Source organism: Gemmatimonadota bacterium, from assembly GCA_016720805.1.
Classification (GTDB): Bacteria; Gemmatimonadota; Gemmatimonadetes; order Gemmatimonadales; family GWC2-71-9; genus Palsa-1233.
Genome location: JADKJZ010000008.1, coordinates 1 through 56,456 on the forward strand (window position 1 = coordinate 1; position 56,456 = coordinate 56,456).

The 56,456-nt window shown below is 69.2% G+C and carries 52 protein-coding genes, 1 pseudogene and 1 riboswitch (1 of these 54 running past the window's edge); of the genes and pseudogenes, 31 read left to right on the plus strand and 22 right to left on the minus strand.

The window, feature by feature from the left end:
- The 6 genes from IPP98_08085 to IPP98_08110 form a co-directional block, all read right to left on the minus strand.
- Positions 1–337: mandelate racemase (locus IPP98_08085; GenBank protein MBL0179066.1), on the minus strand; the 337-nt coding region annotated here is incomplete at its 3' end.
- Positions 334–1,140, minus strand: a complete 807-nt coding sequence (locus IPP98_08090) for a sulfite exporter TauE/SafE family protein (protein ID MBL0179067.1) — start codon at positions 1,138–1,140, stop codon at positions 334–336. The genes IPP98_08090 and IPP98_08085, both read right to left, overlap by 4 nt.
- 115 nt (positions 1,141–1,255) lie before the next feature.
- On the minus strand, positions 1,256–2,923 hold the full coding sequence (locus IPP98_08095) for an NAD-dependent malic enzyme (protein MBL0179068.1): 1,668 nt from the start codon (positions 2,921–2,923) through the stop codon (positions 1,256–1,258).
- Between the two features lie 19 nt (positions 2,924–2,942).
- Positions 2,943–4,382, minus strand: a complete 1,440-nt coding sequence (locus IPP98_08100; GenBank protein MBL0179069.1) for an MFS transporter — start codon at positions 4,380–4,382, stop codon at positions 2,943–2,945.
- A gap of 65 nt (positions 4,383–4,447) precedes the next feature.
- Positions 4,448–5,215 (minus strand): TIGR00730 family Rossman fold protein, encoded by a 768-nt coding sequence (locus IPP98_08105; protein MBL0179070.1) that lies wholly within the window; start codon positions 5,213–5,215, stop codon positions 4,448–4,450.
- Positions 5,208–6,344, minus strand: coding sequence for an aminotransferase class V-fold PLP-dependent enzyme (locus tag IPP98_08110; GenBank protein ID MBL0179071.1), 1,137 nt, complete (start codon positions 6,342–6,344; stop codon positions 5,208–5,210). The genes IPP98_08105 and IPP98_08110 overlap by 8 nt, the downstream gene beginning before the upstream one ends.
- Positions 6,345–6,411: 67 nt before the next feature.
- Between IPP98_08110 and IPP98_08115 the strand changes: the two genes are divergently transcribed.
- The 9 genes from IPP98_08115 to IPP98_08155 are packed head-to-tail and all read left to right on the plus strand — an operon-like array spanning position 6,412 to position 13,757.
- The gene (locus tag IPP98_08115) at positions 6,412–6,702 is read left to right on the plus strand and encodes a hypothetical protein (GenBank protein ID MBL0179072.1); all 291 of its coding nucleotides are present in this window, start codon (positions 6,412–6,414) and stop codon (positions 6,700–6,702) included.
- Complete coding sequence (locus IPP98_08120) at positions 6,702–7,997, plus strand: NAD(P)/FAD-dependent oxidoreductase (protein ID MBL0179073.1); 1,296 nt, start codon at positions 6,702–6,704, stop codon at positions 7,995–7,997. Before IPP98_08115 ends, IPP98_08120 begins: the two co-directional genes overlap by 1 nt.
- Positions 7,994–8,941, plus strand: a complete 948-nt coding sequence (gene queG, locus IPP98_08125; protein ID MBL0179074.1) for a tRNA epoxyqueuosine(34) reductase QueG — start codon at positions 7,994–7,996, stop codon at positions 8,939–8,941. Before IPP98_08120 ends, queG begins: the two co-directional genes overlap by 4 nt.
- On the plus strand, positions 8,938–9,324 hold the full coding sequence (locus IPP98_08130; GenBank protein ID MBL0179075.1) for a VOC family protein: 387 nt from the start codon (positions 8,938–8,940) through the stop codon (positions 9,322–9,324). Before queG ends, IPP98_08130 begins: the two co-directional genes overlap by 4 nt.
- Positions 9,321–10,382, plus strand: coding sequence for a low specificity L-threonine aldolase (locus tag IPP98_08135; GenBank protein MBL0179076.1), 1,062 nt, complete (start codon positions 9,321–9,323; stop codon positions 10,380–10,382). Before IPP98_08130 ends, IPP98_08135 begins: the two co-directional genes overlap by 4 nt.
- A 52-nt stretch (positions 10,383–10,434) precedes the next feature.
- Entirely contained in the window at positions 10,435–10,899 is a 465-nt protein-coding gene (locus IPP98_08140) for a MarR family transcriptional regulator (protein ID MBL0179077.1), read from the plus strand.
- Positions 10,900–11,292, plus strand: a complete 393-nt coding sequence (locus IPP98_08145; GenBank protein MBL0179078.1) for a hypothetical protein — start codon at positions 10,900–10,902, stop codon at positions 11,290–11,292.
- A 3-nt stretch (positions 11,293–11,295) separates the two neighbouring features.
- Positions 11,296–13,080 (plus strand): chloride channel protein, encoded by a 1,785-nt coding sequence (locus tag IPP98_08150; protein MBL0179079.1) that lies wholly within the window; start codon positions 11,296–11,298, stop codon positions 13,078–13,080.
- Between the two features lie 26 nt (positions 13,081–13,106).
- Positions 13,107–13,757, plus strand: coding sequence for a phosphatase PAP2 family protein (locus tag IPP98_08155; GenBank protein MBL0179080.1), 651 nt, complete (start codon positions 13,107–13,109; stop codon positions 13,755–13,757).
- On the opposite strand, the gene IPP98_08160 is transcribed toward IPP98_08155, so the two are convergent.
- The 3 genes from IPP98_08160 to IPP98_08170 are packed head-to-tail and all read right to left on the minus strand — an operon-like array spanning position 13,640 to position 17,651.
- On the minus strand, positions 13,640–15,547 hold the full coding sequence (locus IPP98_08160) for a serine/threonine protein kinase (GenBank protein ID MBL0179081.1): 1,908 nt from the start codon (positions 15,545–15,547) through the stop codon (positions 13,640–13,642). The two genes, IPP98_08155 and IPP98_08160, sit on opposite strands and share 118 nt — an antisense overlap.
- An 8-nt stretch (positions 15,548–15,555) precedes the next feature.
- On the minus strand, positions 15,556–16,974 hold the full coding sequence (locus IPP98_08165) for a HAMP domain-containing histidine kinase (GenBank protein MBL0179082.1): 1,419 nt from the start codon (positions 16,972–16,974) through the stop codon (positions 15,556–15,558).
- A complete protein-coding gene (locus tag IPP98_08170; protein MBL0179083.1) occupies positions 16,971–17,651 on the minus strand; it encodes a response regulator transcription factor in 681 nt (226 codons plus the stop codon). Before IPP98_08170 ends, IPP98_08165 begins: the two co-directional genes overlap by 4 nt.
- An 86-nt stretch (positions 17,652–17,737) precedes the next feature.
- On the opposite strand from IPP98_08170, the gene IPP98_08175 reads away from it, so the two are divergent.
- The 3 genes from IPP98_08175 to IPP98_08185 are packed head-to-tail and all read left to right on the plus strand — an operon-like array spanning position 17,738 to position 23,147.
- Complete coding sequence (locus tag IPP98_08175; protein ID MBL0179084.1) at positions 17,738–18,964, plus strand: TolC family protein; 1,227 nt, start codon at positions 17,738–17,740, stop codon at positions 18,962–18,964.
- Complete coding sequence (locus IPP98_08180) at positions 18,961–20,061, plus strand: efflux RND transporter periplasmic adaptor subunit (GenBank protein ID MBL0179085.1); 1,101 nt, start codon at positions 18,961–18,963, stop codon at positions 20,059–20,061. The genes IPP98_08175 and IPP98_08180 overlap by 4 nt, the downstream gene beginning before the upstream one ends.
- Entirely contained in the window at positions 20,058–23,147 is a 3,090-nt protein-coding gene (locus IPP98_08185; protein MBL0179086.1) for an efflux RND transporter permease subunit, read from the plus strand. The genes IPP98_08180 and IPP98_08185 overlap by 4 nt, the downstream gene beginning before the upstream one ends.
- Before the next feature lie 132 nt (positions 23,148–23,279).
- On the opposite strand, the gene dacB is transcribed toward IPP98_08185, so the two are convergent.
- Entirely contained in the window at positions 23,280–24,728 is a 1,449-nt protein-coding gene (gene dacB / locus IPP98_08190) for a D-alanyl-D-alanine carboxypeptidase/D-alanyl-D-alanine-endopeptidase (GenBank protein MBL0179087.1), read from the minus strand.
- Positions 24,729–24,910: 182 nt separating this feature from the next.
- On the opposite strand from dacB, the gene IPP98_08195 reads away from it, so the two are divergent.
- Positions 24,911–25,450 (plus strand): fasciclin domain-containing protein, encoded by a 540-nt coding sequence (locus IPP98_08195; GenBank protein ID MBL0179088.1) that lies wholly within the window; start codon positions 24,911–24,913, stop codon positions 25,448–25,450.
- Positions 25,451–25,582: 132 nt separating this feature from the next.
- Here the strand turns inward: IPP98_08195 and IPP98_08200 are convergent, their stop codons facing one another.
- The 6 genes from IPP98_08200 to IPP98_08225 all read right to left on the minus strand — a co-directional run bounded on the left by IPP98_08200 (position 25,583) and on the right by IPP98_08225 (position 34,397).
- Complete coding sequence (locus tag IPP98_08200) at positions 25,583–26,743, minus strand: acyl-CoA dehydrogenase (protein ID MBL0179089.1); 1,161 nt, start codon at positions 26,741–26,743, stop codon at positions 25,583–25,585.
- Positions 26,744–26,815: 72 nt separating this feature from the next.
- Entirely contained in the window at positions 26,816–28,660 is a 1,845-nt protein-coding gene (locus IPP98_08205; GenBank protein MBL0179090.1) for a bifunctional homocysteine S-methyltransferase/methylenetetrahydrofolate reductase, read from the minus strand.
- Between the two features lies 1 nt (position 28,661).
- Complete coding sequence (gene metH, locus IPP98_08210; protein MBL0179091.1) at positions 28,662–32,342, minus strand: methionine synthase; 3,681 nt, start codon at positions 32,340–32,342, stop codon at positions 28,662–28,664.
- A 32-nt stretch (positions 32,343–32,374) separates the two neighbouring features.
- A riboswitch (SAM riboswitch) is annotated at positions 32,375–32,450 on the minus strand.
- A 97-nt stretch (positions 32,451–32,547) separates the two neighbouring features.
- The gene (locus tag IPP98_08215) at positions 32,548–33,135 is read right to left on the minus strand and encodes a YggT family protein (GenBank protein MBL0179092.1); all 588 of its coding nucleotides are present in this window, start codon (positions 33,133–33,135) and stop codon (positions 32,548–32,550) included.
- 4 nt (positions 33,136–33,139) lie between these two features.
- On the minus strand, positions 33,140–34,114 hold the full coding sequence (locus tag IPP98_08220; protein MBL0179093.1) for an acyl-ACP desaturase: 975 nt from the start codon (positions 34,112–34,114) through the stop codon (positions 33,140–33,142).
- Positions 34,115–34,127: 13 nt separating this feature from the next.
- On the minus strand, positions 34,128–34,397 hold the full coding sequence (locus IPP98_08225) for a hypothetical protein (protein ID MBL0179094.1): 270 nt from the start codon (positions 34,395–34,397) through the stop codon (positions 34,128–34,130).
- 59 nt (positions 34,398–34,456) lie between these two features.
- Here IPP98_08225 and IPP98_08230 point away from each other — a divergent pair, with 59 nt between their 5' ends.
- From IPP98_08230 to IPP98_08240, 3 genes are read left to right on the plus strand one after another with little or no spacing between them, the layout of a single operon-like run.
- The gene (locus tag IPP98_08230) at positions 34,457–34,852 is read left to right on the plus strand and encodes a hypothetical protein (GenBank protein ID MBL0179095.1); all 396 of its coding nucleotides are present in this window, start codon (positions 34,457–34,459) and stop codon (positions 34,850–34,852) included.
- A 45-nt stretch (positions 34,853–34,897) separates the two neighbouring features.
- Positions 34,898–35,689 (plus strand): hypothetical protein, encoded by a 792-nt coding sequence (locus IPP98_08235; protein MBL0179096.1) that lies wholly within the window; start codon positions 34,898–34,900, stop codon positions 35,687–35,689.
- On the plus strand, positions 35,686–36,660 hold the full coding sequence (locus IPP98_08240) for a hypothetical protein (protein MBL0179097.1): 975 nt from the start codon (positions 35,686–35,688) through the stop codon (positions 36,658–36,660). The genes IPP98_08235 and IPP98_08240 overlap by 4 nt, the downstream gene beginning before the upstream one ends.
- Positions 36,661–36,839: 179 nt before the next feature.
- Here the strand turns inward: IPP98_08240 and IPP98_08245 are convergent, their stop codons facing one another.
- Positions 36,840–37,214 carry a hypothetical protein gene (locus IPP98_08245; GenBank protein MBL0179098.1) on the minus strand — a complete coding sequence of 125 codons (375 nt, stop codon included), beginning with the start codon at positions 37,212–37,214 and terminating at the stop codon, positions 36,840–36,842.
- Positions 37,215–37,388: 174 nt separating this feature from the next.
- Between IPP98_08245 and pruA the strand changes: the two are divergent.
- The 9 genes and pseudogenes from pruA to IPP98_08290 all read left to right on the plus strand — a co-directional run bounded on the left by pruA (position 37,389) and on the right by IPP98_08290 (position 46,206).
- A pseudogene (gene pruA, locus IPP98_08250) lies at positions 37,389–39,012 on the plus strand (L-glutamate gamma-semialdehyde dehydrogenase).
- A gap of 31 nt (positions 39,013–39,043) precedes the next feature.
- Entirely contained in the window at positions 39,044–39,562 is a 519-nt protein-coding gene (locus tag IPP98_08255; protein ID MBL0179099.1) for a hypothetical protein, read from the plus strand.
- Positions 39,559–39,774, plus strand: coding sequence for a hypothetical protein (locus IPP98_08260; GenBank protein MBL0179100.1), 216 nt, complete (start codon positions 39,559–39,561; stop codon positions 39,772–39,774). The genes IPP98_08255 and IPP98_08260 overlap by 4 nt, the downstream gene beginning before the upstream one ends.
- Positions 39,775–39,857: 83 nt before the next feature.
- The gene (locus tag IPP98_08265; protein ID MBL0179101.1) at positions 39,858–40,982 is read left to right on the plus strand and encodes a tetratricopeptide repeat protein; all 1,125 of its coding nucleotides are present in this window, start codon (positions 39,858–39,860) and stop codon (positions 40,980–40,982) included.
- Positions 40,979–41,884 (plus strand): ABC transporter ATP-binding protein, encoded by a 906-nt coding sequence (locus IPP98_08270; protein MBL0179102.1) that lies wholly within the window; start codon positions 40,979–40,981, stop codon positions 41,882–41,884. Before IPP98_08265 ends, IPP98_08270 begins: the two co-directional genes overlap by 4 nt.
- Positions 41,881–42,618, plus strand: coding sequence for a hypothetical protein (locus IPP98_08275; protein ID MBL0179103.1), 738 nt, complete (start codon positions 41,881–41,883; stop codon positions 42,616–42,618). Before IPP98_08270 ends, IPP98_08275 begins: the two co-directional genes overlap by 4 nt.
- Entirely contained in the window at positions 42,615–45,245 is a 2,631-nt protein-coding gene (locus tag IPP98_08280) for an insulinase family protein (GenBank protein ID MBL0179104.1), read from the plus strand. Before IPP98_08275 ends, IPP98_08280 begins: the two co-directional genes overlap by 4 nt.
- Positions 45,246–45,254: 9 nt before the next feature.
- Complete coding sequence (locus tag IPP98_08285; protein MBL0179105.1) at positions 45,255–45,800, plus strand: CDP-alcohol phosphatidyltransferase family protein; 546 nt, start codon at positions 45,255–45,257, stop codon at positions 45,798–45,800.
- Positions 45,793–46,206 (plus strand): OsmC family protein, encoded by a 414-nt coding sequence (locus IPP98_08290; GenBank protein MBL0179106.1) that lies wholly within the window; start codon positions 45,793–45,795, stop codon positions 46,204–46,206. The genes IPP98_08285 and IPP98_08290 overlap by 8 nt, the downstream gene beginning before the upstream one ends.
- A gap of 84 nt (positions 46,207–46,290) precedes the next feature.
- Here IPP98_08290 and IPP98_08295 read toward each other — a convergent pair whose 3' ends face one another.
- On the minus strand, positions 46,291–46,620 hold the full coding sequence (locus IPP98_08295; protein MBL0179107.1) for a hypothetical protein: 330 nt from the start codon (positions 46,618–46,620) through the stop codon (positions 46,291–46,293).
- A gap of 249 nt (positions 46,621–46,869) precedes the next feature.
- Between IPP98_08295 and IPP98_08300 the strand changes: the two genes are divergently transcribed.
- Entirely contained in the window at positions 46,870–47,559 is a 690-nt protein-coding gene (locus tag IPP98_08300; GenBank protein MBL0179108.1) for a DsbA family protein, read from the plus strand.
- Entirely contained in the window at positions 47,556–49,484 is a 1,929-nt protein-coding gene (locus tag IPP98_08305; protein MBL0179109.1) for a potassium transporter Kup, read from the plus strand. Before IPP98_08300 ends, IPP98_08305 begins: the two co-directional genes overlap by 4 nt.
- A 125-nt stretch (positions 49,485–49,609) precedes the next feature.
- Here the strand turns inward: IPP98_08305 and acs are convergent, their stop codons facing one another.
- A complete protein-coding gene (acs, locus tag IPP98_08310; GenBank protein MBL0179110.1) occupies positions 49,610–51,559 on the minus strand; it encodes an acetate--CoA ligase in 1,950 nt (649 codons plus the stop codon).
- A 246-nt stretch (positions 51,560–51,805) separates the two neighbouring features.
- Here acs and IPP98_08315 point away from each other — a divergent pair, with 246 nt between their 5' ends.
- The 4 genes from IPP98_08315 to ccsA are packed head-to-tail and all read left to right on the plus strand — an operon-like array spanning position 51,806 to position 54,266.
- On the plus strand, positions 51,806–52,132 hold the full coding sequence (locus IPP98_08315) for an STAS domain-containing protein (GenBank protein ID MBL0179111.1): 327 nt from the start codon (positions 51,806–51,808) through the stop codon (positions 52,130–52,132).
- A gap of 12 nt (positions 52,133–52,144) precedes the next feature.
- Positions 52,145–52,900, plus strand: coding sequence for a heme ABC exporter ATP-binding protein CcmA (ccmA, locus tag IPP98_08320; protein MBL0179112.1), 756 nt, complete (start codon positions 52,145–52,147; stop codon positions 52,898–52,900).
- A complete protein-coding gene (locus tag IPP98_08325) occupies positions 52,897–53,574 on the plus strand; it encodes a heme exporter protein CcmB (GenBank protein MBL0179113.1) in 678 nt (225 codons plus the stop codon). The genes ccmA and IPP98_08325 overlap by 4 nt, the downstream gene beginning before the upstream one ends.
- A complete protein-coding gene (ccsA, locus tag IPP98_08330) occupies positions 53,571–54,266 on the plus strand; it encodes a cytochrome c biogenesis protein CcsA (GenBank protein MBL0179114.1) in 696 nt (231 codons plus the stop codon). Before IPP98_08325 ends, ccsA begins: the two co-directional genes overlap by 4 nt.
- A 231-nt stretch (positions 54,267–54,497) precedes the next feature.
- Here ccsA and IPP98_08335 read toward each other — a convergent pair whose 3' ends face one another.
- The 3 genes in view from IPP98_08335 to IPP98_08345 are tightly spaced (at most 52 nt apart) and all read right to left on the minus strand, a layout consistent with a single transcriptional unit that may run on beyond the window.
- A complete protein-coding gene (locus tag IPP98_08335; GenBank protein ID MBL0179115.1) occupies positions 54,498–54,764 on the minus strand; it encodes an aquaporin in 267 nt (88 codons plus the stop codon).
- Positions 54,765–54,775: 11 nt separating this feature from the next.
- Positions 54,776–55,183: an aquaporin gene (locus tag IPP98_08340; protein ID MBL0179116.1), complete on the minus strand. Its 408-nt coding sequence runs from the start codon at positions 55,181–55,183 to the stop codon at positions 54,776–54,778.
- Between the two features lie 52 nt (positions 55,184–55,235).
- On the minus strand, positions 55,236–56,456 hold the 3' portion of the coding sequence (locus IPP98_08345; GenBank protein ID MBL0179117.1) for a beta-ketoacyl-[acyl-carrier-protein] synthase family protein. The gene runs 21 nt beyond the window's last position; 1,221 of the gene's 1,242 nt are visible here — the last part of the coding sequence; the start codon falls outside the window, past its right edge; its stop codon occupies positions 55,236–55,238.

The following is a 56,456-nucleotide window of genomic DNA, read 5'->3' on the forward strand; positions in this document are numbered from 1 at the left end:
GCAGGTCCCAGCACGCCATGTCGATCGCCGACTTGACGTAGGGATGGCCGCGCATCGCCGAATCCATCCGTTCGTTCAGCTCACCCAACGCCAGCGGATCGGCCCCGAGCAGCTGCGGCGCCAGTTCGGCGATGCCGGCCCGCGCGCCGCGCGCATACGCCGGCAGGTAGGCCGGCCCGAGCGGACAGATCTCGCCCCAGCCCGTCAGCCCCGCGTCGGTCTCGACCGCGACCACGGTCGAATCGAACACCGAGACGGCGTTGCCACCCGACCACTTGTAGCTCCCCTCATGCAGCGGGAGATCGATCTGGTACGCACGAATCGCGGTGATCTTCACGCGGTCTTCTCCACTGGCGCCTGCGAGGAACGGAAGAGCGTGGCGGCCGTGTAGAGCAGCACCACCACCACGACCCACTTCACCATCGTGAGCGGCAACTCCTTCACCACGTACGCCGCCACCAGGACCCCGGGAATGCCGCCCACCGCCAACCCCGTGACGACGCGCTTGTCGTACCGACCCGACCTGTAGAAGCGGATCGCCGCCGCCGGCAGGATCAGCGAGGCCGATGCCGCCATGATCGGGAAGACCGCCTTCGAGTTCATCCCGAGCATGTAGGTCATCGCCATCGTCGGTGCGTAGTTGCCGATGCCGAGCGAGGTCAGCGAGCCGATGATCAGCGAGCCGAGGACGGCGATCGCCAGCGCCCCGCCGGTCAGGCCGATGGTCCCCTCGCTGAGCGAGAGGCTCATCGTGAGGCGGATCGCCATGAAGCCCGCGGTGACGAGCAGCGCAATCGCCATCGCCCGCTGGATGGTGCGACGCGGCCAGTGGACCACGATCCCCGTGCCGAACCACGCCCCGACGCCGCCGGCCAGCACCATGCTGATGATGGTCGGCTTGTCGATCAGGCCGCCGAGCAGGATGATGAAGATCACGCACTCGAGGAGCGTCGGAATGGCATGCCCGACGTTCATCGTGCCCGGGATGTTCTCGTCATCGACGATCCGGAAGAGGCGGAGCACGGCGGTCGTGGTCGCAAACGACCCGATGCCGAGCGTGTCCAGGAAGTCGGTGGCGAAGCCAAGGCCGAGGAGAGCGGGCCACGAGCGTGCGCCGGTGGTGGGGGCTGGTGCGGTCATCACGACTCCGGAGGGGGATTGGCTGGAACGATCGGCCGGCGAGGAGTATGTCGCCGGGGTGGGGCGAAGTCCAGCGACCGCGCCGGGAGACGCGGTCGGTCAGGCGAGGACGGCGTCAGCTGCCGACGAGCGCGGGCTTCCGCCGGTCCGACGGAATGGCCGGGTAGATCGGTTGGTACATCCGGTCGGCCACCCACGACTCGATGTCGTCGGGGACTTCGACCGTCGCCAACCCTTCCTCGAGGGCCACGCGCACGACAGCCGACGCGATGGCGACGGAGGTGGTGCGAATCGTCTCGAGCGCAGGAAAGAGCGCGCCCTGCGAGAGGTCGTGCGGACTGACCGTGGCCGCGAGTGCCCGGGCGGCCGCGAGGAACATCCCGTCGCTCACCGCGGTGGCCTGCGTGGCCACGACACCCAACCCCAGACCCGGGAAGATGTAGACATTGTTGGCCTGTCGTGGGACAAAGTCCTGCCCGTCAAGCGAAACCGGCGCCGCCGGGGAGCCGCTCGCAAAGAGCGCACGCCCCCCGGTCCACCGATACGCCTCTTCCGAGGTGCACTCCGCCTTCGACGTCGGATTCGACAGCGCAAAGATGATCGGCCGCGCCGTCACCTCGGCCATCGCCGTGATCACCGGCTCCGAGAACGCGCGTGACTGCGCCGCCACGCCGATCAGTGCCGTCGGCCTGAGGGTGCGGACCGCCGCCTCGAGTGTGGCAATCGTGGGGTGGTCGTGCGCGAACGGCAGCTTGTGCGGCTGGAGGTCGCTGCGGGACGACTCCACCAGCCCCTTCGAGTCGAGGAACCAGCAGCGCCGCCTCGCCTCGGCCTCGGGCAGCCCGTCCTCCATCATCGCCTTCACGATCAATTCACCGATCCCGGTGGCGGCCGCGCCGGCGCCGTAGAAGAGCACCTGCTGGTCGCGAAGCGCCCCGCCGAGCGCACGACACGCCGAGTAGAGGCCCGCGAGCGTGACGGCCGCCGTCCCCTGGATGTCGTCATTGAAGGAACGGATGCGATTGCGGTGGGCCGCAAGCAGGCGGAAGGCGTTGTCGGTGGCGAAATCCTCCCACTGGAGCAGCGCGCTCGGGAAGACCTCGCGGACCGCGTCGACGAACTCTTCCGCGAGCTCGGCATAGGCCGCGCCGCGCAGTCGCGGCTCGGCGATGCCCGGGTAGAAGGTCGATTCGCGCAGCGCGACGTTGTCGGTGCCGACATCGAACATCACCGGGAGGCAACGGGTCGGATCGATCCCGGCACAGGCCGTGTACAGCGCCAGTTTGCCGAGCGGGATGCCCATCCCCTGCGCGCCAAGATCGCCGAGGCCGAGGATCCGTTCGCCATCGGTCACGACCAGCACGTCGACATCGCGGACGGGCCAGTTCGCCAGGACTTCGCGGACCCGGCCACGATCCCGGGCGGTAATGTAGAGACCGCGCGGTCGGCCGAAGATCTCGCCGAAGTGTTCGCAGGCCTCTCCGACGGTGGGGGTATAGACGATCGGCATCAATTCGCTGATGTGGTCGATCAGCGCGCGGTAGTACACCGTCTGGTTGCGATCCATGAGCCGCGCCAGCGTGATGTACTTGCCGAGCGGCGTCGCGGTGCGGCGCAGGTTGAGCAGCGTCCGCTGGACCTGCTCCTCGAGCGTGAAGACGCGCGCCGGCAGCAGGCCGTGGAGGCCGTAGGCGTCGCGTTCCTCCAGCGTAAAGGCGCTACCGCGGTTCAGGTGCGGATTGCGGAGCAGGTCGTAACCACGAGGTGCAGAAAGCGGGGACATCAGGACTCCAGGCCGGGGGTCAATCCGCAACCGCCACCCGCTGCATGTCGCGGGTCACTGTGCGGAGGGCTCCCAGCATCACCACACCACCGATCAACGCAACCGTCGGGAGCAACAGCACGGCGCGATCCAGGCCAAAACGATCCGAAAGCGCTCCGATGAGCGGCAGCGCAATGGCGTCACCCGCCAGATGGATGAACAGAAGATAGGCGCCGATCACCGTGGCGCCGATTCGGGCCGGCACGACATCGAAAATGACGGCGGCCATCGGTCCGTTGTACCAGGAGAGGCAGAAAAAGGCGACTACAAAGATCGGAATAAAGGTGTCGAGGTCACGGACCGTCATCAGCCAGATCGCGAGGGGGCCGCCAATCACCAGCCCGAGCGAGACGGTGATCACTCGTGCCCGGTTGGTGAACTTCGACAGGTACTCCGCGATGAAGCCGCCCGCCAACGCCCCGAGCGTGCCGGAGAGAAGGCCCCACTTGCCGAGGAGGGCCGCCCCTTCCGCCGAAGTCAGCGTGAAGGTCCGGGTCATGTAGGTCGGTCCCCAGCCTACGATGCCGTTCATCCCGAAGGAGATCGCCGCGCCCGCGAGGAAGACGTAGACCAGCGTCGGGGTCGCCAGCACCAGCCGGCCGGCATGGACGAGGTCGTCGACCGCGCTCTCGAGCTCGGGCGTGAAGGGCGTCTCCTCGCGGCGATCGCTGCGCACGAGCCGGACCCAGCGGTAGATCGTCAGGGCCAGGCCCACGGCGACGGCGCCGGCGAGCACGGCGGCATCGGCCTTCGAGTCGGCGCCGTACCGGATGGTGAGGATCCACGCCGCGATGAGCCCCGCGGTGGTCAGCACGATCAGCGCGAGGAATTGCCGAATGAAGCCGCGCACCCCGATCTCCAGTTCCGCCATGAAGGAACGGAAGGTCATCGGCGTTTCGGTGCGTGTCGGGTCGACGAGCCGCGTTACCAGCACCGCGCAGAGGAAGCCGGGCAGCCCCACCGCCATGAAGGCGACGCGCCAGCCGTAGATGCTCTCGAGCCAGCCGCCGAGCAGCAGGCCGAGCACCCCGCCGACGGGGATGCCCGCCGAGAGGATCGCCATGGCGACCGGCCGCTTCTTGCCGGGGAAATAGTCGGCGACCATCGACGACGACGCCGGCCCGAATGCGGCCTCGCCGATTCCGACCGCCGCTCGGCAGATGAACAGCTGCCAGAAGGAGCGCACCAATCCGCCGAGGGCGGTGAAGGCGCTCCAGATCGCGACGCCACCGGCGATGACCGTCTTGCGGCTGCGCAGGTCGCTGAGCACGCCGAGGGGGAGCGCGGCAATCGAGAAGACCAGGATGTAGGCCGAGCCGAGCCAGCCAAGCTGGGTGTCGGTCAGCATCAGGTCGCGCTTGATCGGCTCGAACAACGCGAAGATCACGTTGCGATCGAGGTAGTTGAGCAGGTTGACCACGGCCAACAGGGCGAGCGCCGCCCAGGAGTTGGAACGGCGCGTCGCGATGGCCCGTTCCTCGGTGTTCAGAACTCCACCGCCGTGATGCCCAGGCGGTCGCGTGCGTCCATGATCGTCTTGACCACCACCTGCGGGTCGTCGGTGACCGTGAAGAGGCGAAGTTCCGGGGTCGAGATGTAGCCGTCGTCCACCATCCGCTGGTGGATCCAGTCCACCATCCCGCGCCAGTACTCCGTGCCGAAGAGCACCACCGGGAAGTCGGTGACCTTGCCCGTCTGGATGAGCGTGAGGGACTCGAACAGCTCGTCGAGCGTGCCGAAGCCGCCCGGGAAGACGACGAAGCCGATCGCATACTTGACGAACATCGTCTTGCGCACGAAGAAGAACTTGAAGTCGAGCGACGACGTCAGGTACGGATTGACCCGCTGCTCGTGCGGCAGCTCGATGTTGCAGCCGATCGAGATGCCCTCCGCCTCGAAGGCGCCCTTGTTGGCGGCCTCCATGATGCCGGGCCCGCCGCCGGTGATCACCGGGACGCCGGCCTTGGCGAAGAGTCGCGCGGTCTCCTCGGCAGCGAGGTACATCGGATGGTCGGGCTTGGTGCGCGCCGAGCCGAAGATCGAGACGCCGCCCGCGACCGACTGCAGGTTCTCGAAGCCCCAGACGAACTCGCCGAGGATGCGCAGCACCCGCCACGAGTCGGACGAGCGGCGGATCTTGAGCGTCTCCTCGTCGAGCGGAATGTTGAGGAGGTTCTCGTCCTGCGTCGGCTTGCGCGGAGTCTTGAGGTCGTGCGCCTGCTCGGGATGGCTCGTCGCCTTGCTCTCAGACATTCCGGAACGCCTCCAGCATCGCGCGATGGTCATCGGCGACGTTGTAGAAGTACGGGGAGACGCGGACATGGCCCGGCCGCGCATCCACGATGAAGCCCGCATCCGCCAGCCGTGCCACATCGCGCCGCGGGTCATTGCTGGGCAGCATGACGATCGCGCTGCGCCATGCGGGGGTGGCCGCGACCTTCGGCGTGAGTCCCATCGCGCGCGCCGCGTCGATCAGGTCCTCGGTGAGCGCGGAGGTCACCGTGCGGATCGTCTCGGCGCCGGCCGCCTCGAGCACGTCGAGCCCGCCCAGCTGCGTCACCACTGGCAGCAATGGCGGCGTCCCCGCTTCGAAGCGGCGGGCATCGTCGTGCGGCGTGAAGTGGCGCGGGTCGAAGGCGAACTGATCACGGTGCGCAAACCAGCCGCTGGCCAGAGGCGCGAGCTCGTGGGTCGTCTCGGCGCGCGCGTAGAGGAACGTGATCCCGGTGCCGCCCAGCATCCACTTGAGTCCGCCCGAGGCGTAGAAGTCGACACCGGCCGCGTGCACGTCGACCGGCAGCTGCCCGACGCCGTGATACCCATCGATGAACGACAGCGCACCGTGACGGGAAGCGATCTCGCCGATGGCGGCGATATCCTGGATCGCGCCGGTGGTGAAGTAGACGTGCGAAGTGATCACCATCGCGGTCTGGTCGTTGACCGCCGCCTCGAACGCCTCCAGTGGCACCGAGATGCCATCGGGACTCTCCAGGATCACCAGGTCGACGTCCCGCGGCAGCCACTGATAGGGCACTGTCGGGAAGTCGAGGGCGGTGGTCACCACGCGCCGCCTGGTGCTGGTGTCGAGCGCCGAAGCGACCACGCCGAGAATGCTCGACATCGAAGGGTGCAGGGCGATTTCGCTGGCGCTGGCACCGATCAGCGCGCCGAGGCGGCTGCGCAACTCGGCGAGGTCGCCCCACCAGGTCTCGTACCAGTTGGCGGCACCGCGGAGTTCCCACTGGTCGAGATGCGCGTCAATCCGCCGGCGCGAGGCGCGCGAGAGCGCCCCGAGCGAGCAGGAATTGAGGTAGGTGGTCCGCTCGAGAATGGGGAATTCGGAGCGCCAGCTCACCAGGGGGTGCGGGAGGGGGGCGGCCATGGTCATTGGCCTGCAATATAGGCCCCTCGGGTCGATCTCCGACCCGCCGCGCCGGTATATTCCGGGCATGGCCGAGCCTCACGCCCCCGACCCCCGGTATCGCGGTTCCTGGTCCGCGCTGTTCGGGGCGCTGACCCTCCGGGCGCTGGCCTCGCCGCGTACCGCCGTCGACCTGCTGCGCACCGGCTGGGCCTTCCGGCGCCGCGATTGGTGGCGGCAAGCTCCCTTCCTGCCCGTCCCCGATGGGACCTATCTCCGCTGGCGGATGTACACCGCCTATGGAGACGAGTCGGCAGTGCCCCCGGCGGAAGACGTCGTTCGCTTCGCTCGCTGGCGGCGGGAGACGATGGGCTGCTGATGCCTGACCGCACCGCGCGTCCGCATGTCGTCGTGATCGGCGGCGGCTTCGCCGGGCTGTACCTGGCCCGGGGGCTCGCGCGCGCCGAGGTGCAGGTGACGCTGGTCGACCGGCGGAATCACCACCTCTTCCAGCCGATGCTCTATCAGGTCGCGGCGGCGGCGCTCTCGCCCAAGGACATTGCCGCCCCGATCCGCTCGATCCTCCGCAACCAGGCGAACGTCGAGGTGTTGCTCGCCGAGGTGACGCGCGTGGACGCCGACGCGCGCCTGGTCCACCTCGACGTCGGGACGCAACTGGCGTACGACTACTGCGTGGTGGCCACGGGCGCGCGCCACTCCTACTTCGGCCACACCGAGTGGGAGCGCTTTGCCCCGGGACTCAAGAGCGTCGAGGACGCACTCGACATCCGCCGGCGGATCCTGATCGCGTTCGAGCGCGCTGAGCGCGAGCCCGATCCCGCCAAGCGGCACCAGTACCTGACCTTCGTCGTGATCGGTGGTGGGCCGACCGGCGTCGAGATGGCGGGGGCGATCGCCGAGATTCGCCGCTTTGCACTCTCGCGCGACTTCCGGCACATCGATCCGCGTGAGGCCACCGTGATGTTGGTGGAGGGCGGGCCGCGCCTGCTGCCCTCTTATCCCCCCGCGCTCTCGGCGCGCGCCAAGGCCGACCTCCGGGCACTTGGCGTCGAAGTGCGCGAGAACACCCTGGTCACCGGCATCACCGCGGCGTCGGTCGAGGCCGCCGGCTGGGTGATTCCGACGACCACCGTGGTCTGGGCTGCCGGCAATCAGGCCTCGCCGCTGCTCAAGACGCTCGGCGCCCCGCTCGACAGCCAGGGTCGCGCCCTGGTCGAGCCCGACTGCACGGTACCCGGCCACCCGGAACTCTTCGTGCTGGGGGATGCCGCCGCGTTCCTGCACCAGAGCGGGCGGAGTGGCCCGCTCCCCGGCGTCTGTCCGGTGGCGATGCAGATGGGGCAGTACGCCGCGTCCGCGATCAGGAATGACCTCGCCGGCAAGGCACGCGTCCCGTTCTCGTATTGGGACAAGGGACAGCTGGCGGTGATCGGTCGCGGCCACGCCGTCGCCGATCTCGGCAAGCTCACCTTCGCCGGCGTGACGGCGTGGATGGTGTGGGCCTTCGTGCACATTTTCTTCCTCGTCTCGTTCCGCAACCGGGTGATGGTGCTGCTGGAATGGATGTGGTCGTACGTGCGCTATGCGCCTGGTGCCCGCCTCATCACCGGCGAAACGGCGGAATACGCCGCGCGAGTACCGGGGCGTCGGTGACGCCTCCCACGCTTGCCGAGGTGCAGGTCGAGGCGGCGCGTCTCGGCTTCGTCGCGTGCGGCGTGGCGTCGCTGGAGCCGAGCCGCCGCGCCGATGCGCTCGATGCGTGGCTTGCCAGCGGCCGTGCCGGCACCATGCGCTATCTCCATCGGCAGGCGAAGAAGCGGAAGCAGCCGGCGCTGGTTCACCCCGAGGCGCGCAGCGCGGTGATGGTGCTCGACAACTACGCCGCGGCCTCCGACGAACAGCCGCAGCCGGGCGATGCCTTCAAGGTGGCGTCCTACGCGCGCGGCACCGACTATCACCTGGTGACGCTCGGCCGCTTGCTGGCGCTGAAGGAGTGGCTGATCAGTCGCGGGGCCAGCTTCACCAGTGCGTGGGTCGATGACGGACCGGTCCCCGAGCGTGAACTGGCCGAACGCGCCGGCCTCGGCTGGATCGGCAAGAACGCCATGCTCATCAACCCGCGCCTTGGCTCGTGGACCTTCATCGGCTCGGTCTTCACCGATCTGGTCATTCCCGCGGACGCTGCGGTCGACACCGATCGCTGTGGCAGCTGCACCCGCTGCCTCGATGCCTGTCCCACCGAGGCGATCGTGGCCCCGCGCGTCCTCGACGCCACACGCTGCCTCTCGTACCTGAGCATCGAGTACAAGCCCGATCCGCCCCCCGAGCTCGATGGACGGTGGGCGGAGTGGGCCTTCGGCTGCGACATCTGCAACAGCGTCTGCCCCTGGAACGAGAAGTTTGCGGAGCCGACGACGATTGCCGACTTCCGCCGCCGCCCGCACCCCGACCGTCGTGATCCCGCTGCGTTCGACACCCTCGACGACGCGGAATTCACCCGGCGCTACGCCGATTCACCCCTGGCGCGTCCCGGTCTGGTCCGGATGCGCCGCAACGTGCGGCACGCCACGGCGGGCCGCCAGGATGCCGAGTCATGACCGTCACGCTCCACTCCATCGCGATCTTCGTCCACGACATCGACAAGGCGCTGAAGTTCTACAACCACCAATTGGGGCTCCCGGTCGGGAAGCAGGGCTCCTTCGGCTTCGAGTTGCTCGAGCACGCGCCGCACGTCGGCGTGCATCCGGCACAGCATCCCGATGCCAAGGCGATGGTGGGGCGTCACACCGGGATCACCTTCGAGGTCGATGATCTCCTCGCGCTGTCGTCGAAGCTGCTCGCGGAGGGGGTGACCTTCCTTGCGGAGCCGGCGCAGCAGGGCTTCGGGATGATGGCGATGGTGAAGGACCCCGATGGCAACGTGATGGCGCTGTGGGAAGACAACGTCTCGCAGGTCGTGGCCGAGGGGCCACCCGCATGAGCGTGGCGCGCGAGTTTGCCTCCGACAACACCGCCCCGGCGCATCCTGCCGTCCTCGAGGCGATGGCCGCGGCCAACCACGGCCCGGCCCACGCCTACGGCGCCGATGCATGGACGGCGAAGGCGGTGGCATGGTTCCGCGACCAGTTCGGCGGTGACACCGCGGTCTTTCCGGTCTGGAATGGCACCGGCGCGAACGTCGTCTCGCTGCGCGCGCTGACCCGGCCGTACCACGCGGTGCTCTGCACCCAGCATTCGCATATCCAGGTGGATGAGTGCGGCGCGCCGGAACTGCACACGGGCTGCAAGCTGGTCGACTTGCCCTCGGCCGATGCGCGGATCACGCCGGCGCAGTTGCGGGCCGCAGTGCGCGGCATCGGCAACGAGCACGCCGTGCAGCCGCACGTGCTCTCGCTGACGCAGACCACCGAGTACGGCACCGCGTACTCGGTGGCGCACCTCACGGAGCTGTGTGGCGTGGCGCACGAGCTGGGGCTGCGGGTGCACATGGACGGCGCGCGGATCGCCAACGCCGCCGCCACCCTTGGCGTGCCGATGCGCGCCTTCACGCGGGACGCGGGCGTCGATGTCCTCTCCTTTGGCGCGACGAAGAACGGTGGCATCAACGCCGAGGCGGTGCTGGTCTTCGATCCGGCGCTGGCGGCCGAATTGCCCTTTCTGCGCAAGCAGTCCGCGCAACTGGCGTCGAAGATGCGCTTCCAGTCGGCACAGTTCCTGGCCTTGGCCGAGGGCGAGGTGTGGCTGGAGAACGCGCGGCACGCCAACGCGATGGCGGGACGGCTCGAGGCGGGGCTTCGCGGAATCGCGGGCGTCACCATCACCCAGCCGGTCGAGGCGAACGCGGTCTTCGCGGTGCTGCCGACCGCCGTGACGACGGCGCTGCAGGAGCGCTTCCACTTCTATGTCTGGAACGAGACCAGCGGCGAAGTGCGCCTGATGGCGAGCTGGGCGACGCAGCCGGAGAACGTGGATGAATTCGTGACTGCGATCGCAGCGGCGATGCTCGACCATCGATCATCGACCATCGATCATCGATGATCGATGGTGGTGCCCCTTGCGGGGTGCGTGACGGCTGTTTATATCAACGTTGATGCAAACGACTTCGCGCGCCGATGCGCTCCGGCTGGTTCGGGCCCTGGTGACCGTCCTCGACCGCTCCGCGCGCGAGGTCGAGGCCACCACGGGGATCACCAACGCCCAACTCTTCGTGCTCCGGCGCCTTGCCGCGGGCGGCAATCCATCGGTGAATGAGCTCGCCGAGCGGCTGCACGCCCGCCAGAACACCGTTTCGGCGCTGCTCAAGCGGCTGGTGGCGGCCGGGCTGGTGATGCGGGCGCGCGCCGCCGACGATGGCCGCCGCGCGGTGCTCTCGCTCACGCCGGCCGGGCGTCGGTTGGTGCGCCGCGCCCCGCCGGCACCGCTCGAGCAGCTGCTCGGCGCGCTCGAGGGCATGTCGGCCACCGAGGTGCGCGCGCTCTCCCGTGGTCTTGCCCCGCTGGTCCAGCGCCTCGGCCTCGCGCCGGAGTCCGCGCCAGTCCTCTTCGAGGATCGCTGAGTGCCCACGCCGCAGCCGGTGACGGTCACCCTCGATGCGCCGGACGGACCATCGTCCACCGCGGCCGGCACGCTGCGGCACTTCACGGCGGGGCAGCGCGTCCTCCGCGCGGCGGCCACGCTCCTGGTCGGAATTGCGGTCGCGGCGCTGCTGATCCCGATACCGATCATCCACCTCGTCGGGATCCCGCTGGCGTTGGTACTCGCGGTGTTCTTCGCAGGGCGTCAGCTGCTGACCTCGGTCCGACTGGCCCCCTTGCGACTCCCCTGCCCGAAGTGCGGTGCGGAGAACCGTGTCGGCGGCGGGTTGGGGTACCGCACGGCAACCGCACCGATCGAGCACGCCTGCGACAGCTGCCGGCGGCAGTTGACGTTGCGCATCAACGCCGAGTAGTCCGTGACAGCGCTCGGCTCGACTGAACGGCGCGAGGATGGCCGGACCGCCCGCATCGCCGCCCTCGCGGTCGTGGTCGGGGTGACGGGTGGTTTGGTCGCCGCCCTCCTGATCTCGTTGATCCGGCTGATCACCCACCTCGCCTTTGAAGGCCGTGCGTCCCTCGCCCCCGCCGACCCGAGTCAGCATCACCTCGGCGCGGTCGTGATCCTCATTCCGATCATCGGTGCGGCCCTGGTCAGCGTCATGGCGCGTTGGGGATCCGAGGCGATTCGCGGTCACGGGATTCCCGAGGTGATGGACCGGATCCTCCACGCCGATTCCCGCATACCGGCAAAGCTCACCATCCTCAAGCCGCTCTCGGCCGCCATCGCGATCGGTACCGGAGGCCCGTTCGGCTCGGAAGGACCGATCATCGCCACCGGCGGTGCGCTCGGTTCGTTGCTCGGGCAAGTGCTCCGCGTGACAGCGGACGAACGGAAAATCCTGCTCGCCGCCGGAGCGGCCGCCGGGATGGCGGCCACCTTCGGGACCCCGGTGGCCGCGGTCCTCCTGGCGATCGAGCTGTTGCTGTTCGAGTTCCGGGCCCGGTCGATCATTCCCGTGGCGCTGGCCGCCTGCGCCGCGACCGCGGTCCGGCTGATCCTGCTTGGGAATGACCCACTCTATCCGATGCCGACGGTGATGGAGCCGAGCGGCGTCGCGCTCGCCTGCTATGCCATCCTCGGCCTGCTCATCGGGGCGGTATCGGTCGGGATCACGCGGTCGCTGTATGCGGTCGAGGATCTCTTCGAGCGCCTTCCGATTCACTGGATGTGGTGGCCGCTGCTCGGCGCCGTGGTGGTCGGCGTGGCCGGGTATCTCGATCCGCGGATACTGGGGGTCGGCCCCGAGAACATCATCAACTCGCTGGCGGCGCGGCTCACCATCACCGCGACGGCGGCGTTGTTGCTGCTCAAGTTCCTCGCCTGGGTGGCCTATCTCGGGAGCGGCACCTCGGGGGGAACCCTGGCACCGCTCTTCACCTTCGGGAGCGGCGTGGGTGCCATCGTCGGCATGCTGGCGGCCGCACATTTTCCCGAGCTCGGCGTTGCGCCGCCGGTGGCAGCCCTCGTGGGGATGGCGGCGATGTTCGCGGGTGCCTCGCGGGCACTGCTCGCGTCGGTGGTGTTTGCGTTCGAAGCGACACGGCAGCCGCTGGGGCTGTTGCCGCTGCTTGCGGGATGCACCACGGCGTACCTGATGTCGCGCGCGCTGATGAAGCACTCGATCATGACCGAGAAGCTGGCCCGCCGAGGCGTGCTGATTCAGGATGACTACGCCGTCGATTTCCTGGCGCGGATCCCGGTCGACGGGGCGATGACCCGGATCGTCGCGACGCTCGATGCCGACACACCGGTCGTGCTGGCGCGGGCGATCCCGGTGCACGGCGCAGGTGCCGGGCACCAGGGCTTTCCGGTGCTCGATGGCGAGGGCCACCTGGTCGGGGTCGTGACGATGCGCGACCTCCATCGTCCCGACGCACCGGAAACCGTCGGCCAGTTGATCCGGCGGCCGCCCCTGGTGGCGTATCCCGACCAGTCGCTCCGCGATGCAGCCGATGTGATGGTGCGCGAGGGGGTCGGCCGACTGCCGGTGGTCACCCGAACCGCGCCGAGGGAGTTGGTGGGGATCCTGTCGCGCAGCGACTTGTTGCGAGCGCATGCCCCGCGCCTGCAGGCGGCAGAACAGCGTCGGCAACTGGTGCGCCTGGATCGGTGGCGCCAGGTGGTGTTCCGGCGGCGCTAGCCCCGGGAGTCGGCTACTTTCCGACGATGCTCTCTCGCCGCTCCCTGACTCCCACCACACTCACCCTCTTCGCGGTGTTTGTCGTGTTGTCGGTGCTCGTGGTGCTGGAGCGGACGCTCCCGTTCGACGAGTCACTGCTCCGGTGGTTCGAGGCGCACCGGACTCCCGGCCGCACCGAGCTGATGCTCTTCTTCACCTTCATCGGCAATGGGCTGATCGAGGTGCCGCTGGCACTCATGGCGGCGTGGGCGCTCTGGCGGCTTGGGCGACCGCGCTGCGCCAAGCGCTACGTCTTCGCCGCGCTCTCGGCCGAAGTGGTGTACGCCATCGCCAAGCCGCTCTTTCATCGCGAGCGGCCGCGCATCATCGAGCGGCTCGCGGATGCCGGCTGGTACTCCTACCCGAGCGGCCACGCGATGCTGGCGCCGGTCATTTACGGCTTCGGCCTGCTCCTGCTGGCGAAGTCGGTGCGGCACGCTGGCGCACGCCGCGCGCTCCTTGCCGCCGCGTTCACCATCCCTCCGATGATTGCCCTCTCCCGCGTCTATCTGGGCGTCCATTACCCCAGCGACGTGGTCGGTGCGCTCTTCCTCGGCAACGCGTGGTTGCTGCTCTGGAGTGAGGTGCCGGAGGCATCGAGCAGCGACGCGACGTCGTCGCTCGCCTCGATCAGGTAGCCCATCCGCTCGGCCAGCTCGCGCGCCGCCTCCAGGTCGGTGGTGAACGATCCCGCGTCGACCCGTCCCGCCGACATCCGCAGCAGCCCGATGCGCAGCGTGTCGATCGCCGCGACGGATTCCTGCAGCCGGGCCGCCCACGCGCCCTCGGCCCCAGCCGCCACCTGCTGGCGCGCGTGTTCGGCCTCGCGCTCGAGGCGGTTCACGACCTGCGGCAGGTCGGCGAATGCACTGCGCACGCCATCGGGGAGCGCCATGAAGAGGGTTTCGGTGGCACTGCCGAGGGCCACCTCGGTGGGACGCCACTCGGCCCAGCCCGCGCGCGGCGCGCGGCGCAGCCCGATCCCGGAGAGCTTGGTCATCACGTTGCCGAACGGGCCGTTCCACATCCAGCGCCGTAGCCGCGCGAACGGATCGGTGGGCCGCACGCGGCGCCCCGGGAAGATCAGCCCGAAGAAGGAACCGGCGAGCACGCCCATGGTCGCGACGTTGAACATCCCGAAGGCGCCACCCGCTTCGTTGCTCGTGGTCGTGAAGAAGACGCCGTAGACCAGTGCGGCCATCGCTCCGGTGAAGGCGGCGTAGGTGCCGGCGCGCACCAGCTTCGGAATCCAGTGGATCGGGCGCGCCACCTCGTATCGCAACTCTTCCTCGCGTCGTGCCAGGGCCACGTCGAGGCCGTGGCGCAGCTCATCGAGTGTGACGCCGGCCTCCAGCGCGCGCCGCGTTTCGTGGATGCGCCAGACGCCATGGCCCACCCATGGGAAGAGCGTCGCCATCCCGCAGAGGATCATCAGCACCCGGGCGACGGCCGAAGCGGCGGGCAGTTCCGAGGTGATCACGTAGGCGAGCGTCCCGGCCCCGTAGAAGAAGATCGACCAGATGAGGTAGATCGCCTTGAGTTCGCGGCCGCGCTCGACCCAGACGCGCACTGGCACCGGCAGGTCCTGCGTGAGTGCGCGGGGCGGCTCGAGCGCTTCGGCCATTGCCTCGGCGGTGGGAAAGCGATCGTCGGGGCGCTTGGCGAGGGCACGGTCGATGGCAGCCGCGAGCGCGGGGCGGAGTTCGGGCACCACCGAGAGCAGTGGCGGCGCCGGTGATGTCAGCTGCTGCGCGATCAGCTCGGCGACCGTGCCAGTGAATGGCGGACGTCCCGAGAGGGCGTGGAAGCCCATTGCGCCGAGGGCGTAGAGGTCGCTCCGACCATCGACCGCCTCGCCGGCGGCCTGCTCCGGCGCGACATACTCCGGGGTGCCGACGATGCGGCCCGGCTCGTGGTCATCGTCGCGCAGGACGGCGATGCCGAAGTCGGTCACCATCGCGCGGGTGCCATCGGCGTCGAGGAGGATGTTGTCGGGCTTGATGTCGCGGTGCACCACGTCCTGGGCATGGGCGTAGGCCAGCGCGTAGGCGACATCGCGCAGGATCGGGCCGGCGACCGGCGGGGCGAGCCGCCCCTCGCGCCGGAGCCGCTCGCCGAGGGTCTCGCCCGCCACGTAGCGCATCGCGAAGAAGACGAACTCGCCCACCTCTTCGACGGCGTGGATCGGGACGATGTTCGGGTGCGCCAAGCGGGCGGCCAACCGGGCCTCGCGCAGGAAACGCGCGCGTCGCTCGGGGAGCGCGGCCTGTTCCGGTGGCAGCAGCTTCAGGGCGACGGGGCGGTCGAGCTGGACGTCGCGCGCCAGATAGACCACACCCATGCCGCCGCGGCCGAGTTCGCGTTCGAGGGAATAGCGGCCCGCCACGGCCGCCTGCAGGGCGAAGAAGAGGGCGTCAGGGGGAAGCATGGCGCGCTCTACGGCGTGGAGCCGACAATGGTGTCGCCGCGTGGCGCGATCGGGAGCGTCATCACGAAGCGCGCCCCGGGTGCGGCGTCCTCGACGTGCAACGTGCCCCCGTGGCGGGTCGCGATGAGTCGCGCGATGGCGAGGCCCAGCCCGGTCCCCGGGCGATCGGTCTCGAGCCGCGCAAAGCGCGAGAAGATCCGCTCGCGCGCCTCCACCGGCACGCCCTCGCCGTGGTCACGCACCGAGAGCATCGCCCGGCCCTCGTGCGGCGCGACCCCGAGTTCGATCAGGCCGGCACCGCCATGGAGCAGGGCGTTCTCGAGCAGGGCGACGATGGCCCGCTCAAGCAACGGGGCGTCGCCGAGCACCGACGTCGCCTCGAATGGGCCGAGGCGGACCTCGCGCCCTGCCGCGATCGGGAGGGCGCGAATCCGTCGCAGCGATTGCTCGGCGAAGTCATCGAGATAGAGCGGTGCCAGGGCCAACGGCCGATCGGCATCGCCGCGCGCCAGGAGCAGCAGGTCGGTGATCAGCTGTCCCATCCGACCCGCCTCGTCGGCCACGCGCTGCAGGGTCTCCCGCGCCCCCCCAACGTCCTCCGGCGCGGCGAGCGCGGCATCGGCCTCGCTGCGGACGATCGCCGCTGGTGTGCGCAGTTCGTGCGCGGCATCGGCAAGGAAGGCGCGTTGCATCTCGGCAAAGCCGCGCTCGCGCTCCAGCGCGGTCTCCAGCTGATCCAGCAGTCCATTGAAGGCGTCGGTCAGCTGGCGGACCTCGTCGTCGGCCTTCGGCGTGGCCAGTCGCGGCAATCGTGGATCGCCCCGCGACACCGCCTGGCCGGCCGTCTCTGCGGCGGTGGCCACCGCGTTCACCGGCTTGAGGGCGGGTCGGGAGAGGACCACCCCGATCCCCCCGCCGAGCAGGAGCAGCAGGGGGAGGCCGACCGCCAGACTCACGCGCAACACGCCGAGGCGGGCGCGAAATGAGGCGTTGGGCTGCCCGACCAGCAGGCGCACGCCGTCGGGCAATTGGACGGCGACCACCCGCATGTCGCGCCCGGCCGTGGTGATGTCGATTGGCGTCGTCGGGGTGGCGAAGGGGTCGATGTGCTCGAGATCCGGGGAGCCGGGGAGATGCTGCGAGACAGCGATCCGCCGGCCGGTGGCGTCGAAGGCCATCGTGGTGCGCTCGCCGAGCAACAATTCAGACACCACGTGCGAGACCGCCTCGTCGCGCGTCGAGTACTCTTCGCGGTCGATCGCATAGAGATCACTGGCGGCGTGGGCCACCTCGAGCAGTTCGCGATCAAAGTCCTCGCGGTACGCCCGTTCGAGCATCAGCGCGAAGACGGCGGCGCCGACACAGAGCGTCAGCGCGAGGCCGAAGGTGAAGGTGAGGGCGAGGCGCCACCGGAGCGGCGTGGTCACCCGACGCGCTCCGGGTCGAGGACGTACCCCGCCCCACGGACGGTGTGCAGCAGCGGACGATCGCCATCGCCATCGACCTTCCGGCGGAGCCGTGCGACGTAGACATCGATGATGTTCGAGAACGGGTCGTAGTTCTCGTCCCAGACCTTTGCCGCGATCCGGGCGCGGGAACAGACCTCGCCCGGATGCCTCGCGAGGAAGGCCAGCAGGGCAAACTCGGTCGTGGTGAGCTCGAGTGGACGATCCCCGCGCGCACCAGACTGCGTGGCCGGGTCGAGCCGGAGCGTGTCGATGGTGAGGAGGTCGGGGCGCACCGCCACCGCGCGGCGCCCCACGGCGCGAAGCCGCGCCAGCAATTCCTCCAGCGCGAACGGCTTGACCAGGTAATCATCGGCCCCGCTGTCGAGCCCCGCGATGCGGTCGTCGAGGGCGTCGCGCGCCGTGAGAATCAGCACCGGAGTGGGATCGCCCTGGGCGCGCAGTTCCTGCACCAGGGCGAGTCCCGGCCCATCGGGGAGGCCCAGGTCGAGCACGATCGCATCGTAGGGGTCAAGCCCGAGTTTGCGGCGCGCCTCGGCCAGGCTCCCCGCCACATCCACGGCATGGGCGTGGCCGCGCAGACCACGGGCCGTGGCATCGGCCAGCCGGCGCTCATCTTCGACCAGAAGGACTCGCATCCTGAATTAATAGCGCCCTGCGGCATTCATCGGGGATTCATCTCCGTGGCCTAGCTTTGTCCCCCGTACTCACGGAGGAGTCACTCGTGCTGGTCCTTTTGCTCCCGATGCTGTGGCAGGACACCACCCGCCTCGACGCCAGTACGGCGCTTGCGCGGGCGCTCGAGCGGGCGCCGGTGGTTGCCGCCGTCGACGCCCGTACGCGTGCGGCCGACGCCATGCGCCGAGATGCGGCACGGCTGCGCAATCCGCAGCTGGGGATCTCGGCCGAGAACCTCGGGATGCAGCGGCAGGTCACCGGCAAGGATGGGCTCGCGGGGACCGAGGGGCAGATCACCCTCCAGACCGTACTGCCGCTCGGTGGTGATCTCGGCGCGGCCCGACGTGCCGGTGCCGCCCACCTGGCCGTGGCCCAGTCCGACGGTGCCGCAACGTTGGCCGGCCTCAGCGGACAGCTGCTGGCCGCCATGGCTGCGCACGATGTCGGGCACCAATTGCTCAGCGAAGCGACGGCCGAGTCGGCAGCGCTCGACCGCTTCGCGACCTCACTCACGGCGCGGGTCGCGGACGGCCGATCGCCCGCGGGAGAAGGGGCGCGCGTGCGCACCGAGGCGGTGATGGTGGCGTCGCAGCTCGCGCGTCGCCGGGCCGATCTGGCCGCTGCCGATGCCCAGCTCGCCGTGGCCCTCGGCCTCGCGCCGGAGACGCCCCTGCGGATCAGCCTGCCGGCGAGTTGTACCGCGCCATCGCCAAACGGTGTCGCCGTCGACGCGCAGCGCGCGGTGGCCCGGCGCACGCTCGCCGAGGCGCTCGCCGACCAGGCGGCCGCCCGCCGGGTGCCTGACCTGATCCCGCAAGTCGGCTTCCGGCGCACGGCCGGCTTCAGTGGGGTACTGGTGGGACTCGCCTTCGATCTGCCGCTCTTCTCCTCCGGCAGCGCGTCGCTCGCGTCGGCCCGCGCCGAGGTCGATGCAGCGGCCGCCGAGGTCGCGCTCGCGACGCAGGAGTCCGCCGCCGCGATCGCCTCCGCGCGGCGCACCTTGCAGGAGCTCGACGCGGCCGGGGTGCGCTACGCGGCCGGCTGGGACGCAGACCTTTCGCAGGCCGTGACGGCCGCCGAGGCGCGCTGGCGCGAGGGGCAGGGAACGCTCGCAGAACTCTTTGATGCCCGGCGCGCGCGACTCGCGGCGCTGGAAGAACACGCCACCTGGCGCGGACGCCGGGTCGCCGCTCGCCTTGCCCTCGCCCGTGCACTCGGTCAGCCGTTGACCGCTGCCCTGCTGCTCGAAGACTGCCCTGGAGCGCCCCGATGATCCGACGCCACCTGCCGTTCGTCCTGTTGATCGCCGCCGCCTGCGGCAAGGGCCCCGAGGCCGAGGCGCCAGCGCGGGCCCTCCCCGCGGGGACGGTGGAATACACGCCGGCGCAGATGGCGCAGGCCAAGCTGGGCTTCGACACCGTGCGCATCGCGTCGACGACGATTCCGATCGCGTTGCCGGGGACGCTCGATACCCCCGATCCGGAAACGGCGCATGTCGGCTCGATCGTCTCCGGCCGCATCGATCAGGTGATGGTGCTGCCAGGCGACCGGGTGCGCGCCGGGCAACCGCTGGTGAAGATTCACTCGCACGAGTTGGCCACCGCGCGCCGCGACCTCGAATCGGCCGAGGCCGCCTCCGCAGCGGCGAAGGCCGCACTCGATCGCTCCACCCGCCTGCTGGCGGCTGGCGCCGTCGCGCGGGAGGAAGTGGAACAGCGCAATGCCGTGTATCGCGCGGCCGAAGGTGAGCGGCAGCGTGCCGCCGAGCTGGTGTCGCATCTGCGCCCCGATGGCGACGAGGTCGTGATTGTCGCGCCGCGCGCCGGTGTGGTCTTCACGGTCGATGCCAAGCTCGGCGAGGCCGTGCTCGAGGGAGCGTCACTGGTGGAGCTCGGCGATGACGCGGCCCTCTGGGTCACCGCCTGGGTGCCCGAGGCGTCGCTCGGGTTGGTCAGCACGGCCAAGCAGGTGCGCGTCACCCTCGCCGCCTTCCCGGGCGACACCCTGCCCGGGCGCGTGGTGCGCACCGGCGGCCGTCTCGATGCCGCCCGCCGCGCCGTCGATATCCGCGTGGCCTTGGAGCGTCGCCCGGCCGGGCTTCGGCCGGGGATGTTCGCCCTGGTGCACATCGCCGGCGGACAGCGCGTCGAGCGCGCCATTCTCCCGGCCGAAGCGGTGCAACGCGTCGGCGATGGCGTCGAGGTGTATGTCGTCGATGCGCCGAATCGGTTCCGTCGCTTTCCGGTGACCGATGCGGTGCTGCTCGGGGACGGCCGCGTCGCGGTGCTCGGGTTGAAGCCCGGCATGGTGGTGGTCGGGCGCGGCGCCTACTTCGTGCGGTCGTCCCTCGACGCCGAGGCGCCCGAATGATGATCGAGCGCCTGATCGACGTCGCCGTGCACAAGCGGGGCATCGTCCTCGGCGCGGTGGCCGTGCTGCTCAGCATCGGCGTCTGGGCGTTCGCCACGATTCCGTTCGAGGCGTTTCCCGACCTGACCGCCAACAGCGTCAGCATCATCACCGAGGCGCCGGGCCTCGCGCCGCAGGAAGTCGAGCAGCTGGTCACCTTCCCGATCGAGCGCGCCCTCCTCGGGCTGCCCGATGCCGAGGTGGTGCGCTCCACCACGAAGTTCGGCCTCTCGATCACGCAGGTCGTGTTCGACGACGGCGTCGACTCCTGGTTCGCGCGGCAGGTCGTCTCGCAACGGCTCGGCGATGTCGCGGCGCTGCTGCCCCCCGATGTCACGCCGCAACTCGGTCCGCCGTCGACGGCGATGGGCGAGGTCTTCCAGTACGTCCTCACGGCCAGCACGCCGGAGTGGGACCCGACCTCGCTCAAGACGCTCCAGGACTACACCATCGCGCCGCAGCTGCGGACGGTGCCGGGCGTGGCCGAGGTCAATTCGTGGGGCGGGCTCACCGAACGGATCGAGATCGTCGCCGATCCCGCCCGGCTGGCGACCGCCGGCCTCACGCTCGGCGACATCGAGCGCGCGGTGGCACGGGAGAATCTCAACTTCGGTGGCGCCTCGATCGAGTCACGCCAGGAGCGCTTCGTGGTGCGCGGCCTCGGCCGCTTCACCCGGCCGGAACAGATCGCCGACATTCCGGTGACCGTGGCGGGGCAGACGCCGGTGCGCCTGGGCGATGTCGCCGAAGTGGTGCGCGGGGCGTTGCCGCGCGAGGGCGCCGTCAGCGCCGATGGCCGCGGCGAGGTCGTCTCGGGGATGGTCATCATGCGGAAGGGGGAGAATGCCCAGCGCGTGATGGCGGGCATCGCCGAGCGGATCCGTGCCGTGGAGGCGACGCTGCCCGCGGGCGTCGCGCTGGTGCCGTTCTACGATCAGACCGAACTCGTGAAGCGGACCACCCACACTGTCGAGAAGAACCTCCTCCTGGGCGGCGCGCTGGTCGTGGCGGTGCTCTGGCTCTTCCTCCGCAACACCGCCGCCGCGCTGATCGTGGCGGTGGTGATCCCGCTCTCGATGCTGTGGGCCTTCATCGCGATGCGGATCTTCGGCTTCTCCGCCAACCTGATGTCGCTCGGCGCCCTCGACTTCGGCCTGCTGGTCGACGGCTCCATCGTGCTGGTCGAGAACGTGATGCGACGCGCCCACGGCCATGCCGACAAGGAGGGTGCGCCGGCGCGGATCCACGCCGCCGCGGTCGAAGTCGGCCGACCGATCGTCTTCGGCATCGCGATCATCATCGCCGTCTATCTGCCGCTCTTCGCCCTCGAGGGCACCGAACGGAAGATGTTCGTCCCGATGGCGTTCACCGTGATGGCCGCGCTGATGGGATCGCTGCTGCTGGCGCTCACGCTGGTGCCGGCTGCGGCGCGCACCTTCCTCGCCACCGCCGTCGAGCCCGACTGGCCCGCCTTCGAGCGGTTGCGCGAGCGGTACCAGCGGCTGATCGCCAAGACGTTGGGCCGCGCGCCGATCATCATCAGTGCCGGTGTGGTTGCCACCGTGCTGGCCGTGGTGGCCATGAGCCGCCTCGGCAGCGAGTTCATGCCACGGCTCGACGAGGGCAGTGTGCTGGTGCAGTCGCGACGCCTGCCGGCCACCGCCTTGAGCGAAGGCGTCCGCTTCAGCGGCCTCATCGAGCGCGCGCTGGTCGCCCTCCCCGAGGTGCGCACCGTGGTCTCGAAGCTTGGCCGCCCCGATCTCGCCACCGAGGCGATGGGGAGTTACGAGTCGGACACCTACGTCATCCTCACCGAGAAGGACTCGTGGCGGAAGGGGGGGAAGGTGGCGATCGTGCAGGCGATGGATTCCGTGCTGCGCGACATTCCCGGGCTTTCCGTGGCCTTCACGCAGCCGATCCAGATGCGGCTCGACGAGGCGGAGAGTGGCATCACGACCGACGTCGGCGTGCAGCTCTTCGGCAGCGACGCCGACACGCTGGCGATGCTCGGCGGCAAGATCGAGCGGCTGCTGGCCGGCGTCCCCGGTGCCGCCGATGTGAAGACCATCGCGGCCTCGCGCATGAAGCAGGTGACGGTCACGCTCGATCGGGCGCGGATGGCACCGCTCGGCCTCTCCGCCGATGATGTCGCCATGGAAGTCGAGCGTGCGCTCGGGGCCAAGCAGGCCGGGGCCCTGATCGACGGTGCCCGACGGATTCCGATCGCGGTGCGGCTGGCCGAGGCGAGCCGGATCGACCCGGAACGCCTGGCCGAGTTGCCGATCGCGCGTGGACGCGGCACGGTGGTGCCGCTCGGTGCGGTGGCGGAGATCAAGGTGGTCGAGGCGCCGGAAGCGTTTGCGCACGAGGGCGGGCAACGCCTCGTCGTCGTGGGCGCGAACATCCGCGGGCGCGATGTCGGCAGCTTCGTCGCCGATGCGGAGGCGAAGCTGGCGAGCACGATCCAGCTGCCGTCCGGCTATCGGACCGAATGGGGCGGGCAGTATCGACACCAGCAGTCGGCACTCGCGCGGCTCCGCGTGCTGGTCCCCGTCGCCATTCTGGCAATCTTCGGCCTGCTCTACATGGCGTTCGGCACCTGGCGCCACGCGGCGCTGATCATGTCGAACGTCCCGTTTGCGCTGGTGGGTGGCGTCGCCTCGCTCTGGTTGATGGGGCTCAACCTCTCGCTCTCGGCGTCAGTCGGCTTCATCGCGCTCTTCGGCATCGCGGTGCTCAATGGCGTGGTGATGGTCACCTCGATCAACGACCTGCTGCGCGAAGGAAAGACGCTGGCCGATGCGCTGGTGATCGGCGCCGGCTCGCGGCTGCGCCCCGTCCTGATGACCGCCTTCGTCGCCGGCCTCGGCTTCGTGCCGATGGCGATCTCCACCTCGGCCGGTGCCGAACTGCAGCGCCCGCTCGCCACCGTGGTGATTGGTGGGCTGGTGACCTCAACGCTGCTGACGCTGGTGGTGTTGCCGACGTTGTACGGAGCGGTGGAGCGGTGGGTGAAGAAGCATCCGGGGGTGGTGATAGAAGACTGACGGCGAACGGCGAACAGCGAACAGCCTTGGTGAAACGTGAAACGTGAAACGGAGCTTGCCGTACGGCTCCCGTTTCACGTTTGACCTTTAACCTGATCGTGCTGTTCGCCGTTCGCTGTTCGCTGTTCGCCGTTACGGCCCACCCACGCCCGTCGGCTCGTCCACCGGCAGCACCACACCGTTGGCGCCGAGGGTGCGGAAGAGCTTCCACTGGGCCTGGCGGGCGGCGCCGGGGTTCCGGCCGTTGTACATCGCGGCGATGAGCAGCGTGCCCTCGCTGCGACCGAGGTAGCCGACGAGCGTCGACACGTTGCCGAGGGTGCCGGTCTTGGCGTGTACCACGCCAGCCGCGGGGAGGCCGGTGCGGAGCGACTTCAGCGTGCCGCTGCCATTGGCCGGCAGCAGCTGGGCGAAGTTGCGACCGCCCGCGGTCTGCGGGAAGTTGGCGAGGTAGGTCGTGAAGACGATCGGCGAGATCCGGTCATGCTCGGAGAGGCCGCTGCCATCGAAGAGTTCGATGCCGCGGCTGATGCCGGTCACGGTCCGGATGTGCTGCATCAGGCGATCGGCCGCGCGCTCCGGCCCGCCACCCCAGAGGAGCATCAATTCGGCGCCGATGTTGAGCGAGCGAGTGTTGATCTCGTGCGCGATCGAGTCGAACGGCTGCGACACCACTTCGGCCAGCACCCGGCGCTCGCCGAAGCCGGGGGCGGAGATGGCCGAGGCCACCAGCCACTCGATGCCGGCCTGCTTGGTGGCGTACTGCCACGCCGCTTCGAGCACGGCGGTCGGATCGGTGGCCACGGCCTGATACCGACGCGCCCCGGCACGGCTGCCAATGGTGCCGCTGACCAGAAAACGGCCACCGGACTGCGGGGTGACGCGAATCTTGGCGCGGCTTCCGGCGACGGTCTTGACGGTGCTGGTTACCAGGGACGCCATTCCGGCAGGAGCGTCGGCGGCGATGATGGCGCGCGCACCGCTCCGCGCACCCGGCAGGACGGAAAATTCGACGAGGTTTTCGTTGAGGGTCACCGGGCCGACCATCGGGGCGTAGCTGCGGCCACGGTGGCGGGCGGCCCAGGCGGCGGGGAAGACACTCCGCGCCTCGCCGGCACCACTGGTGACGCTCAACGGACCGATCAGGCGGCGGACCCCGATCGAGGCGAGCTGCTGGGCCAGGGCGGAGAGCGTCGGGCCGGTCCGGTCGCGCCGTTCCAGGGTCGGATCGCCATTCAATTCCAGTCCCCAGCGCCCTTCCCAGGTGCCGGTGGCCGGATTGACCCGGCCATCACCTACCACCCGGGTGGCCCGGCGCGCATCGGAACCAACCATCGTCCGTGCAAAACCCGTGGTCAACAACTTGACGGTCGAGGCGGGGATCAGCGGCTCTTCGGCGTTGATCGACCAGAGCACCTGCCCCGATTGGTCCGCCACGACCACGCCCCAAGTCCCCGGCGCGCTGCGCTTGGCACCGAGGTACCACGATTCCAGTCCCGGCGTCAGCGGGCCGCCGTCCTGCGCCCGGGCGACTGCCGGAACGGCAAGGAGGAGACAGAGGATCGTGGCGCGAGGGTTCATGAGGTCTCTAGGTCTGCAAGATGCGTGCGGTTTCCCGGTCAGGTACCGAGGTGAAACATCGAACGGTCGCTGAGTGGGGTGGTGCATCCAGATGCGCCGGGCGGGCGAACCGGGGGATACCAACGCGGCCTCGGCCTGACCGGCCCCGCGTCAGCATCTGACCCCCTACGCAGGAGTTCGTCATGCAGTTCCGCAGCTCGTTCCGCCATGTCGCGGCCGCCGCCATCCTCGGCGCGGCCGTCGTCGCGCCGGCCCAGGCGCAGATGGATCATTCGAAGATGGGGAAGGACATCGTCGCCACCGCCGTCGCGGCCGGCTCGTTCAAGACCCTCGCCACGCTGCTGACCGAGGCCGACCTGGTCACGACGCTGCAGGGCGCCGGGCCGTTCACCGTCTTCGCGCCGACCGATGCCGCCTTCGCGGCGATCCCGGCCGAGGCCGTCGCCAAGCTCCGCGCCGACAAGGCGGCACTGACCAAGGTCCTCACCTTCCACGTCATCGCCGGCAAGATCACCGCCGCCGACCTGGCCAAGATGGCCGACAAGGACGGCTACATCACCGCCAAGACCGTCTCAGGGCAGACCCTGAAGCTGCACCTGGCCGGCAAAGCCGTGCACGTGAACGTCGACAAGGGTGACAAGGCCGTCGCGAACGTCACCACCGCCGATGTCATGGCGTCGAACGGGGTGATTCACGTGATTGACAAGGTGTTGATGCCGTAACGAGTCGTTAGTCGTTAGTCGTTAGTCGTTGGTCGTTGGTCGTTAGTCGTTGGTCGTTGGTCGTTCGTCGATAGGGTGCGTGGACTAGTCTCCAACCGTCACCCCTAATGACTAACGACCAACGACTAACGACTACTTCAGCACCATCTTCGCAATCGTCTGCAACTGCATATTGCTCGTCCCCTCGTAAATCGTGCCGATCTTCGCGTCGCGGAAGAACTTCTCGGCCGGATACTCCGTCGAATAGCCATAGCCGCCGAAGAGCTCGAGCGACTGTGAGGCGATGCGGTTCGCGACGGTCGAGGAGAAGAGCTTCGCCATCGCCGCCTCGCGGGTGAAGGGGAGGCCGGCGTCCTTGAGGCGGGCGGCGTTGTACACGAGCATCCGCGCCGCCTCGAGGTCGGTCGCCATCTGGGCGACCTGGAACTGCACCCCCTGGAACTCCGCGATCGCCTTCCCGAACTGCTTCCGCTCCTTGATGTAGCGGCAGGCGGCGTCGAGCGCGCCCTGCGCCACGCCGAGCATCTGGGCGCCGATGCCGATGCGTCCCTCGTTGAGCGTCTCGATCGAGATCTTGTAGCCCTGGCCCACGGGGCCGAGGACATTGGCAGCCGGCACGCGGCAGGACTCGAGGATCAATTCGACGGTGCTCGACGCGCGGATGCCGAGCTTCTTTTCGCGCTTGCCGATCGAGAAGCCCTCGAAGTCCTTCTCGACCAGGAAGGCGGTGATCCCCTTGTACCCGTTCTCCGGCGCCACATTCGCGAAGACGATGAAGAGCCCGGCCTCGGCGCCGCTGGTGATCCAGAACTTGCGGCCGGTCAGCAGCCAGTCGTCGCCGTCCTGGACCGCCTTGCACTCGAGGGCGAAGGCATCGGAGCCGGAAGCCGGCTCGGAGAGCGCGAAGGCGCCGATCAGGTCGGTGGTCATCCGCGGGAAGTAGCGCGCCTTCTGCTCGTCGGACCCCCAGCGGAGCAGGGCGTTGTTGACCAGGGTGTTGTGGACGTCGACGTAGATGGCGCTTGAAGCATCGACGCGGGCCATCTCCTCGATCGCGAGCGTGGCCAGGAAGATCGTCCCACCCGCGCCGCCGTACTGCTCCGGCACCTCGATCCCCATCAGCCCAAGCTCGAAGAACTTGGTGAGCAGGTCGGGGCGCATCTTCGCCTCGACATCCATCTCGTGCACGTAGGGGCCGATCTCCGTTTCCGCGAACTCCCGCACGGTCTGACGGAAGAGCTCTTCCTCCTCGGAGAGGATCGAGAGGGGTGCGGCGGCAGCGGTCAGCGACATGGGCGGAGCTCGGGAAAAGGTCAGTCTCAAAGATAAGCAGAGATCCCCGGATGATCGATGATCGATCATCGATCATCGGCTTTCGAGCACCTCCACCGCCACCTCCACGCGTCCCATCGGCGCCGCCACCTGCACACCCGCGACCGACCCGCGCAGCGCGGCGAGCATCTCGCGCGCGATGGCGACCCCCTCGGCGAGTGCCGCCTCCTTGCCGGCGACCGAGGCGCGGCGCATCCGGTCGAGCACCACGTCGGGGACGGTGATGCCGGGGACTTCGTTGGCGAGGAACTCGGCGTTGCGGAGCGAGACGAGTGGCCACACCCCGGCGATGATCGGAACGTCGAACCGTTCGAGTCGCGGCAGCACTTCCTCCAACTGCCGCACGTCGAACACCGGCTGAGTGATCGCGAAGCAGGCCCCCGCCTCCGCCTTCCACGCAAAGCGCGCCAGCTCGCGCTCGAGATCGGGCGAGGCCGGATTGATCCCGACGCCGTGCACGAACCTGGTCGGCGCGCCAATGGCGTTCCCGCCGGGGTCGAGCCCGCGATTGAGCCGCGCGACGAGGTTGGTGAGGCCGATCGCATCGATATCGAAGACGGCCGTGGCATCGGGGTAGGGGCCCATCTTCGGCGGGTCGCCGGTGACGATCAGCAGGTTGCGCAGCCCCGCAGCCGCGGCGCCGAGCAGGTCGGAGAGCATGCCGAGGAGGTTGCGATCACGGCAGGCGTAGTGGACCACCGCTTCGAGGCCGGTCTCGCGCTCGATCAAGATCCCCGAGATCAAGGCACCCATGCGGCTCTGCGCCCGCGGGCCGTCGGGGATGTTCACGCCGTCGACGCCCGCCGTCTTGAGCTGCCGGGCCTGCTCGAGCATCGGGGTGGGGTCGACGCCACGTGGCGGGACGATTTCCACGGTGGTGACCCATTCGCCGGCGGCCAACTTGGCACCGAAGGCGGATCGTTCGCCGAGCGGCACGCTGGGCACGGCATGGAGGGCGGTGTGTTCGCTGACGCCGATGACGGCGCGCGCCGACGGCGCCATCACCGCGGTGGCGCGCACGAAGCCGCGCAGCGCCCGCACGTGCTCCGGCGTGGTCCCGCAGCAGCCGCCAATGAATCGGGCGCCCGCCTCGACAATTCGCCGCCCATACTCCGCGAAGTACTCCGGCGAGGCCATGTACATCTTGCGGTCGCCGACGTCGCGCGGCAGCCCGGCGTTCGGCTGCGCCACCAGCGGCACGCGCACGACCTTGGCGAGCCGCTCGATGGCTTCGAGCACACCCTGCGGCCCGATCGAGCAGTTGATCCCGATCACGTCGGCACCCGCGGCTTCGAGTGCGGGTCCGAACACCTCCGGCTCGGTGCCGAACGCGGTGGTGCCGTCGACGCCGATGGTCATCTGGGCCATGACGCCCAAGTCCGACCGCGCGCGCACCGCACGGATCGCGGCCTCCAGCTCGGCCACATCGGAGAAGGTCTCGAGGCAGAAGCCGTCGACGCCCCCCGCGAGCAGACCATCCACCTGCCGTCCGAACGCGGCTTCGGCGTCGGCGACGGCGAGGTCACCGAACGGCTCGAGGCGCACCCCGAGCGGACCGATCGCGCCGAGCACGGCGACGCCCGCCCCGACGGCCTCGCGCGCGACGGTCGCGGCGGCCGCGTTCAGCGCCTCGGTCTCCGCCGCGAGCCCATACTGCGCCAGCTTGATCGGGTTGGCGCCGAAGGTGTTGGTCTCCACCAGTTCCGCGCCAGCCGCCGCGTAGTCCGCATGCACCTCGGCGATCAGCGTCGGCTGGCGCACCGCCAACTCGTCGAAGCAGACGTTGACGAAGACGCCCTTCTGGTAGAGCATCGTCCCCATCGCGCCGTCGAGCACATGGACCTTGCCGTCGTCGAGCAGCGCGCGCAGTGTCGGCATCTCAGGACCTCCGATAGCCAAGCACGGGGGCGAGCCACCGTTCGGTGGTGGCAATGTCCCACCCCTTCCGCGCCGCATAGTCGACGACCTGGTCGCGCCCGATGCGGCCGACGCCGAAGTAGCGCGCCTCGGGCCGCCAGAAGTACCAACCGCTCACCGACGCGCCGGGCAGCATCGCGAAGCTCTCGGTGAGCGTGATGCCGGTGGTGGCCTCGAGGTCGAGCAGCGACGCGAGCGTGGCCTTCTCGGTGTGATCGGGGCAGGCGGGGTAGCCCGGCGCCGGGCGGATGCCCTGATAGCGCTCCTGCAGCAGGTCATCCAGCGACGCATGCTCGGCCGGGGCATAGCCCCAGTGCGTGGTGCGCACCTCCTCGTGCAGCCGCTCCGCAAAGGCCTCGGCCAGGCGATCGGCGAGCGCCGCCAGCAGGATGGCGCGGTAGTCGTCGTGGTCGGCCTTGGCGGCGGCGACCAGCGGTTCGAGGCCGAGGCCGGTGGTCACCGCGAAGGCGCCGACATAGTCGGTGATCCCGGCGGCGCGCGGGGCGACGAAGTCGGCGAGTGCCACGCGCGGCCGACGATCAAGCCGCTTCCCCTGTTGCCGGAGGGTGTGCAGCACCGTGAGCGGGGTGGTGCGCGCCGCATCCTCGTAGAGCGTGATGTCATCGTTCGCGGCATCGGCCGGCCAGAAGCCGACCACGCCGCGCGCCGTCAGGCTCTGGTCGCGTTCGAGTTCGTCGAGCAGCTTGTTGGCATCGTGCCAGAGGTCGCGGGCGGCGGCACCCTGGAGGGGATCGTCGAGGATGGCGGGATAGGCCACGCTCAATTCCCAGGTCCGGAAGAACGGCGTCCAGTCGATCCGCGGCCGGAGGTCGCCGATCGGCCAGGCGTCGAAGGCGCGGATCCCGGTGAACGACGGTACCGGTACCGGCACGTCGAGATCGATCGGGAACGCGGCGGCGCGCGCGGCCGCGAGCGAGGTGAGTTCGCCTTCGCGCTCTCCCTCGCGCTCGCGGCGCACGACGGCATACTCGGCGGCCACCTCGGCGGCAAACGTCTCGCGGCGCGCCGGGTCGTGTAGCGCCGAGGCCACGGGGACGGCACGCGAGGCATCGAGGACGTGCACCACCGGTGCCGAGTAGTTCGGCTCGATCCGGAGCGCGGTGTGCGCGCGGGAGGTGGTGGCACCGCCGATCAGCAGGGGAATGCGCAGCCCCACGCGCTCGAATTCGCTGGCGACGAACGCCATCTCGTCGAGCGACGGCGTGATCAGGCCGGAGAGACCGACCAGATCGACCTGCTCGCGCTGTGCTGTCTCGAGGATCGTCGCCGCGTGCACCATCACGCCGAGGTCGATCACCTCCCACTCGTTGCACTGCAACACCACGCCGACAATGTTCTTGCCGATGTCGTGGACGTCGCCCTTCACCGTGGCGAGCAGGATGCGACCGCGACTCCGCGCACCGTGCTCGGCGCGTTCCGCCTCGAGGTAGGGGATCAGGTGCGCCACGGCGCGCTTCATCACGCGGGCACTCTTCACCACCTGCGGCAGGAACATCTGGCCGCTGCCGAAGAGGTCGCCGACCCGGCTCATCCCCGCCATCAGCGGTCCCTCGATCACGTCGAGCGGGCGGGTGGCGAGGAGGCGCGCCTCCTCGACGTCCTCATCAACGTGATCGGCGATGCCGTGCACCAGCGCCCAGGCGAGCCGCTCGTCGACCGGCAGGTCGCGCCAGGCCAGGTCGGCACCCGGAGCATGCGCACTGGTCCTGGCACGATCGGCGATCTCGAGGAGCCGCTCGGTGGCGTCGGGGCGCCGGTTCCAGAGCAGGTCCTCCGCCCGGCTGCGCAGGTCAGGGTCGAGGTCGGTCAGTACCGGCAACTGGCCGGCGTTGACGATCCCCATGTCGAGGCCGGCGGCGATCGCCCGTTCGAGGAAGACGGCGTGAATCGCCTCGCGGACCGGATCGTTGCCGCGGAAGGCGAAGGAGACATTGCTGATGCCGCCGCTGGTGCGTGCGCCAGGGCAACGCGCCTTCACCGCACGGACCGCCTCGACGAAGGCCAGCCCGTACTCGGCATGCGTCTCGATCCCGGTGCCGACGGCGAAGACGTTCGGGTCGAGGATCACGTCCTCGGGCGCGAAGCCGACGCGGTCCACCAGTAGACGGAAGGCGCGCTCAAGGATGTCGACCTTGCGCTCGACCGTCTCGGCCTGCCCCTGCTCGTCAAACGCCATCACCACCACGGCGGCGCCGTAGCGGTGCGCCAGCGTGGCCTGCGTCAGGAACGCCGCCTCGCCCTCCTTGAGCGAGATCGAGTTGACGACGCCCTTCCCCTGCAGGTTCTTGAGTCCTGCCTCGAGCACGCTCCACTTCGACGAGTCGAGCATGACCGGCACCCGCGCGATCGCGGGCTCCGCGGCAATGAGCCGGAGGAAGCGTGCCATCGCCGCTTCGGAGTCGAGCAGGCCTTCGTCGAAGTTGAGGTCGATCAGCTGCGCGCCGGCCTCGACCTGCTGCCGCGCCACGGCCAGCGCCTCGTCGTCGCGCGACTCCTTGATGAGGGTCGCGAAACGGCGCGATCCGGTCACGTTGGTGCGCTCGCCGACGTTCACGAAGTTGGTCGTCGGCCCGATGGTGAACGGCTCGAGACCCGAGAGGCGCGTCAGGGCGGGGCGCGCGGGCGGCGTGCGCGGCGCCACACCGGCGACGGCGGCGGCGATCGCTGCGATGTGCTCGGGTGTCGTGCCGCAGCAACCACCGACGATGTTGAGCAGCCCATCGCGCGCCCAGGCCCCGATCTCCTCGGCCATGACGTTCGCCGAGAGGTCGTAGCCGCCGAGGTCGTTGGGGAGCCCGGCATTCGGGTGGGCGGAGAGGAAGGTCTCGGCGGTGCGCGACAACTCCTGGATGTGGGAGCGGAGCAGGTCGGGGCCGAGGGCGCAGTTGAGGCCGACGGTCAGCGGCTTGGCGTGGGCCACCGAGATCCAGAACGCCTCGGCGGTCTGCCCCGACAGGAGCCGACCGCTGCGATCGGTGATGGTGCCGGAGATCATCACCGGGACGCGATAGCCGCGTCCCGCGAAGACTTCGTCGATCGCGAAGAGCGCCGCCTTGGCGTTCAGCGTGTCGATGATCGTCTCGACCAGCAGCAGGTCGGCGCCGCCGTCGAGCAGTCCGGAGGCCGCGGTCGAGTAGGCGGCGACCAGCTCGTCGAAGGTGACGTTGCGGAAGCCGGGATCCTCGACCGACGGCGAGATCGACGCGGTGCGCGGGGTGGGCCCCATCGAGCCGGCGACGAAGCGCGGTCGGTCAGGCGTCTCGGCGGCGTCGCAGGCCTCGCGCGCGACACGCGCGGCGGCCACGTTCAGCGCATAGGCGTAGTCGGAGGTGCCATACTCGGCCTGACCGATCGACGTCGACGAGAAGGAGTTGGTCTCGACGATATCCGCGCCGGCCGCGAGGTACTCCGCGTGCACGCCGCGCACCACATCCGGACGTGTCAGGCAGAGGAGATCGTGATTCCCCTTGAGGTCACCGGCGATGTCGGTGAAGGTGGTGCCGCGATAGTCGGCTTCGACCAGTCGGGCACGCTGCAGCATCGTCCCCATTGCCCCATCGAGGACGAGAATGCGCTCGGCAAGAAGGCCCGGGAGACGGGCAAGGCGTGCAGCACGTGCGATGTTCGGGTCGGACACAGGGGCTCCAGTTACTCATCGTCGCCCCGAAGGGCGGCTTAGCGGGATCTTTAACGTGGCCGCAAGTCGCGGGAAATCGCCACGATGGAGTCGTTAGTCGTTAGTCGTTGGTCGTTAGGGGTGTCATCCTGAGCGCAGTCCGCGCAGCGGACGAAGTCGAAGGACCTCTCTAACGACTAACGACCAACGACTAACGACTCATTGCTCCTACCACCACCTGCTGCGCCACACGCAACAGGAAATACGCCACCAGCGGCGAGAAATCCATCGGCCCCATCGGGGGAAGGATGCGCTGCAGCGGCTCGAGGATCCAGTCAGTGAGGCCCCGCACGATCCGCATCCACCAGCTGTAGGGTGAGACCGCGAACCACGACGAGATCACGCGGACCAGCAACGCCGCCGTGATCAGCGAGAAGAGCGACGACACCAGGGTCGGCAGCAACGCCCCGGCTTTGGCGGCATAGCCGAGCTGGAGGATGGTGCCGAGGACCCACTGCACCAGCTGGATGAGCAGCAGGCCGCCGACGACGATGCCGCCCAGGAGCCAGAGCGGGGCCGATTGCGGATTGCCGCCGGCGCGGACGACGCGTCCCTCGACGGGCCGGAGCATCGGATCGCTCCAACCACGGACGAACCGCGGCCACCAGCCGAACGGCGTGAGGTGTTGACGGCGCACGGCCCAATGCGTCGCGGCGACGACGGCGCCGACCACGAACGCGCCGCCCACCAGCCACCGCATGCCGACGATCACCCACACGGCGACTTCCATCAGCTCCACCGGCTCACTCCATCACGAATTCGCGAGCGAACGCGACTTCGAAGGCGAACGTCTTGCTGCGCGATCGAGTTTCCATCAGGTCGGCGATGCGCCGCAGACGCTCCGGAATGCCGAGGAGCTTCTCCTGCGCGGCGCGGCCCATCTCGTCGAGTCCCTCGATCGTCTCGATGCGCCAATGCACCAGCGCATCCTGGACGATCTTGAGGTAGTCGCGCGGGCCGTAGATGCCGGAGCGGCGGATGACCTCGGCGAATTCCTTGAAGCCCGGGATGGTCACGCCCGGCATGTCGATCGCGGGCATGATGTGCAGCGCGGAGCGGAGTGCCTCGCTCGGGTCGCGCTTGAGGATCTCGGTGAACATCCGCCGATAGAACGAGAAGTGCCGCGCCTCTTCGGTGGCCACCTTCGAGAGGATGCCGCCGAGCAGCGGCTCGTACTCGCCGATGATCCGACCGGTGTTGGCGTGCGAGTACTGGGTGGCCCGCTCCTGCAGCGTGGTGTAGACGAAGACGCGGTACGGGTCCTTGTCCCACTCCGGCTGGAAGCCCGCCTTGATGTACTCGAACTTGAGCGACTCGAGCGTGCGCTGCTCCACGACGCCGGTGTCGCGGATGTAGTCGCTGAGCACCGCGCCGTGCCGATCCTCTTCGGCGGTCCAGAGATTGTTCCAGTTGCGCCAGTGCGAGTCGTCGCCGAGATGCACCGCGAGCAGCCGATGGAAGTGGGGCAGCCCCTCTTCGGTCAGCGTGTTGAGGGCCAACGCCGCGCGGCAGGCGTCGGGAATGCCGGCGACCCGTTCGCGCAGCGTCCGGCGATGCTCCTCCGGGTCGCCACCATCGGCGGGAGCGAGCAGCTCCGACGGAAACCAGAGCTCGCGCTTGGCCTCGTGCTCGACCATCAATTCGTGCACCAAGGATTCGAGGTCCCGAAGGACCTCGACCTTTCGCCACATGGTGCGCGCCGCATCGGTCAAGGACATCAGTCGGCCAGCCTCATCCGGTGGTGCACTGCTTGGTCACCGGCGGGCGATTGTCGCACGCGATGGCGTCGTTCATGCCGCTGGTGAGCGGACCGCAGGCGGTGTTCTGCGCCGACCGGGCCGCCTCGGCCTCGGTCTCGTGCGACGCCTTGGCGCAGTTGCGTCCGCCGTTGTACTCCACGCACACCTCGCAGGTCGACTTCTGCGCCGAGAGGGTGGAGTAGGTCAGGAAGGCGATGAAGCCGAGGATCACCGCGATGGTGGTCAGGGTCTTGGAGGACATGGTCGAAATCTACTGGCAGGGCGGGCGGGGGGGAATCGATCATCGATCATCGATCATCGATGATCGATAGCGCCAGTCGCTATCCTTCGGGGATGCTCCGCACCCTGCTCCTCCTCGCCTGCCTGCTTCGCCTCGCCCCGGCTCCCGGGATGGCGGCGTCGCATTGTGCGCCGGTGGTGGCGGGTGGGGTGCACCAGCATGGGGCTGCCCACCACGAGGCGCAGACACCCGAGCACCGTCAGCACGCTGGCGAGGGCGACTGCGCGCATTGCCCGCCCAGCCAGTGCGCCCAGGTGGCCTCGTGCGGCGTCACCCTGCTCACCGGGACCGCCGCCGAGAGCAGCTGTTTCGGGGTCACGGCCAGGGCCGCGCAGGCCAGCCCCGCCGACGCCCTGACCTGGGCCTCCGCGGACCATCCGCCCCCAACCCGACCGCCTGCATCGCTCCTCGCCTGATCGAGTCGCTGTTTCCTGACCCTACTCGTTTCACCGAGGATCCCGATGTTCGTTCCTGTTCGAACCCTGCTCACCGCCGGGGCGTTGGTGCTAGCCGCCGCCGCCCTCCCGGCCCAGACGGACTACCGCAATCTTGATGACGAGCGGCCAGTCCGCTCCGAGGACGCCTGGGCGCTGGAATTCCGCGCCTGGGAGTGGATGATGCCGCTCCATTACGCCCGCCACGCCGGCCGGGGCGAGGTGGAGTTCACCCCCGAGGTCATGTGGGGCGCCTTCCCCAATGGTCTCGTGGGCCTCAAGCTCCCCTTCCGCGCCTCTGACCGGCTCGGCGAGGCCGCGGCGGCCGGACCGCGGCTCTTCGCACTCATCTCCCTCAATGCCGAGACCCCGCACTCCCCGGGGTTCGCCCTCCGGGCCGATGCCATCCTCCCCGGCGGCGGTGCCTCGGGCGACGGCGTCCTGGTCGTCGGGAAGGCCATCGCCACCCGCACCTGGGGCCGACTGCGAACCCACGCCAACGCGTCGGTAACGGTCGGGCGCGCCATCAACGCCCCCGAGGCCGATGCCCCCGGGCGGTGGTCGGCGTCCGTCGCGGCCGACTGGACGCTGATGCGGCAGAGCACGTTGCTGATCGCCGAGCTGTACAGCGCGCGGCCCCTCGGCCTCGACGACCAGCACTGGGAAGTCGGCGCCGGCATCCGTCGGCAGATGACGCCCTCCCTGGTGCTCGACGTCGGCGCGGCCCATGGTCTCGGTGATGGCGGCGGACTCGCCCTCACGATGGGACTCTCGCGCAGCTTCTCGCTCGGCACGCCGAGCGTGCGGGGTGACCGATGATCCGCCGCCTGCTCCTCGCGCTGCTTGTGCTGCCAACCGTCCTCGGGGCGCAGCAGCGACGCGACGAAGTGCGCCCCTATCCGGGCAGCTTCAATTGGCAGTTCCTCGGTCGCCACAACGAGGCCGCGCGGCTCTTCAACGCCTTCGACTACGGCCACGCGATCCTCTACGAACGGCTGCTGACCATGCCGCTCGAGGGCGCGAAGACGGCACTCGCCCGCGACTACGACTTCCTGGTGGGCGACTTGCTGGTGAAGCCACCGCGCTTCGCCATTCCGGAAGAGGCGATCGAGCCGACCTACGCCAAGGTGGCGTGGCGCGCCAAGGTCACCTTCGACTGGGCGCACATTCTCCATCGACAGATCTATGATGCCTACGCCGATCCGCGACTCACGCCGGCGGCGCGTGATGCGCTGATCGAGCGAATCACCGACTACTACCTCGAGGAAACGCGCTACGCGTTGCCCACCGTGCCGAAGTCGATGGCGCTGATGGATGAGCAGCCGTTCTCGCAGATCTTCCGGCGCGAGGTGCCGCAGTTCAACGGCTTGATCTGGTCCTACCACTGGCTGCAGATCGGGCTCTACGAGGCATTCCTCACCGACGACGATCGGTCCAACGACGCGGCGGCGGTGCGCCAGGTGGCCGCCCGCTGGCGCGCCATGGTGCAGGGCGCGCCAGCCGGCTATCCGAGCGTGATGCCGATGGCGCCGGCCGTCGCGCCGCGTTTCACCAAGGCGCACCCGCGCGCCGCGGCGATCTTCGACAACCTGCACATGCTGCACGACATCATCTCCGACATCCTCGCCTCGCCGACGATCCCGCGCGCCGGGAAGGGCGCCGAAATCCAGCGTCAGCTCGACCTGATGCAGGACCCCACGCGCGACCTGATGGGGGCCGAGCACTGGTGGATGATGGGCGACATGATGGGGGGCGTGGGGAAGATGGGGGGGGTGGCGGGCGGGCCGTGATGCGCACGTCGCGGTCGTGATTCCGTGGTGGGGGCGTGTAGGGGCGCAGCATGCTGCGCCCCACGAACCCACCCGGCACCGGTCGTGCCCCGGGGGCGCGATTCTCGTGGACGGACAAAGGGGCGCAGCATGCTGCGCCCCTACGATCTATGCCCCGAACCGCGTCATCCGGTTCCCAGTTACTTCGGCAACCCCTTCGTCTCGTCGCCGCTCTTCCCGTCGGTGATCGGGGTGACCTGGGTGCTCCATCCGTCGGCGAAGGTCAGCACGAGGCGGTGTCCAAGGGTGTCCGCGACGATCGTCTTGATCTGCGGAAACTTCTTGGCGTAGGTGAGGGCGGCGTCGGCCTGCTTGGCGAAGCCCTCCGGCGTCTCGCCTGCCTCGCCCTTGCCGAACTCGCGGCCCACGGCCATCGCAATCGCCTGTTCGGGACCGTAGGCGGCGTAGTCGTCCGCCGACATCAGGCCGTCCTGACCGGCGGCATACTTGTACGAGTCGTACGTCGGGCAGGCCGCGAGGAGGGCGACCAGGGCAAGCGGGGCATAACGGCGCATCGAGAAGTCTCCGAACGGGATCGACACTGGTACCGACCGGGCGGGGCCCGGGTTCCCGGCCACCAGCCAATCCGGAAAGATAGCCCCGCCGGGCCCCCCCGCCATCCTTGTCCCGGCCACCCTGCCGCCCTACCCTTCCCGCCGACCAGATCACCCCCGGACCGGAGTCCTGTCATGAGCGCCATCGGCAACATCCCGACCCCCATCAACGAACCCGTCCTGAGCTACGCCCCGGGGTCCCCGGAACGCGCCGGCCTGCAGGCCGCCATCGCCGAGCTCGGGAGCGTGGTGACCGACATCCCGGTGGTGATCAACGGCGTCGAATACCGCCCCGGGAAGACCAACCGGGTCACCTCGCCCCAGCGGCACCAGCACCACCTCGCCAACGTCCACCAGTCGACGCCCGAGCTCCTGCAGCAGGCGATCGACGGGGCCATTGCCGCCCAGAAGGTCTGGGAGCGGTGGTCGTTCGCCGACCGCGCCGCCGTCTTCCTGAAGGCGGCCGATCTCCTCGCCGGCCCGTGGCGTCATCGGATCAACGCCGCCACGCTCCTCGGCCAGGGGAAGACGCCGCACCAGGCCGAGATCGATGCCGCCTGCGAGCTGGCCGACTTCTGGCGCTTCAACGTCCACTACGCCGAGCAGTTGCTGCACGAGCAGCCGATCTCGGTGCCGGGCGTCTGGAACCGTCTCGACTGGCGCCCGCTCGAGGGCTTCATCTACGCCATCACGCCGTTCAACTTCACGGCGATCGGCGGGAACCTCCCGACCGCGCCGGCGATCCTCGGCAACGTGGTGCTCTGGAAGCCTTCGGCAACGGCGTCGCTCTCCAACTGGCTGATCTACGACCTGCTGCGCGAGGCGGGGCTGCCTGCCGGCGTGATCCAGTTCATTCCGGGCGATTCTGCCGCCACGACCAGGACGTTGCTCGACTCGAAGCATCTGGCCGGCGTCCACTTCACCGGCTCGACGCCGGTCTTCCAGAGCATCTGGAAGGACGTGGCCGAACGGCTGCCGAGCTACCGCGGCTACCCGCGCCTGGTCGGCGAGACCGGCGGCAAGGACTTCATCGTGGCGCATCCCTCGGCCGATGTCGAGGCGTTCGTGACCGCCCTCATCCGCGGCTCGTTCGAGTATCAGGGGCAGAAGTGCTCCGCCTGCTCGCGCACCTACATCCCGCGTTCGCTCTGGCCGCGCGTGAAGGAGCGGATGCAGCAGGAGATGGCGACAGATCAAGGTCGGCGACCCGGCCGACTTCTCCGTCTTCGTCGGTGCGGTGATCGACGAGAAGGCGTTCCGGAAGCACGAGGCGCTGCTCACCGCCGTGAAGACCGATCCGGCGGTGACGGTGCACGCCGGCGGCACCTGCGATGGGTCCGTGGGGTGGTTCGTGCAGCCGACGCTGCTCGAGACCACCGATCCGCACCATCGGATCATGAAGGAGGAGTTCTTCGGCCCGATTCTCTCGGCCTACGTCTACGAGGACGCGGCCTGGGACGAGGTGCTCACGCTGATCGACGACACCGCGACCTACGCCCTCACCGGCGCGATCTTCGCGCAGGACCGTGCGGCGGTGATCCACGCCGAGACGAAGCTGCGCCACGCCGCCGGCAACTATTACGTCAATGACAAGTGCACCGGCGCCGTGGTCGGCCAGCAGCCGTTCGGCGGTGGCCGCGCCTCGGGCACCAATGACAAGGCCGGCTCGCTCCTCAACCTCTACCGCTGGGTCTCCGCCCGGACGGTGAAGGAGACGGGGAATCCGGCGACGGAATGGCGGTACCCGTACCTCGGCTAGGGAACGCTCCGTGACCGATGATCGATCATCGATGATCGATCATCGATCATCCCGAGGGGGCGCCGTCACCGGATTGCTGCTTGCAGCGCTCTTCTCGGCGCCGCCGCTGCGCGCGCAGGCAGCCGCCGGTTACGTGGAGTCCATCACCTCCACCATCTCCTCCCGCACCGCCACCGCCGAGCTGGTGCGGACGCTCACGCGCGAGACGGAATACCGGGTGAGCCGGCGTGCCGACACCACGGTGGTCGAGGCGGCGGCGGTGCGGCTGGTGGAGGAGGGGCCCCAGGGGCGGGTGGTGTTCGACACCGACGGCTTCACCGGCGGCCGATGGAAGTTGGTGCCTGCGCCGCGCGGCGGGCTGGTGGTGGTGGACGTTCCCTTCGTGCCGCCGGCGCTGGTGGAGGTGAACGACCTCGCCGCCGCGATGAACGACTTCTTCCCGCCGGTGGCGCCGCCGCTGCCGGTCAATCGGCGCGTGCGGGACGGCGCCGGGCGTGACTGGCAGCGCCTCGCCGACTCCTCGACATCCGTCGCTATCGCTGGACGGTGACGCGGACGCAGGACAGCACCGCGGTCGCGCGCGACACGGTGACGCTGCGCATCAGTGAGGCGACGCGTGAGGTGTCGCAGCTGCGCCTCGATGCGCGTGGCGTGCCGATCGGGTGGACGCGGGAGCTGGTCACCGACGTGACGTCACGCGGTGGCGGCCGCGCGGTGCAGGCCACCGTGCGGCAACGGATCGTGGTGCGCGCGATCCCTTGACTTCCTCACTACGCGTGTTCCCCTTGCGCCGCGTTCGGATCGCCCCAACATTGCGAGTACACCCGCCTGGAGGCCTACTGCCCATGGAGCCCTTCCTCAGCTCCGATGAGTACGACGAACAGGCCCACCAACTGTACAACGAAGCGCGCTACGACGACGCCCTCACGCTCCTGCGTGACGGGATCACTCGCTACCCTCAAGCCGTCGAATTGCATGTTGGTGTCGGGTACGCCCAGCTCGCCCGCGAGGAATACGCGTGGGCCCGCCAGGCGTTCGAGCATGCGCTGCTGCTCGATCCCGAACAGGAGGATGCCCTCGCGGGGCTCGGCGAAACGCTCCTGGTGATCGGGCACATCGCGGGCGCGCTCCGCGCCTTCGAGCAGGTCGTCGCGCTCGGCTTCGACGACGACCACGAGTTGATGCTGCAGATCGGTCGCGCGCTCTTCCGCGAGGGGTACTTCGTCGAGGCTCGACGCACCTTCGAGCGGGTCCACTTCCACCACCCCGAGTCGCCGGAGATCGCCGCCTCGCTCGGCTACACGTCGCATCGCCTCGGAATGGACGCCGACGCCTACTACTGGCTGCGCCGCGCCCTCGAGCTCGAGTCGTCGTTCGCCGAGCCGCGGATCTACCTCGCCAACATCCTCTACGACCGCGGTGAAGTGACGGCCGCGATGCTGCATTTCGCGCGCACCACCCCCGACGACCACTTCGACGACCTCGGCATCTGGCGCGTGATCGAGTTGCTGAAGACCGCGCGGCAGGTCGGCGACGACGACCCCGAAGTCTCGGAGTGGCTGCAGCGGCTTGCCGAACTCGGGAGCGAGGGGACGCCGGAGGACCTGATCCTCGCCGAGATCGAGGGGATGCAGCCCGACGGCACGCCGCGCGATCCGACCCAGCTCGAGCTCTTCGGCACGCTGATGCGCGACATCCCGGGGATGCAGCGCCGCCCGGCGATCGACGGGATGACCGGCGGCCACGTGATCGAGACGCTCGGCGGGCTGGCGCTCCGCGGCAGCTGGGACGAGCTCCTGCTGCAGTTGCAGGCGGTCGAGGGCGCCTGGGCCGACGGCACGATCACCGAGTTCATGCAGGCGTTCGCGCGTCGCGGGGCCGCCGAGACCGGGGTCAGCATTCCGATCACCACCGCCGAGGCCTTCCTCCGCGGATCGGCCGAGGCGGGCGTCATTCGGATCGTGGAGTGATTCGTTTCGAGTCGGTCTCCAAGTCCTACACCGCCCTCGTCTCCCGCAAGCGGGTCGATGCGTTGGCGGAGTTCACGCTCGAGATGGCCCGCGGCGAGGTGGTGGGCATCGCCGGCCCGAACGGGGCGGGGAAGTCCACCATGATCTCGCTGTTGATGGGGTTCCTGCAGCCGACGTCGGGGAGAATCACCATCGACGGCGCCGCGCCGCGCCCTTGGGTCGAGCAGCATGGCGTGGGGTACCTCACCGAATTGGTGAACCTTCCGCCACGCTGGAAGGTGCCCACGACGGTGCGTCGCATGGCGACGCTCTCCGGTGTGGCGGCCGATGCCGTGGCGACCGAAAGCGCCGCGATGATGACGCGCCTGGGGCTCGACGAGCATGCCGGGAAGCGGATCAAGCAGCTCTCCAAGGGCAATCTGCAGCGCGTCGGCCTCGGGCAGGCGCTCATCGGCGACTTCGAGCTGGTCGTGCTTGATGAACCGACGCACGGCCTCGACCCGCTCTGGACCCAGCGCTTCCGTGACGTGGTGAGCGCACTGCGCCGCCCCGATCGCCTGGTGCTCATCGCGTCGCACAACCTCGACGAGCTCGAGATGCTGGCCGACCGGGTCGCGATCCTCGACCACGGCCGGTTGCAGCGCGTGGTCGGCCACTCGACCGAGGAGCGGTCGGAGCAGCTGGCATGGCGGCTCGTGCTCGAAGGGACGGTCGACGTGACCACCGCGATCGCCGGCGCCATGCCGATTGCGGGCCGCGCCGGTACCTGGCGCTGCCTGGCCTCGCGCCGTGAGCTGAGCACCGGACTGGCCACGCTGCTCGCCGGCGGGGCCGTGCTGGTGGAGTGCGTGCCGGAAGAGGGGCGGCTCGAATCGGCCTTCCGCGAGGCGGTGCAGCGATGACGCGCAATCGCTCGCCGTTCCGCTACCTCCCCGCCCATCTGATGGATGTGGCGCAGGGGCCGTTCGCGTTGTTCGCGACCGTGGCCCTGACGATCTGCGTGGTGATCTGGCGACTCGGTCGGAAGGACGCCAGCGCGATGGCCGACCCGGCGGTCTTCGTGCGCCAGGTGGTCGCCGCCGTCCTGACCCTCGCCGTACTGGTGGCGTCCGGCGGCGTCGCCGGCAACGACGTCGGGCGGGGCTACTATCGCGCCTGGTTCTCGAAGCCGATGGCGCCGTGGTGGTTCTACCTGCAGCGCTGGCTCCTCGGCGGCGTGGCGGTGCTCACGATCCCGGTGCTGATCGGCGTGGGCCTGCAGCTCTTCTTCGGGCAAGGCACCGGCATCACGCTGCCGCTGATGGAGGTGACCGCCCTCGGCTATCTCCTGGTTGGCGGGACGGTGCTGCTGGCCTCCGTCTTCACCGCACGCGACTGGCTCATCACCTTCGCGATCACCTTCACGCAGGCACGGCTCGACGACATCATCAAGCTGATGGCGATGTCGAAGACCGAACCGCCGTCGATGTTGATGTGGGCGCACCGGCTGCTGCCGCCGTTTCACCTGATCTCGCCGGTGAAGGGTGTTCCCGCAGGCGACGACCTGCTGCACGTGATCGGCTACGGCGTGGCCCTGGTGGCCGTCGCGATGGTGCTCCTGGTGGTCAAGCCACTGGGGAGTGGCGGGCGCGCGTGAGCGCGCACCCGACTGACGGCGTTCGGCGCGAGGTCCTGCCCAACGGAGTGACGCTGCTGGTGCAGCGCCGCCGGGCCGCGCCGGCCGCCGCCCTCGCCACCCATGTCCGCGCCGGTTTCCTCGATGAGCCCGACGCGGTGCAGGGGATCTCGCACGTCCTCGAGCACATGCTCTTCAAGGGGACGCCGACGCTCGGGCCCGGCGAACTCGCGCAGCGCACCAAGGCGCTCGGCGGCTCGCTCAACGCCTACACCTCCTACGATCGCACCGTGTATTACGCCTCGGTCCCCGCACGCCACGCCGTCGAGGCGATGGCGCTGCAGGCCGATCAGGTGCGCAATCCGCTCTTCGATGCCGACGAGTTGCGCCGCGAACTCGGCGTGATCATCCAGGAAGCCAGACGGAAGCTCGACACGCCCGGCGCCGTGACGGGCGAGACGCTCCACGAGCTGTTGTACGACCACCATCGGATTCGTCGCTGGCGCATCGGACATGAGGCAGTGCTCGAGGGCTTTCGGCGCGAGCAGGTCGCCGCGTATCACCGGTCGCGCTACATCCCGTCGCGCACCATCGTCTCGGTGGTCGCGGATCTCGATGAAGCGGTGATGCTCGAGGCGCTGCGCGCCAACTGGGGCGACTGGTCCCTGCCTGCCGAACCGTTCGACGTCGGTCCGATCGAGACCGCGCCTGCGATCCCGCGTGCCCGGCTGCTGCGCGGCGATGTGGCGATGGCCGATCTCGCGCTCGGTTGGCGCGGTGTCGGCCCGCTGGACCCGCAGGCGCCGGCGCTCGACGTCCTCGGTACCATCCTCACGGGCGGCAGGGCCTCGCGACTGGCGCGTCTGCTGCGCGAACCGGGCTTGGTGGCGGGTGTCGGTGCCGGCCACTACGGCACCACCGACGCCGATCGGCAGACCCCTGCGGGCGTCTTCGTCGTGGGGCTCGAGCTGGAGCCGAGCCGGATGCGCGAGGCGCTTTCCATCGTGGCCGCGACGATCCGCGCCGTGCGCGACGCCGGCCCGGAGGCCGATGAACTGGCACGCGCCCAGACGTTGCTCCGCGTGCGGCTCCAGCGCCGCCTGGAGCGCTACGAGGCACGCGCCACGGCGCTCGCCGATGCCGAGGCCGAGGGAGACCTGACGCGGCTGGATCGCGAGGAAGCCGAGATCATGGCGGTCACGGCGGCGCAGGTGCGCGACGCGGCGGCGCACTGGGTCGACCCGAGCGCGGCATCGGCCGTGGCCTACTATCCGACCGCGAGCAGCGAGTCGTTCGACCTCGATCTGCTCACGGATGCGATGCGAGCCCCGGCGCGCGCCATGCCGGCGATGGCGGTGCCGAGCGCGCTCGTGCCGCCGCCGCGGGCACCGGTCGCGGGCACGCGGCGGCGCGAGCAGGGCGTGCTCCACGTGGCGTTGCCTGGGCTCGACCTGCTGGTGGCACGGCATGGCGATGTCCCGCAGGTCGGGCTCAACGTCTATCGGCCGCGCACCGCGGTTCGCGATCCATCGCTCGCCGGCCTCGATGCCCTCGGCTTCCGGGCGTTGATGCGCGGCACCGCGCGGCTCGATGCCGGGCAATTGGCCGTCGCGATCGAGGCGCTCGGCGGGGTGCTCTCGCCGTCGGTCGGCGCCGATGTGCTCTCGCTCGGCACGACGGTGCTGGCGGAGCAGGTGGGCGCGGCAGCTCGGCTGCTGGTCGAGGTGTTGACGACGCCACGCCTCGACGACGCGAGCATCATGATCGAGCGCGATCTCATGATCGACGACGCGCGGTCCATCGCCGATGACATGATCCGCTTCCCGTTCCAGCTGGTGCTGGGCCACGCCTTCGGCGATGTCGGCTACGGTGCTCCGACGCTTGGCAGCCCCGAGTCGCTCGACGCCTTCACGCCGGCGCGGGTGCGGCAGTGGCACGCCGACTTCGCGTCGAGCGGCCCGATCACGGTCGTGGCGGTGGGCAATCAGGAGCCCGAGGCATTGGCCGACCTGCTCGTCGATGCCTTCGCGCCGCTGCTGTCGAGCGCGTTCCCTGCGGGTGCGCGGCCGCTCGTCGAGGTGGAGCCGCTCCTGCCCGGCATGCGCACCGCCAGCCGCGATCGGCAGCAGTCGGCACTCGCGATGCTCTTCCCGGGCCCGAATCGGGGTGACCCCGCACGCCACGCCGCCGAGGTCTGGGGTGCGATCGCGGGCGGGCTTGGCGGGCGGCTCTTCGAGTCGCTGCGGAGCGCGCGATCGCTGGCGTATACGGTGATGGCGTCGTCGTGGCAGCGACGTCGGGCCGGTGGGCTGCTCACGTACATCGCGATGGCGCCGGAACGCCTCAAGGAGGCGCGTGAGGCGATGCTGGAGGAGCTGGCGGTCTTCCGCGCCGAGCCGCCCACCGCCGACGAGCTCCACCGCGCCACGGCGATGCTGGCCGGGCAGGAGGAGGTCGCGAGGCAATCTGCCGGCGCGGTGGCCGGCGAGATCGCCGATGCCTGGCTGCTGGGCGAAGGGTTGGCCGAACTGGCCGACCCGGCAGCGCCGTACCGTGCGGTCACCCGCGAGGCGGTCCATGCCGTGGCCGCCGCCTTCGATCCCGCCACTCGGGCCGAGGGCGTCGTCGCGCCGGAGCGACCGGAGTAGCTTCCCGGGATGGCCGATCCTGCTGCCCCCCCACCACTCCGCCGCGGCTTCGCGCTGGCCGATGCGATTACCCTGGTCCGCATTCCGCTCGCCATCGCCTTCCCGATCCTCGGCGGGACGACGGAGCGGCTGGTGCTGTTGGGGCTGGCCGCCGCCACCGACCTGGGTGATGGCGTGGTCGCGCGGCGGTATGGTGGGTCACGCATCGGCGCGGTGCTCGACCCGATCGTCGACAAGCTCTTCATGGCGGCGGCGTTCGGGACGGTGCTCTGGAGTGGCGACCTGGCGTGGTGGGAGGTCACGGCGCTGCTGATCCGCGACATCGTCCTCTCGGTGGCCTTCTTCATCACGCTGGCGACGGGGCGAGGCACCGCGGTGCCGGCCCGGTTCGGTGGGAAGGTGGTCACCCTGTTGCAGTTGCTGACCCTCTTCGCCTTCATTCTCAAGTCGTCGTACTTCCTGCGCCCGCTGGCGTGGGCCACGGCGGCGGTGGCACTGTACGCCATTTACGACTACAACCAGCCCTTCTTCAGGAAGCTGAACGCCAATGACTGATCCCAATCTCCGCTTCGCGCATCTCGACTGGACCGGCGGCATGCGCTTCACCGGCGGCGCGCCCGGTGGCCCGACCCTCAACCTCGACGGCGATGGCAAGGAGGCCCCCGGGCCGATGGTGGCGCTGTTGACGGCGATGGGCGGTTGCGCCGGCGCGGACGTCACGTCGATTCTCGAGAAGATGCAGGTCACGCTCACGAAGTTCACCATGGACCTGACCGGTCGCCGCAACGAAGAGCATCCGCGGCGCTACAATCACATCGACTTCACCTTCACCCTCTCGGGCGAGGGGCTGACGCAGGCGAAGGCCGATCGGGCGGTGGAGTTGAGCGTGACGAAGTACTGCTCGGTGATGCTGTCGCTGCGGGAGGATATCGTGGTGGAGACGAAGGTGATCGTCGAATAGCAGCGAGCCAGAAAGCGGTGAGGGTGAGAGCGGGGGCTGTTCCCCCTCACTCCTCACCCCTCACCATTTTTCACCGTGCTCTGCTTACGCCGTCACTTCCGCCGTCTCGACTTCGACTTCGACTTCCGCTTCCGTCTCCACGACCGTCTCGACGACGGCATCGGCCGGCGCGCGGCGAACCACGGGCTGGCAGAAGCGTTCACCGAGGACGCGGAGCTGACCCTGCTGCTCGGCGGTCAGGTCGGGGTAGCGGTCGGCGACGTACTGCATGGTGTCGTCCATCCACTCCTTCTGATGCTCCGGAGCGGCTTCGAGCACGCCGCAGCGGAGGATATGGCTGAACAGCTCATCCCGTGCCGCGTCGAACGCCGTGGGCATCGCCGGGGGCCGGGGGGCCGTCTTCTTCTTGGTCATTCGCCTTCCCTGAGTGTTGCTGGGGGCGACATTGCCCCCGGATCCATCGCTTTGGATACGCGCAATATAGGGAAAATGTTCACCCGAAGGCAAACCGGACCCCACGGCGGGGGCGGTTCTCGTTAGATTGGTCCCCGTCGCCGACCGCCAGAGGCGGGGGCGCGAGCGCGGTTCACCGGGGCAGCCGCGCGCCCACCGAGCAGGCCCAGCCGGGCCCCGCGCTCGCCGGGGGGCGCGCCAGAGGACGTCATGGCGCAGGGTCAGAAGCCGTTCTACCTCGCACTCGGGGCGATCGCGATCGCCGGAGTCGGATTTCTCGCCTACCGGATGATGGGGGGCGGTGCCGTCTCGATTCCCGCCAACGTCACCGTCAGCGCGGCCGACACCTCGGGCTTCAACGGCTATCTCCTCGGCAGCCCCACCGCACCGATCGAAATCTCCGAGTACGCCGATTTCACCTGCCCAGCGTGCGCCGCCTTCAGCACCGTCCAGTTCCCCGACGTCCGGGCGCGGCTGATCGAGACCGGCAAGGCGCGCTTCCGCTATCGGGACTTCCCGCTCGAGGGCGGCATTCACACCCATTCGCGCGTCGCGGCCCACTCGGTGGCCTGCGCCAACGACCAGGGGAAGTTCTGGGAGCTCGCGGAGCGGCAATTCCTGCATCAGAACGATTGGGCCCTCGCGGGGAACGGCGTCTCGGCGCTCAAGGATGTCGCCAAGGCGGCCGGGCTCGACACGGGCGCGTGGCAGAGCTGCATGGAGTCGGCAAAATACGCCGGCCGGATCCAGGCCTCGCTGGATGAAGGCGCGCGTCTCGGCGTCGGCTCGACGCCCTCGTTTCTGATTGGCGGACGGATCTACACTGGCCTCAACTCCGATGGCATGGTTCAGCTGGTCGACTCGCTGATTGCTGCCCAGGCCGGTACCAAGGCGCCGTGAGCCACCACCGCAAACCGCCCGAGGGGAAGGCGCTCGCCGGCCTTGCCCTCGCGGCGCTGGGCGTGGTCTATGGCGACATCGGGACCTCGCCGCTCTACGCCCTCAAGGAATGCTTCTCCGGGCCGCATGCGATCGCCCTGACCCACGAGAACGTCCTCGGGATCCTCTCGCTCATTTTCTGGTCGCTCAACTTCGTCGTCTCCTTCAAGTACATCTCGCTGGTCATGCGGGCCGACAATCAGGGCGAGGGCGGCATTCTCGCCTTGCTCGCGTTGGTGCGCCCCGGCGGGCACACGGTCGGCCGCGGCGTGATCCTGATGGTCGGCCTCTTCGGCGCGGCCCTGCTCTACGGCGACGGCGTGATCACTCCCGCCATCTCGGTGCTCGGTGCGGTCGAGGGGCTCGAGGTCGCGACGCCGATCTTCAAGCACTGGGTCGTCCCGATGGCGTGCGTGATCATCACGGCGCTCTTTGCGGTGCAGCGGCGCGGCACCGCCGGCATCGGCAAGATCTTCGGCCCCGTGACGACGATCTACTTCGTCTGCATCGCGGTGCTCGGCGTCCGTGGCATCCTGATGAACACGGAAGTGCTGCACGCCCTGAACCCCTGGTATGCGTTCGAGTTCTTCCTCCGCGAGCGGGGGCAGGCCTTCGTCGTGCTCGCTGCCGTCGTCCTCGTGATCACCGGCGGCGAAGCGCTCTACGCCGACATGGGACACATCGGCGCCCGCCCCATCCGACTGGCCTGGTTCGTGGTCGTGCTGCCGGCACTGGCGCTGAACTATTTCGGGCAGGGCGCGCTGCTGCTGACCGACCCCACCGCCGTCAGCAATCCGTTCTATCAGTTGGTGCCCTCGTGGGCGCTGTATCCCATGATCGGGATCGCCACCGGCGCCGCCGTCGTCGCCTCGCAGGCCTTGATCTCCGGCGCGTTCTCGCTGACCCAGCAGGCGATGCAGCTCGGCTTTGTGCCCCGGATGCGGCTGATCCACACGTCGGCGACCGAGATCGGCCAGATCTACATGCCCGGCGTCAACTGGGCGCTCTGGGTCGCCTGCATTGCGCTCGTGCTCGCCTTCAAGTCTTCCACGGCGCTGGCCGCCACTTACGGCGTCGCCGTCACCGGGACCATGCTGACCACGTCGATCCTCTTCGCCATCGTGATGCACAAGCTGTGGCACTGGCCCATGTGGCGCGTCGTGGTGATCACCACGGTCTTCGTGATGGTGGACGTCGCCTTCCTGGGCGCCAACCTGTTGAAGATCCCCGATGGTGGCTGGTTCCCCCTCGCCGCCGCTGGCGTGATCTACCTGCTGATGAGCACCTGGAAGCTCGGCCGTCGACAGGTCACCGCGATGCTGCAGGAATCGTCGTTGCCGCTCGACCTCTTCATCCCCGACGTGATCCGCCGCAAGCCGTATCGCGTGCCGGGCGTCTCGGTGGTCATGACGTCGATTGCCGACGTCGCGCCGCCGGTGCTGCTGCACCACCTGAAGCACAACAAGGTGTTGCACGAGCAGGTGATCCTGATGACCATCACCTCGCTGCAGATTCCGCTGGTGCCCGAGGCCGAGCGCGTGCAGGTGGTCGACAAGGGCGCCGGCTTCGTGCAGGTGTTCGCACGCTACGGCTTCCTCGAGTCGCCCAATGTCGGCGCGATCCTCGCCGCCACCGCGGAACAGTTGCCACCGCCGACCGAAGGCAAGGTCCCCGCGCTGCGGCTCAACGAGGTGACCTTCTACCTCGGCCGCGAGACGCTCATCGTCGCCCCGCGCGACCGCAAGGGCGCCCGCACCCGCGCGGCGATGCCGGCCTGGCGCGCCACCCTCTTCTCGGTGATGAGCCGCAACGCGCAGAGCGCCGCCGGCTACTTCGGGCTGCCGCCGAATCGAGTGGTGGAGTTGGGGGCGCAGTTGCAGGTGTAGCAGCGAATGGCGAACAGCGAACAGCGACGCGCGTAATACGTGAAACGTCAAAGGTGAAACGGGGGCCGACTTGGGCTCCGTTTCACCTCTCACGTTTCACGCGGTCCGCCGTTCGCCGTTCGCCGTCAACTCTCCAGACTTTCATACTCATCCTTCAGCCTCGCCACCACCCCCGGATCCGCCAGCGTCGTCGTGTCGCCCAGGGCGCGCCCTTCGGCGATGTCGCGCAGCAGGCGGCGCATGATCTTGCCCGAGCGGGTCTTCGGCAGGTCGGCGGAGAAGAGGATGTCGTCGGGCTTCGCGATCGCGCCGATCTTGTGCGCCACATGCTCGCGGAGCTCGTCGCGCATCTCGGATGAGGCGTGGTGGCCCTCCTTGAGCGTCACAAACGCGGCGATCGCCTGCCCCTTCAGTTCATGCGCCTTGCCCACCACCGCCGCCTCGGCGACGGCCGGGTGGTCCACCAGCGCGCTCTCCACCTCCATCGTGCCGATGCGGTGGCCGGCGACGTTGAGCACGTCGTCGACGCGGCCGAGGATCCACCAGTAGCCATCGGCGTCGAGCTTGGCGCCGTCGCCGGCGAAGTAGCGACCCGGAAAGCGGCTCCAGTAGGTCTCCTGGTAGCGCGCATCGTCGCCGTAGATGGTGCGCAGCATCCCGGGCCACGGCGACTTGATCGTCAAGAAGCCGCCGCCCGTGGTGACCGGTGTGCCGTGGCTGTCGACCAGTTCGACCTCGATCCCCGGAAACGGCTTGGTGGCGGAGCCCGGCTTGGTGGTGACGACGCCGGGCGTCGGCGAGATCATGATCCCGCCCGTCTCGGTCTGCCACCAGGTGTCGACGATCGGACAGCGGCCGCGGCCGATCTGTTCGTGATACCAGATCCACGCTTCCGGATTGATCGGCTCGCCGACGGTGCCGAGGAGGCGGAGGCGCGAGAGATCGTGCTTCGCAGGATGCTCGGTGCCCCACTTCATGAAGGCGCGGATCGCGGTCGGCGCGGTGTAGAAGACCGTCACGCCGTGCCGCTCGCACATCGACCAGAAGCGATCGCGATTGGGCCAATCGGGCGCGCCCTCGTACATCAGCACGGTGGCACCGTTGGCGAGCGGGCCATACACCACATACGAATGCCCGGTGACCCAGCCGATGTCGGCGGTGCACCAGAAGACGTCGCCGGCCTTGAGGTCGAAGACGTGGCGCGTGGTGGCGGCCACCTGCGTGAGGTAGCCGCCGGTGGTGTGGACGATCCCCTTCGGCTTCCCCGTGGTGCCCGAGGTGTAGAGGATGAAGAGCAGGTCCTCCGCCTCCATCTCCTCCGGCGCGTGCACCGCGCTCTGCCCCTCGAGCATCCGGTGCCACCAATGGTCGCGCCCCTCCTGCATCGGGCACTGGGTCGGGTCCACGCCGTGCCCGCGGTGCACCACCAGGACCGAGGTGATCGACGGGCAGTCGGCCAGCGCCTCATCGGCGAGCCGCTTGAGCGGCAGCACCTGTCCGCGCCGATAGCCGCCATCGGCGGTGATGCAGCAGACCGCCTGCGCGTCATTGATCCGGTCGCGCAGCGATTCCGCCGAGAAGCCGCCGAAGACCACCGAGTGCACCGCGCCGATGCGGGCGCAGGCGAGCATCGCAATGGCCGCCTCGGGGATCATCGGGAGGTAGATCGCGACCCGGTCACCCCGCTTCACGCCGAGGGCGAGCAGTGCGTTCGCGGCCTTGCAGACCTCCTGGTGCAGCTGCCAGTAGGTCAGGACGCGTTGGTCGCCCGGCTCCCCCTCCCAGATCAGCGCCGCCTGGTTCCGCCTGGCCCCGGTCAGGTGGCGGTCGACGCAGTTGACGGCGACGTTGAGCCGCCCGCCAGAGAACCACTTGGCGTGGGGGAGCTTCCACTCGAGCACCGAGCTCCACGGGGCGAACCAGTCCAGCCGCTTCGCCTCGTCTTCCCAGAAGCCGAGCCGGTCGGCCGCGGCCTGGGCGTAGGTCGCCTCGGTGGTCACCGCCGCCGCCGCAAAGGCCGGGTCGGGCGGGAAACGGCGCTCTTCGGAGAGGAGGGTCTGGAGCTGGTCGGACATGATGGGATGCCGGAGTGTGAGGTGAATCGGAAAGTTAGCTGGATTTGGGATGATCGATGATCGATGATCGATCGCAGGGATCCGTGCGATTCCGGGGCGGGCGTCCGAGGACGGACCATCGATCATCGACCATCAATCATCGATCATCGAACTGTCAATATTTCATACACCACGATCCCAACGCGGTTTGGCAGACCTCTTGCTCCTGCCTTCTCCCCAGATGCTCACACCGAGGGCTGGAGGCCCATGACCGTGACGACCGCGCAGCCATCACAGCGAGAGCTGCTTGCCCCACCGACCCTGGGGCTGGCGACTCGAGAAGCCTTTCGCCGGACGGCGAACGAGCTTCTCGACGAGCTGGCCGAGGGGAATGGGCAGCTGGTGGTGGACCTCTCCGGGACGCGGGAGGTCGACTCCTCGGGGCTGGGCGCGCTCGTCATGGTGCAGCGCCACGCCGCCGATCGGCGGCTGCAGGTGAAGCTGCGCGGCGTGACGCCGGAGTTGGAGTTCCTGCTGGTCCTCACCAAGCTCGACGATCTCTTCCTCTTCGAAAAGCCGCGTCCTGAGCAGTAACGGCGCGGCCACGTGGCCGCGCTATACTTCCGGGATGCCATTGGCGCCCCGCGGATGACCCCCGCCGACACCCCGTTGCTGCAGATCCACCACCTCGAGCGCCGCTTCGGGGCGGTCGTTGCGTTGCGTGGGATCGAGCTTCTGGTGGCCCCCGGCGAAGTGGTGCTGTTGCTGGGCCCGAACGGCGCCGGCAAGTCCACCCTCCTCCGCTGCATCGCCGGGCTCGCCCGCCCCACCAAGGGGCGGGTCGAAGTGCTCGGCCAGAACGTGCATGCCGATCCCGAAGCGCGTCGCGCGCTCGGATTGCTCTCCCATCAATCGTTCCTTTATGAAGATCTCACGGCGCGGGAGAACCTGCGATTCGCGGCAGAGTTGCATGGACTCGACAGTGTGGCATCGCGTGTTGAGACGGCGCTAGCGGATGCGCGCCTCACCTCGCGGGCCGATACGCGCGTCTTCGGATTTTCGCAGGGGATGTTGCAGCGGCTCGCCTTCGCGCGGGCCACGATGCACCAGCCCGCGTTGCTGTTGCTGGACGAGCCGTTCACGGCGCTCGACGCCGCCGCCGCGCGCTCACTCCGGGAGCGGGTGGCGACCGAGCGCGATGCCGGGCGGGCCGTGGTCTGCGTGACGCACGAGCCGGCGGAGCTCTGGGAGCTGGCCTCGCGGGTGATCGTGTTGCGGAGCGGCGTCGTCGTCGCCGATGAGCCGCGGCCGGACGACCTGGCGCACTTCCGCAGCGGGTACGACGCCCTGGTGACACCATGAGCGTCGTCCGCATCGCGCTGCTGATCGCCGGCAAGGACCTCCGCATCGAGCGGCGGTCGCGCACCGCGATCCACACCGCCACGCTCTTCGCAGTGCTGGTGCTGCTGACGGTGGTCTTCGCCCGCGACGGCGGTGCCGTCTCCCTGGTGACGCTCGCCCCCTCGGTGCTCTGGATCACCATTGCGCTCGCCTCGCTGGTGGCGCTGAACCGGGCCTTCACGCTGGAACGGGAGCACGCCGCCCTCGAGGGGATCCTCCTCGCCCCGGTGCCCAGGAGCGCGCTCTTCCTGGGGAAGTGGCTCGCCAACCTCGCGTTCGTCTCGCTGGTGCTGGCGATCACCTTCCCGCTCTGGATCCTCTTCTACGGCGTGGCGGTCACCCCTGCGCTGATTCCGGTCGCCGGCGTCGCCATCCTCGCCTCGATCGGCATCACCGCGATCGGCACGGTCTTCTCGGCGATGGCGGTCCGGACGCGCCATGCCGAGCTGCTCCTCCCGGTCCTGATGCTCCCCTTCCTGCTGCCGCCGATCTACTTCGCGGCGCAGAGCACGGTGCGGCTCCTCGGGGGCCGCCCCTTGGAAGAGCTCTGGGGATGGCTCAGATTCCTTGCCTTGTACGACCTCGCCTTCGCCATGCTGGCGGCGATGCTCTTTCCTGCGGTGGTGGACGAATGACTCTCGAGGCAGCATCGGCCAGTCGGCAGATCAGCCGCGGCCGCACCCTGACCCTGGTCGGCGTGGTGTCGCTGATCGCCCTCTACGTGATGGCGCTGCAGTTCACCCCGCCGGAGCGCTTCCAGGGGTTGGCACAGAAGATCTTCTACATCCATCCGCCCGCGGCCTACGCGATGCAGATGGCCTTCATCTTCACCGGCATCGCGTCGCTCCTCTACCTCCTCCTCCACGACGCGCGCTTCGACGTCTTCGCCGAGGCCTCGGCCGAAGTCGGCATGATGTTCGGCGCCATCGTCGTCATCACCGGCCCGATCTGGGGCCGGCCGGCGTGGGGCACCTGGTGGGAATGGGAGCCGCGACTGACCTTCACCGTCATGGAGATCGTGCTCTTTGGGGGCTACTTCGCGCTGCGAGGGGCGGTGCGCGACCCCGCCGAGCGCGCCAAGTTCGCCGCGGTCATGGGGCTCATGGCGCTGGTGCTCGTGCCGTTCAACCACCTCACGGTCTACCTCTTCGCGTCGCAACACCCGCAGCCGGTCGTGATCAAGACGACCAAGCCGGAGCTGCCGCTGGAGATGCTGCGGACCTTCATCACCGGCTTCGCGGTCTTCACCATCCTCTACCTCGGGCTCGTCATGCAGCGCTACGGCATCGGCGCCCGCCACGCCATCCAGGAGGCCGCCGATGCCTGATACCGGGAGCTACATGGTCGCGGCGTATATCGTCACGGCCGTCGTGGTGGGGGGGTATGTGGTGAGTTTGTGGAGGAGAGGGAACAGCAAGGGATGATCGATCATCGATGATCGATGATCGATGATCGATGATCGATTGCCCATACGCGAAGATCCCCGCCTCGGCGTCTGCCGGAGCGGGGATTCCTCGCTATCACCATCGATCATCGATCATCGATCATCGATGATCGATCATCCAGTCGTGTCTTCCTTCGCCAACAACACATGCTTCCACAGCAGCGCCGCCGCGACCGCGCCGACGATCGGCCCGATCCACCAGACGGCCTGCGCCTGCATGTTGCCGGCGATGATGGCGGGGCCGAAGGCGCGGGCGGGGTTGAGCGCGCCGCCGGTGAGCGGGCCGCCGACCACGATGCCGGGGATCAGCGTCAGGCCGATGCCGAAGCCGGCAATCTTCGGGGCGCTCTTCGAGACGGCCGTCGCCATCACGGCCGACATCAGGAAGAAGGTCAGGACCGCCTCGAGGGCGATGGCGGTCTGAAGGTCATCGTGTTGTGGAGCGCCGGCGCGCCGAAATTCACCACGCGGCCGACATTCGGGGAGAGGAGCGACTTGACCAGCAGCGCGCCGAGGAGGCCACCGGCCAGCTGCGCCATGACGTAGGCGAAGGCGTCGGCGGGCGCGATCTTCCTGATCGAGAGCAGCCCGATGGTGACCGCCGGGTTGCAGTGGCCGCCGGAGATGGCCGCCGTCGCCGAGATGGCGATGGCGAGGGCGATCGCGTGGACCACGGCGATCCCGAAGACGCCGTAGTCGGCGCCCGGGAAGGAATTCATCACGACGGCACCGCATCCGAAGAAGATCAGGATGAAGGTGCCGAACATCTCGGCGAGGACGCGGGGGAGCAGGGGACGCATCGGGCGAGTCATCCTGTGGTGGGTGGCAGGGATGCGAAAAGACAGGGCGAATCTACACTCCCGTCCGCCGGAGGAGGAGCGTCGCGTTGCAGCCGCCGAAGCCGAAGGAATTCTTGAGGACCGCCCGGGGTGCCATCGTCAGCCCATCGGCCGGGAGCTGACGCAGCCCGCCCGCCGGATCGGGGTCCAGGCAGTTGAGGGTCGGCGGGATCCAGCCGTCGCGAATGCTGCGGCAGGCAATGGCCGTCTCGATCGCCCCGGAGGCGCCCAAGGCGTGTGCGTGCCATCCCTTGGTGCCGCTCACCGGCAGGGAGTCGGTGTGCGCGCCGAAGACCTCCCGGATGGCGAGTGCCTCGGTGGCATCGTTCAGCGTGGTCGACGACCCGTGTGCGTTGACCCACTCGACCTCGTCGGGCGCACAACCCGCTTCGGCAAGCGCCAGGCGCATCGCCCGCACCGCTTCGCGGCCGTCCGGACGCGGCTGGGTCATGTGGTGCGCGTCGTTGGTCACCCCCGACCCGGCGATCTCGGCGTAGATCCGCGCGCCACGTGCCTCTGCATGCTCCAGTGCCTCGAGCACCAGCACCGCCGAGCCTTCGGCCATCACGAAGCCATCGCGCGCCGAGTCGAACGGTCGCGACGCCGTGGCCGGGTCGTCGTTGCGCGTGCTCATTGCGCGGATCAGCGAGAAGGAACCGTAGCAGAGCGGATAGAGCGGCGCCTCGCTGCCGCCGGCAAGGATCACGTCGGCGTCGCCCTGGCGAATGGCGCGGAAGCCCTGACCGATCGCGAGCGTCCCCGACGCGCAACTCATTGCATTGGTGCTGTTCACGCCCGACACGCCATTGGTGATGGCAATGTTGCACGACAGCGCGCCACCGAACACGGTGAGCGCGAGCAACGGATCCACTTCACGCGGGCCGCCGGCGATGTACTTGAAGTTCTGCTCCTCCGCGAAGCCGATCCCGCCGAGCGCCGTCCCCATCATCACGCCGACCCGGTCCGCCGATTCGTTGGCGAGGTCGAGCGCGGCGTCCTCGAGCGCCAGCCGCGTGGCGGCGAGCCCCAACTGCGAACAGCGATCGGTGCGCCGCGCCTGTCGGGGCGAGAGCATCGCCTCGGGATCGAAATCATTCACCTGTGCCGCGATGTGCGACCGGAACGGTGACGAGTCGAAGCGATCGATCCGTTGCACCGCCGATGGCCCGTGCTGCAGCCTTGCCCAGACGGCATCACTGCCGATGCCGATCGGCGTGATCAGGCCGATGCCGGT

Bases quoted from the DNA above. Each gene is read 5' to 3' on its own strand.
- IPP98_08120 (MBL0179073.1), top strand. From the start codon at position 6,702: ATGCCTGACCGCACCGCGCGTCCGCATGTCGTCGTGATCGGCGGCGGC.
- IPP98_08155 (MBL0179080.1), top strand. From the start codon at position 13,107: ATGCTCTCTCGCCGCTCCCTGACTCCCACCACACTCACCCTCTTCGCG.
- IPP98_08230 (MBL0179095.1), top strand. From the start codon at position 34,457: ATGATCGATAGCGCCAGTCGCTATCCTTCGGGGATGCTCCGCACCCTG.
- IPP98_08170 (MBL0179083.1), bottom strand. From the start codon at position 17,651: ATGCGAGTCCTTCTGGTCGAAGATGAGCGCCGGCTGGCCGATGCCACG.
- ccsA (MBL0179114.1), top strand. From the start codon at position 53,571: ATGACTCTCGAGGCAGCATCGGCCAGTCGGCAGATCAGCCGCGGCCGC.
- IPP98_08335 (MBL0179115.1), bottom strand. From the start codon at position 54,764: ATGTCGGCCGTGATGGCGACGGCCGTCTCGAAGAGCGCCCCGAAGATT.
- IPP98_08340 (MBL0179116.1), bottom strand. From the start codon at position 55,183: ATGCGTCCCCTGCTCCCCCGCGTCCTCGCCGAGATGTTCGGCACCTTC.
- IPP98_08160 (MBL0179081.1), bottom strand. From the start codon at position 15,547: ATGCTTCCCCCTGACGCCCTCTTCTTCGCCCTGCAGGCGGCCGTGGCG.
- IPP98_08095 (MBL0179068.1), bottom strand. From the start codon at position 2,923: ATGTCCCCGCTTTCTGCACCTCGTGGTTACGACCTGCTCCGCAATCCG.
- IPP98_08090 (MBL0179067.1), bottom strand. From the start codon at position 1,140: ATGACCGCACCAGCCCCCACCACCGGCGCACGCTCGTGGCCCGCTCTC.
- acs (MBL0179110.1), bottom strand. From the start codon at position 51,559: ATGTCCGACCAGCTCCAGACCCTCCTCTCCGAAGAGCGCCGTTTCCCG.
- IPP98_08140 (MBL0179077.1), top strand. From the start codon at position 10,435: ATGCAAACGACTTCGCGCGCCGATGCGCTCCGGCTGGTTCGGGCCCTG.
- IPP98_08200 (MBL0179089.1), bottom strand. From the start codon at position 26,743: ATGTCGCTGACCGCTGCCGCCGCACCCCTCTCGATCCTCTCCGAGGAG.
- IPP98_08275 (MBL0179103.1), top strand. From the start codon at position 41,881: ATGACGCGCAATCGCTCGCCGTTCCGCTACCTCCCCGCCCATCTGATG.
- IPP98_08115 (MBL0179072.1), top strand. From the start codon at position 6,412: ATGGCCGAGCCTCACGCCCCCGACCCCCGGTATCGCGGTTCCTGGTCC.
- IPP98_08325 (MBL0179113.1), top strand. From the start codon at position 52,897: ATGAGCGTCGTCCGCATCGCGCTGCTGATCGCCGGCAAGGACCTCCGC.
- IPP98_08105 (MBL0179070.1), bottom strand. From the start codon at position 5,215: ATGTCTGAGAGCAAGGCGACGAGCCATCCCGAGCAGGCGCACGACCTC.
- IPP98_08220 (MBL0179093.1), bottom strand. From the start codon at position 34,114: ATGTCCTTGACCGATGCGGCGCGCACCATGTGGCGAAAGGTCGAGGTC.
- IPP98_08290 (MBL0179106.1), top strand. From the start codon at position 45,793: ATGACTGATCCCAATCTCCGCTTCGCGCATCTCGACTGGACCGGCGGC.
- IPP98_08135 (MBL0179076.1), top strand. From the start codon at position 9,321: ATGAGCGTGGCGCGCGAGTTTGCCTCCGACAACACCGCCCCGGCGCAT.
- IPP98_08265 (MBL0179101.1), top strand. From the start codon at position 39,858: ATGGAGCCCTTCCTCAGCTCCGATGAGTACGACGAACAGGCCCACCAA.
- IPP98_08130 (MBL0179075.1), top strand. From the start codon at position 8,938: ATGACCGTCACGCTCCACTCCATCGCGATCTTCGTCCACGACATCGAC.
- IPP98_08110 (MBL0179071.1), bottom strand. From the start codon at position 6,344: ATGGCCGCCCCCCTCCCGCACCCCCTGGTGAGCTGGCGCTCCGAATTC.
- IPP98_08235 (MBL0179096.1), top strand. From the start codon at position 34,898: ATGTTCGTTCCTGTTCGAACCCTGCTCACCGCCGGGGCGTTGGTGCTA.
- IPP98_08225 (MBL0179094.1), bottom strand. From the start codon at position 34,397: ATGTCCTCCAAGACCCTGACCACCATCGCGGTGATCCTCGGCTTCATC.
- IPP98_08240 (MBL0179097.1), top strand. From the start codon at position 35,686: ATGATCCGCCGCCTGCTCCTCGCGCTGCTTGTGCTGCCAACCGTCCTC.
- IPP98_08185 (MBL0179086.1), top strand. From the start codon at position 20,058: ATGATGATCGAGCGCCTGATCGACGTCGCCGTGCACAAGCGGGGCATC.
- dacB (MBL0179087.1), bottom strand. From the start codon at position 24,728: ATGAACCCTCGCGCCACGATCCTCTGTCTCCTCCTTGCCGTTCCGGCA.
- IPP98_08205 (MBL0179090.1), bottom strand. From the start codon at position 28,660: ATGCCGACACTGCGCGCGCTGCTCGACGACGGCAAGGTCCATGTGCTC.
- IPP98_08180 (MBL0179085.1), top strand. From the start codon at position 18,961: ATGATCCGACGCCACCTGCCGTTCGTCCTGTTGATCGCCGCCGCCTGC.
- IPP98_08300 (MBL0179108.1), top strand. From the start codon at position 46,870: ATGGCGCAGGGTCAGAAGCCGTTCTACCTCGCACTCGGGGCGATCGCG.
- IPP98_08285 (MBL0179105.1), top strand. From the start codon at position 45,255: ATGGCCGATCCTGCTGCCCCCCCACCACTCCGCCGCGGCTTCGCGCTG.
- IPP98_08295 (MBL0179107.1), bottom strand. From the start codon at position 46,620: ATGACCAAGAAGAAGACGGCCCCCCGGCCCCCGGCGATGCCCACGGCG.
- IPP98_08245 (MBL0179098.1), bottom strand. From the start codon at position 37,214: ATGCGCCGTTATGCCCCGCTTGCCCTGGTCGCCCTCCTCGCGGCCTGC.
- IPP98_08195 (MBL0179088.1), top strand. From the start codon at position 24,911: ATGCAGTTCCGCAGCTCGTTCCGCCATGTCGCGGCCGCCGCCATCCTC.
- IPP98_08255 (MBL0179099.1), top strand. From the start codon at position 39,044: ATGATCGATCATCGATCATCCCGAGGGGGCGCCGTCACCGGATTGCTG.
- IPP98_08315 (MBL0179111.1), top strand. From the start codon at position 51,806: ATGACCGTGACGACCGCGCAGCCATCACAGCGAGAGCTGCTTGCCCCA.